This is a genomic window from Marinimicrobium hydrolyticum, assembly GCF_030848505.1.
Taxonomy (GTDB): domain Bacteria; phylum Pseudomonadota; class Gammaproteobacteria; order Pseudomonadales; family Cellvibrionaceae; genus JAVDDU01.
Genome location: NZ_JAVDDU010000004.1, coordinates 287067 through 344737 on the forward strand (window position 1 = coordinate 287067; position 57671 = coordinate 344737).

General features: G+C 53.1%; 52 protein-coding genes (2 of these 52 cut by a window edge). 18 read left to right on the plus strand and 34 right to left on the minus strand.

The window, feature by feature from the left end:
- Positions 1-14, plus strand: partial view of a putative porin gene (locus RBH33_RS09860; protein WP_306732010.1) — the 3' end only. 808 nt of this gene lie to the left of the window's left edge; the window shows 14 of its 822 coding nt (coding positions 809-822); the start codon falls outside the window, past its left edge; the stop codon is at positions 12-14.
- A 172-nt stretch (positions 15-186) separates the two neighbouring features.
- On the opposite strand, the gene RBH33_RS09865 is transcribed toward RBH33_RS09860, so the two are convergent.
- The 3 genes from RBH33_RS09865 to RBH33_RS09875 all read right to left on the minus strand — a co-directional run bounded on the left by RBH33_RS09865 (position 187) and on the right by RBH33_RS09875 (position 4862).
- Positions 187-2046 carry a serine hydrolase domain-containing protein gene (locus RBH33_RS09865; RefSeq protein ID WP_306732011.1) on the minus strand — a complete coding sequence of 620 codons (1860 nt, stop codon included), beginning with the start codon at positions 2044-2046 and terminating at the stop codon, positions 187-189.
- 154 nt (positions 2047-2200) lie between these two features.
- Positions 2201-4030 carry a glutamine--fructose-6-phosphate transaminase (isomerizing) gene (gene glmS, locus RBH33_RS09870; RefSeq protein WP_306732012.1) on the minus strand — a complete coding sequence of 610 codons (1830 nt, stop codon included), beginning with the start codon at positions 4028-4030 and terminating at the stop codon, positions 2201-2203.
- A gap of 70 nt (positions 4031-4100) precedes the next feature.
- Positions 4101-4862 (minus strand): DeoR/GlpR family DNA-binding transcription regulator, encoded by a 762-nt coding sequence (locus tag RBH33_RS09875; protein ID WP_306732013.1) that lies wholly within the window; start codon positions 4860-4862, stop codon positions 4101-4103.
- Between the two features lie 149 nt (positions 4863-5011).
- Here RBH33_RS09875 and RBH33_RS09880 point away from each other — a divergent pair, with 149 nt between their 5' ends.
- The gene (locus tag RBH33_RS09880; protein ID WP_306732014.1) at positions 5012-5476 is read left to right on the plus strand and encodes a hypothetical protein; all 465 of its coding nucleotides are present in this window, start codon (positions 5012-5014) and stop codon (positions 5474-5476) included.
- A 30-nt stretch (positions 5477-5506) separates the two neighbouring features.
- Here RBH33_RS09880 and RBH33_RS09885 read toward each other — a convergent pair whose 3' ends face one another.
- The gene (locus RBH33_RS09885) at positions 5507-6571 is read right to left on the minus strand and encodes a serine hydrolase (protein ID WP_306732015.1); all 1065 of its coding nucleotides are present in this window, start codon (positions 6569-6571) and stop codon (positions 5507-5509) included.
- A gap of 182 nt (positions 6572-6753) precedes the next feature.
- On the opposite strand from RBH33_RS09885, the gene RBH33_RS09890 reads away from it, so the two are divergent.
- Positions 6754-7908, plus strand: coding sequence for a DUF418 domain-containing protein (locus RBH33_RS09890; protein ID WP_306732016.1), 1155 nt, complete (start codon positions 6754-6756; stop codon positions 7906-7908).
- A 13-nt stretch (positions 7909-7921) separates the two neighbouring features.
- Here RBH33_RS09890 and RBH33_RS09895 read toward each other — a convergent pair whose 3' ends face one another.
- The 5 genes from RBH33_RS09895 to RBH33_RS09915 all read right to left on the minus strand — a co-directional run bounded on the left by RBH33_RS09895 (position 7922) and on the right by RBH33_RS09915 (position 11408).
- Complete coding sequence (locus RBH33_RS09895; protein WP_306732017.1) at positions 7922-8758, minus strand: ATP-dependent Clp protease proteolytic subunit; 837 nt, start codon at positions 8756-8758, stop codon at positions 7922-7924.
- A gap of 229 nt (positions 8759-8987) precedes the next feature.
- On the minus strand, positions 8988-9851 hold the full coding sequence (locus RBH33_RS09900) for a CPBP family intramembrane glutamic endopeptidase (protein ID WP_306732018.1): 864 nt from the start codon (positions 9849-9851) through the stop codon (positions 8988-8990).
- A 28-nt stretch (positions 9852-9879) separates the two neighbouring features.
- Entirely contained in the window at positions 9880-10218 is a 339-nt protein-coding gene (locus tag RBH33_RS09905) for a hypothetical protein (RefSeq protein WP_306732019.1), read from the minus strand.
- Positions 10215-10757, minus strand: a complete 543-nt coding sequence (locus RBH33_RS09910) for an RNA polymerase sigma factor (protein ID WP_306732020.1) — start codon at positions 10755-10757, stop codon at positions 10215-10217. The genes RBH33_RS09905 and RBH33_RS09910 overlap by 4 nt, the downstream gene beginning before the upstream one ends.
- Positions 10758-10769: 12 nt before the next feature.
- The gene (locus tag RBH33_RS09915; protein WP_306732021.1) at positions 10770-11408 is read right to left on the minus strand and encodes a DUF6249 domain-containing protein; all 639 of its coding nucleotides are present in this window, start codon (positions 11406-11408) and stop codon (positions 10770-10772) included.
- Positions 11409-11658: 250 nt separating this feature from the next.
- Here RBH33_RS09915 and RBH33_RS09920 point away from each other — a divergent pair, with 250 nt between their 5' ends.
- Positions 11659-12435 carry a GIN domain-containing protein gene (locus tag RBH33_RS09920; protein ID WP_306732022.1) on the plus strand — a complete coding sequence of 259 codons (777 nt, stop codon included), beginning with the start codon at positions 11659-11661 and terminating at the stop codon, positions 12433-12435.
- Between the two features lie 56 nt (positions 12436-12491).
- Here the strand turns inward: RBH33_RS09920 and glmU are convergent, their stop codons facing one another.
- From glmU to mnmG, 14 genes are all read right to left on the minus strand, one after another.
- The gene (gene glmU, locus RBH33_RS09925) at positions 12492-13859 is read right to left on the minus strand and encodes a bifunctional UDP-N-acetylglucosamine diphosphorylase/glucosamine-1-phosphate N-acetyltransferase GlmU (RefSeq protein WP_306732023.1); all 1368 of its coding nucleotides are present in this window, start codon (positions 13857-13859) and stop codon (positions 12492-12494) included.
- A 224-nt stretch (positions 13860-14083) separates the two neighbouring features.
- Positions 14084-14515 carry a F0F1 ATP synthase subunit epsilon gene (locus RBH33_RS09930; protein ID WP_306732024.1) on the minus strand — a complete coding sequence of 144 codons (432 nt, stop codon included), beginning with the start codon at positions 14513-14515 and terminating at the stop codon, positions 14084-14086.
- A gap of 51 nt (positions 14516-14566) precedes the next feature.
- Positions 14567-15946 (minus strand): F0F1 ATP synthase subunit beta, encoded by a 1380-nt coding sequence (gene atpD, locus RBH33_RS09935; RefSeq protein ID WP_306732025.1) that lies wholly within the window; start codon positions 15944-15946, stop codon positions 14567-14569.
- A gap of 86 nt (positions 15947-16032) precedes the next feature.
- The gene (atpG, locus tag RBH33_RS09940; RefSeq protein ID WP_306732026.1) at positions 16033-16899 is read right to left on the minus strand and encodes a F0F1 ATP synthase subunit gamma; all 867 of its coding nucleotides are present in this window, start codon (positions 16897-16899) and stop codon (positions 16033-16035) included.
- A gap of 52 nt (positions 16900-16951) precedes the next feature.
- On the minus strand, positions 16952-18493 hold the full coding sequence (gene atpA, locus RBH33_RS09945) for a F0F1 ATP synthase subunit alpha (RefSeq protein ID WP_306732027.1): 1542 nt from the start codon (positions 18491-18493) through the stop codon (positions 16952-16954).
- A gap of 16 nt (positions 18494-18509) precedes the next feature.
- Entirely contained in the window at positions 18510-19046 is a 537-nt protein-coding gene (locus RBH33_RS09950; protein ID WP_306732028.1) for a F0F1 ATP synthase subunit delta, read from the minus strand.
- A gap of 12 nt (positions 19047-19058) precedes the next feature.
- Entirely contained in the window at positions 19059-19529 is a 471-nt protein-coding gene (locus RBH33_RS09955; protein WP_306732029.1) for a F0F1 ATP synthase subunit B, read from the minus strand.
- A 60-nt stretch (positions 19530-19589) separates the two neighbouring features.
- Entirely contained in the window at positions 19590-19808 is a 219-nt protein-coding gene (gene atpE / locus RBH33_RS09960) for a F0F1 ATP synthase subunit C (RefSeq protein WP_306732030.1), read from the minus strand.
- A 91-nt stretch (positions 19809-19899) separates the two neighbouring features.
- Entirely contained in the window at positions 19900-20784 is an 885-nt protein-coding gene (atpB, locus tag RBH33_RS09965) for a F0F1 ATP synthase subunit A (protein ID WP_306732031.1), read from the minus strand.
- Between the two features lie 27 nt (positions 20785-20811).
- Positions 20812-21120, minus strand: a complete 309-nt coding sequence (locus tag RBH33_RS09970) for a hypothetical protein (protein WP_306732032.1) — start codon at positions 21118-21120, stop codon at positions 20812-20814.
- A 384-nt stretch (positions 21121-21504) separates the two neighbouring features.
- Positions 21505-22404, minus strand: coding sequence for a ParB/RepB/Spo0J family partition protein (locus RBH33_RS09975; RefSeq protein ID WP_306732033.1), 900 nt, complete (start codon positions 22402-22404; stop codon positions 21505-21507).
- Between the two features lie 26 nt (positions 22405-22430).
- Positions 22431-23225, minus strand: coding sequence for a ParA family protein (locus RBH33_RS09980; RefSeq protein WP_306732034.1), 795 nt, complete (start codon positions 23223-23225; stop codon positions 22431-22433).
- Positions 23226-23312: 87 nt separating this feature from the next.
- Positions 23313-23969, minus strand: coding sequence for a 16S rRNA (guanine(527)-N(7))-methyltransferase RsmG (rsmG, locus tag RBH33_RS09985; RefSeq protein ID WP_306732035.1), 657 nt, complete (start codon positions 23967-23969; stop codon positions 23313-23315).
- Positions 23966-25861, minus strand: a complete 1896-nt coding sequence (mnmG, locus tag RBH33_RS09990) for a tRNA uridine-5-carboxymethylaminomethyl(34) synthesis enzyme MnmG (RefSeq protein ID WP_306732036.1) — start codon at positions 25859-25861, stop codon at positions 23966-23968. The genes rsmG and mnmG overlap by 4 nt, the downstream gene beginning before the upstream one ends.
- 603 nt (positions 25862-26464) lie before the next feature.
- Between mnmG and RBH33_RS09995 the strand changes: the two genes are divergently transcribed.
- A complete protein-coding gene (locus RBH33_RS09995; RefSeq protein ID WP_306732037.1) occupies positions 26465-27001 on the plus strand; it encodes a DUF924 family protein in 537 nt (178 codons plus the stop codon).
- 6 nt (positions 27002-27007) lie between these two features.
- Here RBH33_RS09995 and mnmE read toward each other — a convergent pair whose 3' ends face one another.
- From mnmE to rpmH, 5 genes are read right to left on the minus strand one after another with little or no spacing between them, the layout of a single operon-like run.
- On the minus strand, positions 27008-28363 hold the full coding sequence (gene mnmE, locus RBH33_RS10000; protein ID WP_306732131.1) for a tRNA uridine-5-carboxymethylaminomethyl(34) synthesis GTPase MnmE: 1356 nt from the start codon (positions 28361-28363) through the stop codon (positions 27008-27010).
- 20 nt (positions 28364-28383) lie between these two features.
- Positions 28384-30084, minus strand: coding sequence for a membrane protein insertase YidC (gene yidC / locus RBH33_RS10005; protein ID WP_306732038.1), 1701 nt, complete (start codon positions 30082-30084; stop codon positions 28384-28386).
- Between the two features lies 1 nt (position 30085).
- Positions 30086-30334 (minus strand): membrane protein insertion efficiency factor YidD, encoded by a 249-nt coding sequence (yidD, locus tag RBH33_RS10010; protein WP_306732039.1) that lies wholly within the window; start codon positions 30332-30334, stop codon positions 30086-30088.
- Between the two features lie 2 nt (positions 30335-30336).
- Positions 30337-30726 carry a ribonuclease P protein component gene (gene rnpA / locus RBH33_RS10015; RefSeq protein ID WP_306732040.1) on the minus strand — a complete coding sequence of 130 codons (390 nt, stop codon included), beginning with the start codon at positions 30724-30726 and terminating at the stop codon, positions 30337-30339.
- Positions 30727-30763: 37 nt separating this feature from the next.
- The gene (gene rpmH / locus RBH33_RS10020) at positions 30764-30898 is read right to left on the minus strand and encodes a 50S ribosomal protein L34 (RefSeq protein ID WP_306732041.1); all 135 of its coding nucleotides are present in this window, start codon (positions 30896-30898) and stop codon (positions 30764-30766) included.
- A 359-nt stretch (positions 30899-31257) separates the two neighbouring features.
- Here rpmH and dnaA point away from each other — a divergent pair, with 359 nt between their 5' ends.
- The 6 genes from dnaA to RBH33_RS10050 all read left to right on the plus strand — a co-directional run bounded on the left by dnaA (position 31258) and on the right by RBH33_RS10050 (position 40035).
- Entirely contained in the window at positions 31258-32724 is a 1467-nt protein-coding gene (gene dnaA / locus RBH33_RS10025) for a chromosomal replication initiator protein DnaA (RefSeq protein WP_306732042.1), read from the plus strand.
- Positions 32725-32795: 71 nt separating this feature from the next.
- Positions 32796-33899 carry a DNA polymerase III subunit beta gene (gene dnaN, locus RBH33_RS10030; RefSeq protein ID WP_306732043.1) on the plus strand — a complete coding sequence of 368 codons (1104 nt, stop codon included), beginning with the start codon at positions 32796-32798 and terminating at the stop codon, positions 33897-33899.
- 34 nt (positions 33900-33933) lie between these two features.
- On the plus strand, positions 33934-35052 hold the full coding sequence (gene recF, locus RBH33_RS10035) for a DNA replication/repair protein RecF (protein ID WP_306732044.1): 1119 nt from the start codon (positions 33934-33936) through the stop codon (positions 35050-35052).
- A gap of 17 nt (positions 35053-35069) precedes the next feature.
- Positions 35070-37490 (plus strand): DNA topoisomerase (ATP-hydrolyzing) subunit B, encoded by a 2421-nt coding sequence (gene gyrB / locus RBH33_RS10040; RefSeq protein ID WP_306732045.1) that lies wholly within the window; start codon positions 35070-35072, stop codon positions 37488-37490.
- A 252-nt stretch (positions 37491-37742) separates the two neighbouring features.
- Positions 37743-39449 carry a GMC oxidoreductase gene (locus RBH33_RS10045; protein WP_306732046.1) on the plus strand — a complete coding sequence of 569 codons (1707 nt, stop codon included), beginning with the start codon at positions 37743-37745 and terminating at the stop codon, positions 39447-39449.
- A gap of 1 nt (position 39450) precedes the next feature.
- Positions 39451-40035, plus strand: coding sequence for a gluconate 2-dehydrogenase subunit 3 family protein (locus RBH33_RS10050; RefSeq protein WP_306732047.1), 585 nt, complete (start codon positions 39451-39453; stop codon positions 40033-40035).
- 164 nt (positions 40036-40199) lie between these two features.
- Here the strand turns inward: RBH33_RS10050 and RBH33_RS10055 are convergent, their stop codons facing one another.
- Positions 40200-41609 carry a cellulase family glycosylhydrolase gene (locus tag RBH33_RS10055; RefSeq protein WP_306732048.1) on the minus strand — a complete coding sequence of 470 codons (1410 nt, stop codon included), beginning with the start codon at positions 41607-41609 and terminating at the stop codon, positions 40200-40202.
- Positions 41610-42087: 478 nt separating this feature from the next.
- Between RBH33_RS10055 and RBH33_RS10060 the strand changes: the two genes are divergently transcribed.
- Positions 42088-43350 carry a cellulase family glycosylhydrolase gene (locus RBH33_RS10060; RefSeq protein ID WP_306732049.1) on the plus strand — a complete coding sequence of 421 codons (1263 nt, stop codon included), beginning with the start codon at positions 42088-42090 and terminating at the stop codon, positions 43348-43350.
- An 82-nt stretch (positions 43351-43432) separates the two neighbouring features.
- Here the strand turns inward: RBH33_RS10060 and RBH33_RS10065 are convergent, their stop codons facing one another.
- Positions 43433-44557: a family 16 glycosylhydrolase gene (locus tag RBH33_RS10065; protein ID WP_306732050.1), complete on the minus strand. Its 1125-nt coding sequence runs from the start codon at positions 44555-44557 to the stop codon at positions 43433-43435.
- Between the two features lie 271 nt (positions 44558-44828).
- On the opposite strand from RBH33_RS10065, the gene RBH33_RS10070 reads away from it, so the two are divergent.
- On the plus strand, positions 44829-46004 hold the full coding sequence (locus RBH33_RS10070) for a helix-turn-helix domain-containing protein (RefSeq protein ID WP_306732051.1): 1176 nt from the start codon (positions 44829-44831) through the stop codon (positions 46002-46004).
- A gap of 1 nt (position 46005) precedes the next feature.
- On the opposite strand, the gene RBH33_RS10075 is transcribed toward RBH33_RS10070, so the two are convergent.
- Complete coding sequence (locus tag RBH33_RS10075; protein WP_306732052.1) at positions 46006-47784, minus strand: hypothetical protein; 1779 nt, start codon at positions 47782-47784, stop codon at positions 46006-46008.
- A 151-nt stretch (positions 47785-47935) separates the two neighbouring features.
- Between RBH33_RS10075 and RBH33_RS10080 the strand changes: the two genes are divergently transcribed.
- The 3 genes from RBH33_RS10080 (at position 47936) to RBH33_RS10090 (ending at position 51141) form a co-directional block, all read left to right on the plus strand.
- The gene (locus RBH33_RS10080) at positions 47936-48511 is read left to right on the plus strand and encodes a hypothetical protein (protein WP_306732053.1); all 576 of its coding nucleotides are present in this window, start codon (positions 47936-47938) and stop codon (positions 48509-48511) included.
- A gap of 2 nt (positions 48512-48513) precedes the next feature.
- Positions 48514-50631, plus strand: coding sequence for an alpha/beta hydrolase family protein (locus RBH33_RS10085; protein ID WP_306732054.1), 2118 nt, complete (start codon positions 48514-48516; stop codon positions 50629-50631).
- Positions 50632-50811: 180 nt separating this feature from the next.
- Complete coding sequence (locus RBH33_RS10090; RefSeq protein ID WP_306732055.1) at positions 50812-51141, plus strand: hypothetical protein; 330 nt, start codon at positions 50812-50814, stop codon at positions 51139-51141.
- A gap of 62 nt (positions 51142-51203) precedes the next feature.
- On the opposite strand, the gene RBH33_RS10095 is transcribed toward RBH33_RS10090, so the two are convergent.
- Positions 51204-51554 carry a cupin domain-containing protein gene (locus RBH33_RS10095; RefSeq protein WP_306732056.1) on the minus strand — a complete coding sequence of 117 codons (351 nt, stop codon included), beginning with the start codon at positions 51552-51554 and terminating at the stop codon, positions 51204-51206.
- A 262-nt stretch (positions 51555-51816) separates the two neighbouring features.
- On the opposite strand from RBH33_RS10095, the gene RBH33_RS10100 reads away from it, so the two are divergent.
- Entirely contained in the window at positions 51817-53760 is a 1944-nt protein-coding gene (locus RBH33_RS10100) for a sialate O-acetylesterase (RefSeq protein WP_306732057.1), read from the plus strand.
- Positions 53761-53837: 77 nt separating this feature from the next.
- On the opposite strand, the gene RBH33_RS10105 is transcribed toward RBH33_RS10100, so the two are convergent.
- Both RBH33_RS10105 and RBH33_RS10110 read right to left on the minus strand, forming a co-directional pair.
- Positions 53838-55520 carry a carbohydrate-binding protein gene (locus tag RBH33_RS10105; RefSeq protein ID WP_306732058.1) on the minus strand — a complete coding sequence of 561 codons (1683 nt, stop codon included), beginning with the start codon at positions 55518-55520 and terminating at the stop codon, positions 53838-53840.
- A 399-nt stretch (positions 55521-55919) separates the two neighbouring features.
- The gene (locus tag RBH33_RS10110; protein WP_373568254.1) at positions 55920-56384 is read right to left on the minus strand and encodes an Lrp/AsnC family transcriptional regulator; all 465 of its coding nucleotides are present in this window, start codon (positions 56382-56384) and stop codon (positions 55920-55922) included.
- Between the two features lie 311 nt (positions 56385-56695).
- Between RBH33_RS10110 and leuA the strand changes: the two genes are divergently transcribed.
- On the plus strand, positions 56696-57671 hold the 5' portion of the coding sequence (leuA, locus tag RBH33_RS10115) for a 2-isopropylmalate synthase (protein ID WP_306732059.1). Its footprint extends 692 nt past the window's final position; 976 of the gene's 1668 nt are visible here — the first part of the coding sequence; its start codon is at positions 56696-56698; its stop codon lies beyond the right edge, outside the window.

Below are 57671 nucleotides of genomic sequence, written 5' to 3' on the forward strand. Positions count from 1 at the left end.
CGCTTAGATTTTAAAGTGCCTTGCCTAGCTTAGTAACTTAAAAGCTTTGAGTTCGCCCCCCTTTTTACGCTAGGCGGGCGAACTCATATTTTCAAACGGCTGGCTGTATTTCGAGTTCCACTTCTGTTTCAGTCAACTGCTGATTTGCAGCCAACCTCGCCTCAGTGCCCTCCGCAACCCAACTACCTACGCCCATACTCGGAAAGCCAGAAATCCGTAGGACCCCAAGTACGTAGCCAGAAAAGCATGTGCGAAAACGACTGTGGCTGAGTACCAATATACGCCTTTGGCGACGTCCAGTGATTTGACTCTGTAGAGCGCGTAGAGGGCTGCTATAACCGCTAAGGGGTATATCAGGCTCACGACGAAGACAAAAATACTGATGGACGTTGATTGCATGGTCATCAATGGATCTGTTCCCGATACCATGAAGAACAGTGGTATTGCCAGCAACAGAAGGCTTAGTGCGGCGGGAACCAAACGAATTTTGTTACCCGGCTTTTCTTGCTTTCTCGAGACCAAGCGCTTCAGAAGCCATGCAGCCAGGTAAACGAAGCTGCTAATCACCAAGATCAAACTCAGGGCAAGCAAAATGAGTCGGCCGTACACAACGACTGGCGATACTTTTTTGTATAGCTTGCCTTCCACTTGTACCGTTTCACCCAGCAGCGGGTCGTGGACAATGGCAACAGACGGCAAACCGGTCCAGTCTGAGAATAGAACATCTTCGCTTGCACCTTCGCGCTGGTAATCGCTGCTTTTCCAGCCGCCAAAGAACGGGCTGCGGTGCAGATAGGTTTCGTTGGTTTCAAAGCGCATCACGTCGCCAATATCGGACATGAACTTCATATCGCTGGACAAGGGATTAACCGGTACATAGAAACCATTCAAGCTCTGAAATTTTTCGGGCAGGGGCTGCGGTGCAAACTCACGGCGATCCTGATCTTTTAGTAAGTAGGCGCGCAGCGTATCGGAAACCCGCATAAACGCTTCACGATTAGCCTGGTTCATCATAAAGGCGTAGCCGGCTTCCAGCTCTGGCTGGTAGATCACTTCGGAAACACCGCCGGGAATTCCTCCGGTATGTCCATAGAAAGGGATATTCCAATCTTCGTAGCCGAACGCGTCTACCGTCAGGCCGTAACCGGGATGTATACCTACGTTAGAGCCTAGGGTGGTTTCACCATTTTCCATGCGAGTTACGGCATCAGTGCTTAGAAATTGCTGCCCCTGATAGGCGCCGCGGTTTATCAACATTTCCAGGTAGTTTGCCATGTCTTTGGGCGAGGCATTCAGCGATGACGATGGGCGGGTGTGAAAAAGGTGGTAGTGCGTGGGCCCTTCCCGCGTGTAGCCGGTCACACCCCGTTCTTCAAACGCTTGGGTTTTTACAAACGCGCTGGAATCCATGCCCAGAGGCGCAAAGATGTGACGCTCGGAGTATTCATCGAAGCTCATGCCGGTTAGCTTCTCAACAATCACGGCGGCGACTACCGGTCCAGTGTTGCTGTACGTTTGGCGCGTACCCGGAACCCAGCGCGACACGCGCCCGCCGGTATGCCGATTTAAGCCTTCTTCCAGGCTCATGCTATCCGGGGATTCACCGACGTATTCGCCCAGATGCACGTCCCAGCCGGTGGTGTGCTCGAGAAGGTGGACAACCCGTATCGGGTCGGTCTCCTCCCAGCGATTCTGAAACTCAAATTCCGGGAGCAAATCCGCGAGCCGGTCTTCCAGAGACAGACGACCTTGATCTACCAATTGCATGACCGCCACACCCGCGAACATCTTGGAGACTGAGCCCATCCGGTAGATGCTGTCCGCCGTGGCCGGCTTTTGGTGTTCAATATCCGCCTGACCAATAGCCGAGACCCAGACCGGGCCATCGCTGTCGACCAGTGCGACGCCGATACTGGGTACGCCAGTCTCCTGTTGAATGGTGTTGAGGGCCTGCTGCAGTTCAGACAGGTTTTGCGGCGCAGCCGCCATGGTCACGGTGCTAAATAGTGCAAGTATGAAGGTTAGTGTGGTCCGGTAGAATTTCATGGTGCTATCTCCTTAGTTGATAGCGCCAGCTTCTATGTTGAACCGCTTGGAGGGGCCAGAAAGGTGCCGAATGGCGAAATAACGGTATGAATGGCTAAAAACTGCGATTTTCCTACAGTGGGGACCGCTTCCTTGCGGTCCCGACGTCAATTTTCTATTCCACAGTCACACTTTTGGCCAGATTGCGCGGCTGATCCACATCCGTGCCTTTAATGATGGCCACGTAGTAGCTCAGCAGCTGAAGGGGGATGGTGTACAAAATTGGCGCCAGCCAGCGGGTGTGGGGCAGATTGATAACGCGCATGGTGGCGTCAGACTCGAAGTGTGCTTCGCTGTCCGCAAACACGTACAGAATACCCCCACGAGCGCGCACTTCTTCCACGTTGGATTTGAGTTTTTCCAGCAAGTCGTTGTTGGGCGCCACGACGATAATGGGCATGTCCGCATCAATCAGGGCCAGGGGGCCATGTTTGAGTTCGCCAGCGGCATAGGCTTCTGCATGGATGTAAGAAATCTCCTTGAGCTTCAGCGCTCCTTCCATCGCGATGGGGTATTGTTCGCCGCGGCCCAAAAACAGGGAGTGGTGTTTGTCGGCGAACTCTTCGGCAAGCTCCTCAATCTGACTGGCCAGCTCCAAGGTTTCATCCAGCTTGCCGGGCAGGTTTTTCAGCGCCAGCACCATGCCGTGTTGTTCGTCTTCGCTCAAGCCGTTGTATTTGCCGATGGCCAAAACCAACATGGCCAGGCCCACCAATTGAGTGGTAAAGGCTTTGGTGGAGGCCACGCCAATTTCAGCGCCCGCGCGGGTCATAAAGGCTAGATCGGACTCCCGTACCAGGGATGATCCGGCCACATTGCATATCGCCAAGCTGCCTAGGTAACCGAGGTCTTTCGCCAGACGCAACGCCGCCAGGGTGTCCGCGGTTTCCCCGGATTGGCTGATGGTCACTACCAGGCTATTCGGTTGCACATAGGATTTCCGGTAGCGGAATTCGCTGGCGATCTCCACATTGCAGGACACACCGCCGAAGCATTCCAGCCAATAGCGCGCCACCATGGCGGAGTGGTAGCTGGTGCCGCAGGCGACGATCTGTACATGTTTGACCTGCTTGAAAAGTTCGGTCGCGCCGTTACCAAACGTCTCGTCCAAAACGCCGGTTTCGCTCAAGCGACCTTCTAGGGTGTTGGCCACAGCCTGGGGCTGCTCGTAGATTTCCTTGAGCATGTAATGCCGATAGGGGCCTTTGTCACCGGCGTCATAACTGGCGGTGGATTCGTGGATTTCACGCTCCACCGGCGCGCCGCTTTTGTCGAAAATTCGAACGTCGCTACGAGTAATCTCCGCCACGTCGCCTTCTTCCAAAAAGATGAACCGGCGCGTAACGGGCAGCAAAGCCAGTTGGTCCGAAGCGATAAAGTTTTCGCCGATACCCAAGCCAATTACCAGCGGGCTGCCGGAGCGGGCGACGACCAGACGCTCCGGATCGGCACGATCCAAAAGTACAGTGCCATAAGCGCCTTCCAGCTCTTGAGCGGTGGCTTGCATGGCCTCTAACAGGCTGGCGGTGTTCTGACGGTTGTAGTGCACCAAGTGGGCGATGACTTCGGTGTCGGTGTCGGAATCGAAACGATAGCCCGCTTCTTCCAAGCGACGACGCAAAGCCGCGTGGTTTTCAATAATACCGTTATGCACCACCGCCAGATCGTTGTTGGACAGGTGAGGGTGGGCATTGCGCTCGCTGGGCTCCCCATGGGTGGCCCAGCGGGTATGGGCTATGCCTGTGCCGCCCGGAGTTGGGGTTTCAGACAAGGCGTCTGTTAGGGCCTGGACTTTACCCAGGCGCCGCACCCGCTGCAGCTCGCCAGCGTTATTCACCACCGCGACCCCGGCGGAGTCGTAACCCCGATATTCCAGGCGGCGAAGACCTTCGACTAGAATTTCAACCACATCCCTTTGCGCTACTGCGCCTACAATGCCACACATAATGTCACTCCTTTAAATGTCAAATAACGTTTTGAATAGTCAGTTAAATTCGTTTTTTGCGCGTTAGTTCTCATGCCCGAATTACCCGCACACCGTGTTTTTCCAACCGCTCCGTCGCGAGGTCGGGAAAATCCCGGTCGGTTACCAGGACCGCGATGGCGGACCAGGGAAGCTCCAAATTGTGAATTTTGCGGCCCAGTTTTTCCGACTCCGCCATAACCACCACTTCCCGCGCCACTTCTGCCATGACCTGGCTCAGACTATAGAGTTCGTTGAACGTCGTGGTGCCCCGATCCAGGTCAAGGCCGTCCGCGCCGATAAAGAGTTGGTCAAAGTTGTAGGAGCGCAGTACCTGCTCGGCCAGCTGGCCCTGAAACCCTTCTGACCGGGGGTCCCAGGTACCTCCGGTCATCAGCAGCGTGGGTTCATTCTCCAGCTCCCGCAGTGCGTTGGCGATGTGCAGGGAGTTGGTCATAACCACCAGGCCCTGTTTAGAGGACAATTCCGGCAGCAGGGCAGCGGTGGTACTGCCGCTGTCGATGATGATTCGGTTGTGGTCTGCAATCAGCTCCGCCGCCGCCTGCGCCAAGGCTTGCTTTCGTTCCGAAATTTTTTCCGCCCCGGCGTCCGCCATCATTTCCTGGGGTACCGGCACGGCTCCACCATAACGACGCAACAACAGGCCGTTGGCCTCCAAAGCCGCCAAATCCTTACGGATGGTGACTTCAGAGGTGGCGAACTGGTGCGCCAGCGCTTCAACACTGACCTCCCCGCTGGAGTTCAGGGTGTCGATGATGGCCCGACGACGCTGCTGTGTGTTGCGTTTGCTCATTAGATCGGCACATTAAGTTTCGTTTCGAAACATATTGTACCGAAACGAAAGATAAGAGCAAGGGACTCGGGTGCCGCCTGACGGGGAGCTAGAAAATATTTATACTGGTGCTAACCGTTCGGTCACTGACTAAGCTAAGGAGTACTAGCATGGTGATGAAGCCCGAAACCATGAACGACATACTGGAGATCACCCAGAAACTGCACCGACAGTTGGCAGACAATCTGGTCTCCAGCGCCGACCAGTCGCCCCCAGAGCGAGAAAAACTGCTGCTCGAGTACCTCTCCGAACACGAGGATACACTTGCCAGAACCCTGGATACTTTCCAAAAGGAGAGCGATCTGGGCCCGCTGGACACCTGGTTTTACACCTATACGGACCGACACAATATCGTTGAGCGGGATCTCAGCAAAATACCCTTTGGCGAGATGGATACCGGTGAAATAGCGGCTGAAATTGCCAATCTTCACGATCAGCTGATCGACTTGTACTCACACTTGTATGAGCGCGCTGAAAGCGATTCCGCCAGAAAGGTGTTGTCACAGTTGCTGGATGTGGAAAAAAGTAAGGGCAAATTGATCAGTTACGAGTCCGGGCAAAGCGGAGATTTTTAAGCCCGGACCCGAGCCGATGGGACAGGCGGTTCAGTCAACCACTAAACCGGCCTCGGTAAGGGCTGCGCCTATGCTGGCGAAAGCTTTTTCAGCATTCGCTATCTGGCCGTACTGCTCCGCACAGGTCGCCACGATCACCGCATCTTCCGGCTTGTGCGCATTCAATATGCCCACGTTACAGGCACGCGCTACCTGTGTGCCGGTTTTGTGGGCGAGTACCGCATCCCCCGGCAGGCCAGCCTGAAGACGCGCCCGCCCGGTGCTGACGTTTTTCATATAGCCCAACAGCCGTTCGGTGTTTTCCTCATTCAGGTATTCACCCTGAATCAAACGCTCCAGCACTTCCCCCATGGCCACCAAACTGCCGGAGTTTTTGCCGTGTTTGTAGTACTGCTCGAACGCTTCCCCATAACTGGACAGTTCCGTATCGTCGGCAGACAACCCGAGCTTTTCCAACAAGGTTTCGAAGCGCGCGGAGTGCGGGGATGCTCTACGAATGTCCATAATGTCGGCATTGCTTAACGACTTGGCGCTGCCATGAACTTCACTGTAGGTGTCGTGACGTACAGCGACAATCGTAGTGATCGGGCCAAAGCCCTCGGACGAAATTCGCGCTTGCACGTGCTTATTAAAGTCGTCTTCTCCGATAAAACGGATCAGCATGTCAGTGGCGGTGCTGTCACTGTCCTGGATGGAGTTTTTATTCAACTCGTCGATCGTGTAACGACTTCCCGGTTGTGCGAGAAGTAATTGGCCGGAGCCGTCGATGAAATCCGAGCTCTGCAACTCCAGCTTGTGTTCCCTATCAAAAACACCGTCTTCCTCTAGCTGCAATACGGCGATGCCCAAAGGGATTTTCGTTGTAGACGCCAAGTACCAGTCCCGGTCCGTTCGATGATTGACTTCAGCACCGTCCGAGAGCCGCTTGATGTAGACACCAAGATTTCCCGGCATCTCATCGTCAATGCGTTGCATTTCTTCCGCCATACCGGACAGATCAGCCAGTGCCGATAAGGGTGCCAATAGAACCAATGGCAACAACGCCGGTCGCAAAACATGTGAGGTGAAGGATCGAACAGCTCGGGGTAAGCGCATTGGAAAACAGCTCCGGTAAGCAAATTGAAAAAGTCTTGCTTTTGGCTGCCGCTCGCGGTGAAGGACGCCATGCAAATTCTAGGGGTCCGACTACGGCCTGTTGCGTTTGGTTCCCTTGTCTTGAGGGGGTCTTGTCTCGGCCAACGTAACTAATGTGGAATTCGACGGCAGGGAGTTGCTCAATGACCAACAGCGGTCGCATTGAAAGCCTGGATGCTTTAAGGGGCTTTGCCCTTCTGGGAATCCTGGTGGTGAACATTCAAATGTTCTCCGGCTGGGGATTTCTTGGCACCGAAGGCCGCGCAAGTTTATCCTGGTCCGATTTCGATTCGGAGATTCATCGATTTCTAACCATCGTCGCCCACGACAAATTCTACAGTTTGTTTTCCCTGCTGTTTGGCTACAGCTTTGTTATGTTAGCGGGGAAAAAGGGCGGCCGCTATCATCTTCGCCGCATGGTCGGGCTAATGGTGATTGGGCTTGCTCACGCGGTATTTTTGTGGCCCTGGGACATCTTGTTTCTCTACGCGTTTTTAGGGCTGTTTCTTACGCCGTTCTTGAACGCTAAGGTAGGAACTCTTTGGGTCGCCGTAGCCCTACTTTTATTGATTACTGCCGTGGGACGCTGGTTGATTCTTACCTTTGAACCAGCCGGGGGTTGGAGTACCGTCTATGTAGAGCAGCTGCAAGCCGGCGTACCGGATATGGCACGTGGCACTTACGGTGAAGTCGTGGGAACCAACGCACTCTTGTCCTTGGGGATTGCCCTGGACCGCATCGAAGACCTTCAACCTCTGCGAGTGTTAACCATGTTTCTCATCGGCGCTGTGGGCGCTCGATTGCACTTGGCTGAAGCAGACAATGCCTACCGGAAACCGTTGCTACTGGTTGCCTTAGCCGGGCTCCCTGTAGCCCTGGTGATAGCATCACTCGAACGAATGCTGATCTTTGGCGATGGTATATACAGTTGGTTATTCGTGACGCTGGAAACCATAGCCGCGCCACTAACAGCTGTAGGCTATGCGGCGTTATTGACACTGTGGTGGAACAACAACGGTCCAGTGGCGGCCGGGGTTCGATCTACCTTTGCGCCCGCAGGGCGCATGGCACTGACCAATTATCTGGCCCAGTCTGCGTTTTGCGTCCCAGTGTTTTATGGCTTTGGGCTTGGCCTGTTCGCCGAGTTTTCTCTGGCTAAGTTACTGTTATGGTGCTTGGGCATTTTTGTTATGCAGTTGATCGCCAGTCGCCTATGGCTAAGTTGTTTTCGCCAGGGGCCGATGGAGTGGCTGTGGCGCTGGCAGATCCAGGGTTCGCGGCCTCCTTTCGTAAAGTGAAGCCGCGAATGACTCAATCCCAGTAGCAGATGACTGGTTCTAGATCCCGTAACAATGGAATCGAATCGATTTCCTCCTGTGAGGTAGGGCCTTGATAGACGGTGTATTCATAGCCAAACGTGCTGAGCTTTTCGGGAGAGTAAACCCGCATGTGCGTTCTTGGTGGACAGTGTTTAAGACGCTCTTCCTCTGGCATATAGGCGTACAAATCCATCCAACGAAAAAAGTGTCGACTTACGCCGGCCCGCTCCATGAGGGTTTCCTGACGGTCTACTTGGCGTTGTAAATCTTTGCGGATGGCTTCGATGTTTTCCTCGGCTCCTTCTTGGCCTTTCAGTTCATAGATGTGATACACCTCATCCGCAACATCACTAAGAATATCCATCTGCGCGCCGCCGTGAAACATAACAAGGCCGTGATCCAACACAATCTTCCGATCGCCAACGGGAAGAATGTAATTTGCGCAGGCGGATGCACAGTACTCATGAACCACCACGGTACTGTTTTTGGAGAGCAGCCATTCGGCGATGGTCATAGCGGAATCGATTTCGCCGCCAGGGGAGCGAATTACCATGATCACATCGTCATTCATTTCCACCGCTTCAATGACAGACATAACCTTTCGGTCGTCACCTAACGTGAAATTTCCATCTAAGCATAAGACATCACCGCGCACACTAAACAGAAGCGGCGTCTGTACTGTGCCCGCCAACTGCAGGTCGCCATTGTCCTCCATCCAATCGATGCAGTAGTCAATAGCCGACTGTTCGCGGTCGTAGAATTTGTCGACGGTAACGCCGTGCACGTGAAGAGAAAGCACTGTGAGACTGAGCAGACAGATTTTTGCCATTAGACACCGCATAAACAGCTCCCTCGTTAATGCCGTGGTGATTTGGAATTCAAAACGTTAGAACAACGGATTGCCTGTGTCGAGGAAAAATTTCCGTTTGATGAACACTTGACGCCGGAGGTTATTTTTTGGCGTGTCCATCAAACCAGAGGGGGGAATTGAACGCTGCCCATTCCTTCGGTGGCATTGCAGTTACCCATAGTTTCGTTGGTCCAAAGGTATCTGAACGCTAATCCAGAGCTGCTCTCAGAGAGCGTTTTTCAGCCACTCGTTTCTGACAGAAACGAACAGCTCCTGCGATGAAGATCAGCATCCAGATTACCGCCACATAAACTAAGTACATGGTCTGTTTACTTTCAGTACCTATGTCCGGAAAGAGCATGGCGGTTGTGGTGCCACTGGCGTTCATACTCAGGTGAAGTATCACCGCGATCAAGACACTTCCCGAAGTGTGACGAAACATCCAGGTATAGATGAAGCTGGAGCCGATTACCGCCAACAGAAAAAGACCAACAGAAAAGATGGTGATTGGCAAACCACTTACGGCGGTGCCGGTTTCGGCCCAAAACAAAGGTGCGTGCCAAATAGCCCAAATGATCCCTATCAAGATACTGGATGCGACAAAATGATTTTTAGTGTCCAGGCAGGGGAGGGCGAAGCCACGCCAACCCAACTCTTCTGCCAGCGGTCCAAGCACGATCGACACTACGACTACTACGGGAATCCAAGGCAAAAGACCAAGATTGATCTGACCTAATTCTCCTCCCAACAGTGAATAGATGGCGGTGGAGAGGGCATAAATGCCGGGACCTACCAGCAATGCTAGAGCAATCCAACGTAACCCTACTCGCCATAGAATCAATTTTTTCATTAAGGCCGCTAGGCCCGCTCGACCATCAAAGTACCAGGTCAATACCACTGCCGCGATCGTTGGACCGTAGGCGCCCAGAAAAAACAGGACTAGAGTGCTCGCTGAAGACTGAAACAAATTTCCATCTATGTCCATGATGATGGGAAGCCAGCAGGCCCAGGAAATACCATAGGCCAGAAGGGTAAACACCCACAATCTAGAGTTGTCCATAAAGTTTTTCATTCCAATAATTTCCCTTTTGATTAAGGAGTTATACCAAGTCCATTTCTCGGGCGAGCCACGTGAAGCTGGCTAAAAGAATACCAGCGGATATAGCCGCACCCGTCTTTAGCAGCGTTGTCGGATCGGCGGTAAGCACGAAATGCAAAAGTTGCATGGCGTTTTCCACAAGCGACAGCTGGCTGAGAACCAGTAACCCGATCAAAAGTACTGGCAGTAAGGTCAGAGGCCGTTGCCACCAAGAGTGGGTTGGCTTGGGCGCAGGCAGCTTTGCCAGCACTTGCTCGGTAAATCCGTCGTCAGCCGGGTAGGTTTGCTTCGCGCTTAGCTCCCGAGACAGGAACTCTTCGAAGTTATCTTTTCGGTTCATTCGTCGTTACTCCAAGAAGCGAGTAGTTGCTCCAGTTTCTGCTTGCCGCGCAGCACATGGGTTTTTACGGTTCCAAGAGGCACGCCCATGATTTCCGCCACCTCGCTGTGGGAAAACCCATCCTCGAAACTCAGTTTTATGGCCAGTTGTTGGGGTGCGCTTAGCTGACGGATGGCCGCCTCGACATCTCTCTTTACGGCAAAATCGTGTACTTCATTGCTTGCTTCATCTTGCTGGTCGCGCTCGTCCAACTGGCACCACTGAAGTTTTTTGGCGCGCCAGCGATTGGCAGCGATGTTGAACGTAATGCGGTACAGCCAAGTCGAAAATTTGGCCTCGGCTCTGTAGGCAGGAAGTGCAGCGTAGGCTTTGATAAACGCCTCTTGAGCCAAATCGTCCGCCAAGTGATGATCGCCATCACAGAGCCGTCGCGCCCAGGTGCGCAGCTGTGATTGGTAGCGCAAGACCAACTGCGCAAACGCGTGCTGATCCTGTTTGGCCACCACTCGGGCAATCAGCGCCTGATCGGAAATTGACATGGAGCCCTGTTCCTAGGCCGGGTCGTTTTTTCGTGGGCTTTCCAGCTTCCAAAGCACGAGCTGGGCCCCACCTATAGCCACCAGTACAAAGCCCAGTGCACCTATGTCGAAACCCACCAAAAACGAGAGTCCCGCCACCACGCCAATACCCAGACCGACATTTTTCACCCCTTTGCGCAGATTGTCCTCTGGGGTCGCCCGGTTATTCTGCTCGGCCAGCTCTGTCGGTAATTCGCGGCCCGTTTCCAAAGCCCTAAGGGTCAACTCTGCCTTTATTTGAGCCCGCCGGTTTTTCGACCGGTAGTGGAGAACCGCTATTACGATTATCAAGACAATTGGCCCGCCAAAAATAAAAGCAATGGCTACAATGGGAATTAAGAGCCCCCAATCGAAGCCCTCAGCGCCTTTTTCCTTTAAAGCCAATTGAAGCTGTTCAGTTACGCCTTGATCAACGCTGCCTTGGTTTCGCTCCGTGCTGGACGTTTCGATTGTCGAGCTCGCCTGAGTCTCGGCTTGGGTTTGACTTTCAACCGGTACGGGAGCTCCCGTCGGCTCCAAGCGGGTGGCGGAGTCCGCGATACTGTATCCCGCGCCCAAAAGAAGGCATAAAAGCGCTGTTTGGATGGTGCGCTTGGATAAAATGGTGGTCATGGAGCCTCTCCTGTTGATGTTCTAAGGCCTTGGACGTGCAGTCACTGCACTTTGGATTCAGGGTTCACAATTATTTTTCTAATGGACAGAGAGTTTAGTGTCTGTCGTCGATGTGAAGTACGAAATATTTACCTGAAGGTGAATCCAAAGCGGTGTTTCGTCCCGTCTAACGCTGTATCTAGGATAAGTCACTAGAGAAGCGCGGCGCCGGATTCCGGCACCAATCAGACAACCTTCAAGGTAGAAAGCCATGAAAATTCGATCGCTGTTAATAATCTGTCTATGTCTGCTGGCGCCAACCAGCGCTGTGGCAGAGGAGCTGAGCCAGTCATACGCCATAGAGAATATTCGCTATATTGAAGTCGGTCACGCCGCCAGAATCGAAATCCAACAGGGGGCAACGGAATCACTCCAAGCTCTGGGCACGGCCGACGTATTGGAGCGCGTGACCGTTGATGTCAAAGGCGATCGCTTGATTCTTGGGGTTAGGAGAAAGACGGGTAGGCTATTCAACTGGTTCGGCTCCGATGACGACATCAAATTTGTGGTTCAGGTACAGGAACTGTCAGGGTTGCAACTGAGAGGCGCAGCACACGCCGCTGTCGGCGCTCTGCAAGGCCAAAGCCTGAGCTTGGATGCCAGCGGTGCCAGCCAGATCCAGTTTGAGCGTTTGGAGTATGAACAGCTGGCTTTGGAGCTATCTGGCGCGACCCAAGCGGTAGTCAATGACGCTCATCTCAAGCGACTAACGCTGTCCGCTTCAGGGGCCTCTAAGGTGGAGCTCAAAGGCGCATCCACGTTGGACGAACTGAGTATCGACCTTAGCGGCGCGAGCAAATACTTTGGCCGCGGTTTGGATGCGATACAGGCAAGAATCAAAGCCAGTGGCGCATCAAACGCCGACATTGGCGTGATCGAATCGTTGGAGGTAAGAGCCAGCGGCGCCTCCTCTGTTCACTACGCGGGTAGGCCCCAAATTAAGCAACACACTTCCGGGGCCAGCAATATAAATTCCCGGGAAGACTAGCGAGTTTTCACGCAACAAGCCGAATCAGAGCCCTTGCGCAAAAGGGCTCGAACGGGCTATTTTTTCTTGGGTCTTTGCCATCCCTGAATATTGCGCTGTTTTCCGCGAGCAATGGACAGTTCACCGTCAGCCACTGCGCGGGTAACCACTGACCCGGCGCCTACGGTGCTACCTTTGCCCAGTTTCACAGGGGCGACCAAAGCGGTATTGGAGCCGACAAAGACATCATCCTCGATTTCGGTCTGGTATTTGTTCACCCCGTCGTAATTGCAGGTGATGGTGCCAGCGCCGATGTTGACCCCGGAACCCATGGTGGTGTCGCCGATGTAGCTGAGGTGATTAACTTTACTGCCGGCGCCGATACGAGCCTTTTTGGTTTCCACGAAGTTGCCGATCTTGGCGCCTTCGGCCAAGTGTGTGCCCGGACGCAGGCGGGCGAAAGGACCGATGGTGCAACTGGCTTCTACCTGGGCCTCTTCGATAATACTGTTGGCTTCTATTCGAGTGCCGGCGCCGATGGTGCAATTCTTCAACAGACAGTTCGGACCTATCTGAACACCATCAGCAAGCGTTACTTCGCCTTCAAACACGCAGTTGATGTCGATCACCACATCTCGACCGGCGTGCAAGGTCCCACGGCAATCAAAGCGGGTAGGGTCCATCAAGGTGACACCCTCGACCATTAAGGCGTCAGCTTGTTGCCGTTGAAAGAAACGCTCTAGCGCGGCCTGTTGCTGGCGGTTGTTAATGCCTTCGACTTCCTCAACCCGCTCGGGCTGCTCAACATGAATGCCAACACCGCTGTTGCGGGCCATGGCAATCAAATCGGTAAGATAGTATTCGCCCTGGGCGTTGTCGTTACTGAGCTGTGGCAGCCAATCGCGTAGCTGCTGAGCGGTGGCGGCGAGAATTCCGGTATTGATTTCCGTGATGCGCAACTGGTCTTCAGTGGCATCTTTTTGTTCGACAATGGCTTCCACGTGTCCCTGTTGGTCACGGATGATTCGTCCGTAACCGGTTGGATTCGGCAAGGTCATGGTGAGCAGGGCCATCTGCTGGTCGTTCACGGCCGCCACCAGGCGCTCCAATGTGGTTGCCCGAGTGAGTGGAACATCGCCATAAAGAATCAGCACTCGCGCGTTGTCGCGCAAGAAGGGTAGGGCTTGTTGAACAGCGTGGCCGGTGCCCAGTTGTTCAGTCTGAAGGACGTATTTGATGTCTTCACCGGTCAGGCGTTGTTCTACCTGTTCCGCCCCATGACCAATAACGGTCAGGAGTTGGCCGGCACCCAATTCCCGCGCCGTGTCGATGACGTGCTGTAGCAGTGGGCGACCGCCGATGGGGTGTAGGACCTTGGGCAGGTCCGAGCGCATACGCGTGCCTTTACCGGCGGCGAGAATGACAATATCCAGGGGAAAACTCATAGTGGTGTCGGCTCCTTCAACTTAGCTGCCATAACGGGTCGGTGAAAGTGGCTGAAGAAAGGCACCTGCAAGGTGTTCTGGGTGCACAAATCTATGCCGCTAGAGGGCAAAAGATATTTTCAACAATCCCTTTCTTTAAACACAAAAGCCGATAGTCTGAACCAAAAAAGGGTAGCTAGGCTACCCTTTGATGGAACATTCGTGAACGCGGTGTCCGAGCGGAGCTACTTATTGCTGCCCAGCTTCTTGCGAATGGATTGCAATGTACGCAACTGCGCTGAAGCCTCGGCCAGCTGAATAGCGGCGCGAGAATAATCAAACTCACTGGACTGGTTCGCCAGGGCTTTTTTGGCATCTTCCTGTGCCTGGAGTGCAGCGGCTTCGTCCATATCACCGGCTCGCAAAGCGGTGTCGGCCAATACCGTGACGTGGTAAGGCTGAACCTCAAGGTAGCCACCGGAGACGTAGTAAATCTCCTCTTCACCACCGTGCTTTTTGACCCGGATGGGGCCAGGCTCAAGCTCGGTAAGCAGAGGCGAATGTCCGTATATAACACCCAGTGGGCCTTCGATACCGGGCGCGACCACCATCTCCACCAGGCCGGAGAATATTTCCTGCTCTGCACTGACGATATCGCAGTGGACCGTCATAGCCATAATCTTAACCTCGGTGTTATCGCCGGGTGACTAAGTCACCCGGCGAAAGACTTACTTAGCCTTGTTGGCCTTTTCAATCGCTTCGTCGATGGTGCCGACCATATAGAAGGCCTGTTCTGGCAGAGAGTCGTACTCACCGTCCAGAATACCCTGGAAGCCCTTGATGGTGTCCTTCAAAGATACGTACTTACCGGGTGAACCGGTAAACACTTCGGCCACGTGGAACGGCTGGGACAAGAAGCGCTCAATTTTACGAGCGCGAGCCACGGTGAGCTTGTCTTCTTCAGACAGCTCGTCCATACCCAAAATGGCGATAATGTCTTTCAGCTCTTTATAGCGCTGCAGTACGGTCTGTACGCCACGGGCGACGCTGTAGTGTTCTTCACCGATGATCAGCGGATCCAGCTGACGGGAAGTAGAGTCCAGCGGGTCAATCGCGGGGTAAATACCTTTGGAGGCAATATCCCGGCTCAGTACCACGGTGGAGTCCAAGTGAGCAAAGGTGGTCGCGGGCGACGGGTCAGTCAAGTCATCCGCCGGTACGTATACCGCCTGAACGGAGGTGATAGAACCAGTTTTGGTGGAGGTAATGCGTTCTTGCAGTACGCCCATCTCTTCCGCCAGAGTCGGCTGATAACCCACCGCTGAAGGCATACGGCCTAGCAGTGCAGATACTTCGGTACCGGCCAGGGTGTAACGGTAGATGTTGTCGATAAACAACAGTACGTCTTTACCTTCGTCGCGGAATTTCTCAGCCATGGTGAGGCCGGTCAGGGCTACACGCAGACGGTTACCCGGCGGCTCGTTCATCTGGCCGTAAACCATGGCCACTTTATCCACAACCTTGGAGTCGGTCATTTCGTGGTAGAAGTCGTTACCTTCACGAGTCCGCTCGCCCACACCGGCGAACACGGACAAACCGCTGTGCTCTTTGGCGATGTTGTTGATCAACTCCATCATGTTTACGGTTTTGCCCACACCGGCACCACCGAACAGACCGACCTTACCGCCCTTAGCGAACGGACAAACCAAGTCGATAACCTTGATGCCGGTTTCGAGCAGCTCGTTGGAAGCGGCCAGTTCTTCGTAAGCTGGAGCTTGGCGGTGAATCTGCATGCGCTCTTCTTCGCCGATCTCGCCCGCTTCGTCGATGGGCTCGCCCAGAACGTTCATGATCCGGCCCAGGGTTTTGGTACCCACGGGGACTTTAATCGGCTCCTGGGTATTGCTGACTTCCAGGCCACGGCTTAAACCTTCTGAGGCGCCGAGCGCAATGGTACGTACCACGCCATCGCCCAATTGCTGCTGCACTTCCAGAGTAAGGTTACTCTCGGTCACGATCAGTGCATGATAGATTTTCGGTACAGCATCGCGCGGGAACTCCACGTCGATAACGGCGCCGATAATTTGTACGATACGTCCGCTACTCATTTCCGCTTCCTCTTGGTTTCAGATCAGGCCGATCAATCGGCTTCTACCTGAAGGATTTAACTCAAAATCAATGTTTCGGCGCCGGCTTAGGACGAAACTGCAGCCGCACCACCGACAATTTCTGACAACTCTTGGGTGATCGCGGCCTGGCGTGCCTTGTTGTATACCAACTGCAAACCATCAATCAGGTCACCAGCGTTGTCGGTAGCACTCTTCATGGCCACCATGCGCGCTGCCTGTTCACAAGCGGCGTTTTCAACCACCGCTTGGTACACCTGAGATTCGATATAACGAATCAAAAGCCCTTCCAACAGATCTTGTGCGCTGGGCTCATAGATATAGTCCCAGTTATGCTTCAATTTTTCGTTGGGTTCGGCTTCAAGGGGCAGGAGCTGCTTGATGCTGGGCACCTGCGTCATGGTGTTCACAAACTCGTTGCTCACCAGATACAGTCGGTCAATTTTGCCTTCGGAATAACCGTCGAGCATAACCTTTACGCTGCCGATCAGGTCTTCCAGCGAGGGCGCCTCACCCACATCGCGCGTAGTCGCCACTACGTTGCCGCCGAAACTGTTAAAAAACGCGGCTGCTTTGGCTCCGATCAGACAGAGATCAACCTCAACCTTGGCGTCAGACCAGCCTTTCATCGCCTTGATGGCTTGCTTGAACAGATTGATGTTCAAACCACCACACAAACCGCGGTCTGTGGACACAAGGATGTAGCCGACACGCTCAACTTCACGCGATTCGAGGTACTTGTGCTGATACTCGGGATTGGCGTTGGCAATGTGGCCAACCACCTTCCGAATACGAGTGGCGTAGGGCTTACCCACTTCCATCCGCTCTTGAGCACGACGCATCTTACTGGCCGCCACCATTTCCATGGCGCTGGTAATTTTCTGCGTACTTTTGATGCTCGAAATCTGCGTTCGAATTTCTTTTGCGCCTGCCATACTAAAAGGCCCTCAAGCGTTTTGTTGGGGTGCGCGAGAGCGCACCACCGTCTTACCCGTTCTGGCTTTTGAAGTTTTCCACCAGCTCTTTAAAGCGGGCTTCCAAGTCCTTATTCCAGTCACCTGTCTCGTTGATGCTGTCCATCATGTCTTTGGCTTCATGCTCAGCAAAGGCCAACAGGTCTTTCTCGAACTTCAGGACGTCGTTTACTTCTACATCCTTCAAGTAGCCTTCGTTGGCGCAATAGAGCATCAAAGCCATCTGCGCGACAGTCATGGGTGAGTACTGTTGTTGCTTCATCAACTCAGTCACACGCTCACCGTGATCCAACTGAGCCTTGGTGGCTTCGTCCAGATCAGAGGCGAACTGAGAGAAGGCGGCCAGTTCACGGTACTGAGCCAGTGCGGTACGGATACCACCGGAGAGCTTCTTGATGATTTTGGTCTGTGCCGAACCACCCACACGCGATACGGAAACACCGGCGTTCATGGCCGGGCGAACGCCCGAGTTGAACATCGAGGTTTCCAAAAAGATCTGACCATCGGTAATGGAGATCACGTTGGTGGGTACGAAGGCCGATACGTCACCCGCCTGGGTTTCGATCAAGGGCAGGGCGGTCAGAGAACCGGTTTTGCCTTTCACTTTACCTTCGGTAAATTTCTCGACGTAGTCCACGCTCACTCGAGAGGCGCGCTCCAACAGGCGAGAGTGCAAGTAGAAGACGTCACCAGGATAGGCTTCACGGCCGGGGGGACGACGCAGCAACAGAGAGATTTGCCGGTATGCCCAAGCTTGCTTGGTCAAGTCATCATAAATAATCAGCGCGTCTTCACCGCGGTCACGGTAGTACTCACCAATGGTACAGCCGGCAAAAGGTGCCAGGTACTGCATGGCGGCTGGATCAGCAGCGGTCGCCGCAACCACAACGGTGTGGTCCATGGCACCATGCTCTTCCAGCTTGCGAACAACGGCGGCAACGGAAGAGGCTTTTTGACCTACAGCCACGTAGATACATTTAATACCAGAGTTTTTCTGGTTAATGATCGCATCTACGGCAATGGCGGTCTTACCAATCTGACGGTCACCAATAATCAGCTCACGCTGACCGCGACCGATGGGTACCATGGAGTCAACCGCTTTCAGACCAATCTGTACCGGCTGGTCTACCGATTGACGCCAAATAACACCGGGCGCCACTTTTTCAATGGCATCGGTTTGCGTGGTCTTAATAGCGCCTTTACCGTCAATGGGGTTACCCAGAGCGTCGATCACTCGGCCTTCCAGTTCGGGACCTACTGGCACTTCAAGAATCCGGGCGGTGCGCTTACAGCTTTGACCTTCTGCCACACCCAACTGATCGCCCAACAGTACCGCGCCAACAGAGTCGCGTTCCAGGTTTAGGGCGATGCCGAAGCGACTACCTTCAAACTCGATCATTTCGCCGTACATCACGTCCATAAGACCGTGGATGCGCACGATACCGTCGGAAACGGAAACCACTGTACCCACTTGGCGGGCTTCGGCAGACACATCGAGTTGATCAATGCGCTTCTTAATAACTTCGCTAATCTCGGATGGATTCAGCTGCTGCATGCTTTGTTCCTCAATCCTACGAATTGATTGCTTTGGCGAGTTTTTCTAACCGACCGCGCATTGAGCCATCGATGACTAAATCACCCGCTTTGATAATCGCCCCAGCCATCAGGCTTTGGTCGACTACCGTATGAATGTTCACCTTACGAGCCAGTTTTTCTGTCAGAGCTTTTGCCAGTTTTTTCTCGGTGCTTTCGTCCAGCGCCATGGCAGTGGTGAGCTCAACATCCACTGCTTTCTCGTGACCAAGCTTAAGCTGATCAAAAAGGCGACTGATTTCCGGCAACAACGGCAAGCGCTTGTTTTCCGCCAGCAGTTCTACAAAATTGCCTACCGGCTTGCTGACCTCTTTGCCGCAAACATCCGTAACCACTTTAGCCTGAGCACTGGCTGTCAGCGATGGAGAAGCGATAAGACTGCGCACTTTTTCATGCTGATAGACACTTGCCAGCACGGCCAATTGCCGGCCCCAGTCGTCTAGCTTTTTGGCATCGCGCGCGTAAGAAAACGCGGCCCTGGCGTAAGGTCTAGCGAGCGTACTCAATTCAGCCACAGATCACCTCGCTTATAGATTGACTGCCAGTTTGTCGAGCATGGCTTTGTGAGCGGACTCGTCAACAGACGCTTCCAACACCTTCGCCGCTCCGGCAAGTGCCAGGGTGGAGACTTGCGAGCGAAGCTGCTCTTTGGCGCGATCCAATTCCTGATTGATTTCCGCTTGCGCGGCAATCTTGATGCGCTCAGCTTCAACCCGGCCTTTTTCTTTTGCTTCGTCGACGATCTTCGCCGCGCGCTTATTGGCCGCATCCACGATGCCGGAAGCTTCTTGCTTTGCTTCACGAATGATTTTGGTGGCGCGTTCCTGAGCGAGCTCTAGATCTTTGCTCGCCCGATCAGCCGACATCAAACCATCGGCAATGATCTTGCGCCGATCTTCGATGGCCGCCAAAAGTGGCGGCCAAACGAATTTGGTACAAAACCAAACGAAGATGGCAAAGGCGATGATTTGTCCGACAAAGGTCAAATTAAAATTCACGGCTTTACCTCATCTCTTGTTGGGTTGCCCTAACTTTGTGCCCAATGGGCGCAGGCGTGATTAAGCAACAACGAAGATAAGGATCAGGGAAATACCAACACCCATGATCGGAATCGCTTCTACCAGACCCGCAATAATGAAGAACTTGGTTTGTAGTGCAGGAGCCAGCTCGGGCTGACGGGCGGAAGTTTCAAGCAACTTACTACCCAGCAAAGACATGCCAAAAGCGGCACCCAGGGCAGCAGCAGCCAGAATAATTGCGACGGCGATAAAGATCATACGTTTCTCCTAGACTTACGTCAGTTTCAAGTTACAGTGGTTAAAGGTTGTACAAAATGTTTCCGGGGTGCTGATTGACACCCCGTTTTTATCAGTGATCCTCGTGGGCCATGGCCAAGTAAACAATGGTCAGTACCATGAAGATGAAGGCCTGCAGCACGATCACCAGAATATGGAAGATGGCCCAAGCAACTTGCAGCCCCGCCGCTAACGGCAGGAAGAACAGCCCAGCACCGAACAGAGCAGCAATCAGCAAGAAGATGACTTCCCCGGCGAACATGTTGCCGAACAAACGCAAGCCAAGGCTGATGGGTTTAGCGATCAGACCGACGATTTCCAACAACAGGTTTACCGGAATCAGTAACCAGGTATTAAACGGCGTGAAAGAAAGTTCTTTAAGAAATCCCCAGCCCTTTACCTTGATGGAGAAGAAAATCATCATCATCAACACGTAGGTAGCCATACCGAGGGTGACATTGGGATCGGTAGTGGCGGCGATTTTTTGGAATTCGACCCCAAACCACAATTCCAGCGGAAAGGGAATCAGATCGACCGGCACCAGTTTCATGAGGTTCATCATGAATACCCAGGTAAATATCGTCAGGGCAATGGGTGCGATCGCGCCGGTACGGCCATGGAAAACTTCTTTGGTGGTGTTGCCGACAAACTCGACAATCATTTCGATAAAACCCTGGAAGCGACCCGGTGTGCCGGGGGAGGCTTTTTTAGCAGCGCGGTAAAGCAAAAACATGGTCAGCGCGCCAAGACCGAATGCCCACATCAGGCTATCCACATGGAACGCCATAAAACCCATGGCTTCGGCCTCTGCGGCGCAACCGGCAAAAGCCCAGTGAGTGGTTTCGACAGTGCCGCCACCGTAACAATGCTCAGCGCCCTCCGGCAGCCTCCCATAGGTAAGGTTCACCAAGTGGTGATTAATATAATCCCCTGCGGTATCGTATTCACCTGCTGCCATGAGTTCGAAATACCTTGTTGTCACGCCTCAGCGTAGTCGTGAAATTAAAATCGGTGCTGCCAGAGCAGCCAGGGTGTTTAACGCAAATACCGTCACCATAGAGGCTGCAACGGAGACGTCCGGGTGGCTTCGCCACAACAACACCAGGCCAACCGCCAAAATGACCCACTTGCCAATCATTCCGCTAGTGGCGCCCGCCAAATAACTTTTGCTTTCTGAGTCACCAAAGCCGCGCAACGTACGCCAGATCCAGTAGCCTTGCGCCAAGATAGTAATGAGACCTGCCCACACTATACTTAAGGTGTAATCGGGCCAGAGCAGGGCAAAAACGGCCACTGCCAAAAGCCAGAGTGCACATTGAAACAGGCTCAGGTGCCATAATGCTGGTCGAGGTAAAGGCCTAGCTTGGGAGGATTTGCGCAACCCCTTCACAATTCAGCATGCCTCTAAGAGCTCGTCTGTAACCCGGCACCCAAATCCTTGGGGAGTTTCAGCCAAGATACTTGCTCACTCTGGCGCAATGTAGCGCACCAACGATTCTCGAGGAGCATGGCACCTTGGTGCTTTGCCAATGTTTGGGAGTTTGGCCACTTGGCGACGACTTCCCAGCGAAAGGCCGCAGCATTATAGGGATATTGACGCTTGGCTTCAACCGCAAGGCGTTGGGAATCGCTCGATCAAACGTGAGTAATCACTTCAAAGTCGCTTTTGAGCGACTCCTTAGCGGATGTGGGCGAGGATGCCGTCTAATTCATCCAGGTTATTGTAGTTAATCACAAGCTTTCCCTTGCCCTTGGCGGTGTGCTGAATGGACACACCCGCACCCAATTTTTGGGAGAGATCTTCTTCCAAATGACGGATGTCCGCAGAGGGTGCTTCCGGGGTATTGATCTCCGGCTTGTTCTTGCGCTCCTGATAGTTGCGTACCAGTGTTTCCGTCTGGCGCACCGACAAACCTTTGGCGACAATTTGCCGGGCTATGTCCCGTTGCTCCAGTGGTTCCAGTGTGAGCAATGCTCGGGCGTGACCCATTTCCAAATCACCGTGCTCGAGCAGAGTTTTCACTTCGTCGCTCAATGCAATCAAACGCAGGAGGTTGGTGACAGTCGTGCGGGATTTTCCCACCGCCTGTGCCACTTCCTGATGGGTGAGCTCAAATTCATCCTGCAATCGCTTGAGCGCCATAGCCTCTTCGATGGGATTTAAATCTTCGCGCTGAATATTCTCGATCAGCGCCATGGCGATGGCGGCTTCATCCGGCACGTCGCGAATGACCGCGGGGATCTTGTCCAAGCCCGCCAACTGGGAGGCGCGCCAACGGCGCTCACCGGCAATGATTTCGTATCGGTCGTCGCCGATGGGACGCACCACAATGGGCTGCATCACGCCTTGGGCGCGAATAGACGAGGCCAGCTCTTCCAAAGCTTCCTGATGCATATCCCGCCGGGGCTGGTAGCGCCCGCGCTGTACCAGCTCTACGGGCAATTGCGCCAGACGGCCATCCTCCACAGCGGATTCAATCTCTTCCGGACTCGCCATAGGGTCTGGCGTTCGGGGTACGGCACCCGCCCCCAGCAATGCATCCAAGCCTTTCCCTAAACCTTTGCGCTTTCCCGCCATCTTCTGGACCTAGTCAGTAAAAATCGTTATTCAGCAGCCGCGGCTGCCTTGGTTTGTAATTCGTTGCGACGAAGAATTTCTCCGGCCAGCGCTAAGTAAGCGATGGCGCCCTTGGACTGGCGATCATAGCTGAGCACTGGCTCGCCAAAACTGGGCGCTTCCGCCAAACGCACATTGCGCGGCACGCAGGTACGGTACACCTTGTCACCAAAGTGTTGGGTCAGCTGCGCTGAGACGTCGTTGGTCAAGCTGTTGCGCGGGTCGTACATGGTGCGCAAGAGCCCTTCGATTTTCAGCTCTGGATTCACCCGTTCACGGATGCCTTCCAAAGTATTCATCAGCGCCGTCAAACCCTCCAGAGCGTAGTATTCACACTGCATGGGGATTATCACGCCATTGCACGCGGCGAGGGCGTTGACCGTGAGCATATTCAAGGACGGCGGGCAGTCGATAATAATGTAGTCGTAGTCGCCATTGACCTCGGTAAGCGCCTTGTGCAGCAACTTTTCTTTGCCGTCCAAATGCAGCATTTCCACTTCCGCGGCGGTCAGGTCGCCGTTGGCGGGCAACAGGTGGTATTTCCCGGCCTCGGAAATGGCCAGGCAATCTTTAACGCCAGCCCTCTGAGTTAAAACGTCGTAGACGGTTTTGTCCAACTCGCTTTTATCCACACCACTGCCCATGGTGGCGTTGCCCTGGGGATCCAGATCCACCAACAGCACACGTTTTTTGGTGGCCACCAGGGAGGCAGCCAGATTGACACAGGTGGTGGTTTTGCCAACCCCGCCTTTCTGGTTGGCAACCGCGTAAATTCGGGTCAAAGTTATTATCCTTCTGCCGTCGCCGGTGCATTGAGGAGCCCGCTATTGTGTGTCACTTAAGAAGCTGCGACAAGTGCGGGACGGGATTTAAGCTCGTTCGAGCGGCTGCAAAACAACCAGGTGACGCTCGCCCTCGGTTTCCGGAACGTTTAGTTTGTGGGTACTTACTATTCTATAGGTGGCCTCGATTTCCGCAAGCTCCTGGGCCGGATATTGGCCTTTCATGGCAAGAAACACGCCTTTAGGCGCCAGCAGATGGAAGCAATTGGACGTCATGTCCGCGAGACTGGCAAAGGCCCGACTCAGCACTACAGGGTACAAGGTCTTGGGTTGAAACGACTCGACCCGACGGTTCTCTACGCGCACATTCTCCAAACCCAGTTTGGTGACAACATGAAACAGAAACCGGGTTTTTTTGCCCGCACTGTCGAGCAGGGTAAATTGGCATTCGGGGAGCATAATCGCCAAGGGAATGCCCGGAAGGCCGCCGCCGGTACCCACGTCGATTGCAGACGCGGGGTTGAGCTCTCGTAACGTTTGAAGGACGCTTAAACTGTCCAACAGGTGTCGGCTGACCATGGCGCGTACATCCCGAACAGCCGACAAATTGTAAGCGTGATTCCACTTATCCAGCTCAGCCAAGTAGATCAACAGTTGATCTAGCTGCAACTCGGTGAGTGCCAAGCCCATTTCGGCAGCGCCCGCTTCCAAGGCGGGCCGGAGTGCTTCTACCGGATCACTCATGACGCGCGGCTGGTCTTCTGGCGCAAAAGACCCCGTTTTTTCAAGAAAATGAGCAGTAGTGACACCGCCGCCGGAGTGACACCGGGGACTCTTGACGCCCTGGCCAAGGTCGCCGGTCGCGCTTCCGTTAGTTTCTGTTTGACCTCGTTGGACAAACCCTCGACTCGGGAAAAGTCAAAGTCGTCGGGAATGGCCGTTTCCTCATAAGCTCTCAGCCGATCGATTTCACCCTGCTGGCGGTCGATATAGCCGGAGTATTTGGCGTCAATTTCAATCTGCTGGGCTACGCGAAGATCCTGCACGGCTACCCCTTTCAAGGGCGCTACATCACTGTACGTCAGTTCTGGACGCTTAAGCAGCTCGAACAGGTTGTATTCCCGGCTGAGCTTGGCCTCCATCTTGTTTTCCAACTGTAGCGCTTCCGGCGACCCGGCTTGTACCCAGGTGCTTTTCAAACGCTGCTGTTCCTGGGCTATAGCCTCGCGCTGTTCACAAAAAGTTCGCCAGTGATCGTCGGCAATCAAGCCTAGGTTTCGACCCTGTTCGGTAAGGCGCAAGTCCGCATTGTCTTCGCGCAGCAACAGCCGGTATTCCGCGCGGCTGGTAAACATACGGTAGGGTTCACTGGTACCGTGGGTAATCAGATCATCGACCAATACACCCAGGTAAGCCTGATCACGGCGAGGACACCAGGGCTCTTTTTCCTGCACGCGCAGTGCCGCGTTTACGCCCGCCAATAGACCTTGGGCGCCAGCCTCTTCGTAACCGGTGGTGCCATTAATTTGCCCAGCAAAGAAAAGCCCTTCAATGGCCTTGGTTTCCAGGTTGTACTGCAAATCCTGCGGGTTAAAAAAGTCGTATTCGATGGCGTAGCCCGGGCGGGTGATATGGGCATTTTCAAAGCCCTTGATGGACCGCACCAGGGCAATTTGCACGTCGAACGGCAAGCTAGTGGATATACCGTTAGGGTACAGCTCCGCGGTGTTTAATCCCTCGGGCTCGATAAACACCTGATGAGAGCTTTTGTCGGCAAACCGGTGAATTTTGTCTTCAATGGATGGGCAATAACGGGGCCCAACCCCTTCGATGACGCCGGAATACATGGGTGATCGATCCAGGCCGCCGCGAATGACATCATGAGTCTGTTCGTTGGTGTGGGTCACCCAGCAGCACACTTGGCGTGGATGCAGATCCTGGCTGCCGTGCACCGACATCACCGGCCGGGGCTCATCGCCCCATTGTTCCTGCAACTCACTAAAATCGACACTTTTGGCGTCAATGCGTGGGGGCGTGCCAGTTTTCAACCGATCCACGCGCAGCGGCAACTCTCGTAGTCGTTGCGCCAGCGCTTGTGCTGGTGGGTCGCCCGCGCGGCCACCTGCGTGGTTTTCCAGGCCGATGTGAATCCGGCCACCCAAAAAAGTGCCCGTGGTCAGCACCACCGAAGGCGCATGAAACTTCAGCCCCATTTGAGTCACAACACCGGTCACGCGGTTGCCTTCAACGATCAGATCGTCAGCAGCCTGTTGGAAAATCCACAGGTTGGGTTGTGATTCCAATACGCTCCGGATGGCCGCTTTGTACAGAGCCCGATCCGCTTGTGCTCGAGTAGCCCGGACAGCCGGACCTTTGCGGGAATTGAGTACTCGAAACTGGATGCCGGCGTGGTCTGTCGCCAACGCCATGGCGCCACCCAGAGCATCAATTTCCTTCACCAAATGGCTTTTGCCGATGCCGCCAATAGCGGGATTGCAGGACATCTGGCCCAAGGTGTCGATGTTATGGGTCAGCAACAGCGTTCGACAGCCCATTCGCGCTGACGCCAGGCACGCCTCGGTGCCGGCGTGGCCGCCGCCAATCACGATTACATCGAAGCGTTCCGGATAGTTCATGGTGTTGTCTCAAAACCGTCAGTGTTCAGGTGGTTGCCCAGCGACTGCAAAAAGCGAGCTGAGGCCCTAATCCCGAAAGGGCGAGCATTATAGGGTCAGAAGATCCATTTGTACAAAAGTTGCGCAAGCGAGTTTTTAGAGTTTTTTGTGTATACAAACGAATTAATAAATTAGTTTATTTAATGTATGTAAAGAATGATGTTGTTATTAAGTATATAGGCGCAAAAATCGTTGGATAAGTCTAATTTGTTTATATTTTTCAATGCCTTACAGACATAGTAAGTGGGTACTTCAAGGGTGTTCAAGCTGAACGCAAGCTGCCGGTAAGCTGCGGACAGAATGCCGAGTTATACAAAAAGGTCTCAAACGACAACTTATCCACATTTCTGTCCCGAAGTTATACGGTATCAAAACACACACTTAGGCACAGAAAAATAAATTTTTTAAGTAAAACAGGAATTTAGAGTATAAACCTGTGAATAAATGTGGATAAGTGTCCTAAGTGACGTCGCATGCCCGCTGCAATGTGTGGATAAGTTTGTACACATGAGCGGAAAATGGTACCCCTAAACCAGGCCGAGGGAATAAAGGAGAAGGGTAAAAATGATAGAAACAGTGCTGCATTTCTGGTTTTCAGAGCTAAAACCAGCTCAATGGTTTAAAAAAGACGCGTACATTGACCGGGTAATCGCTCGACGGTTTGGGTCTTTGTTGGAGGAAGTGGCGGCTTGCGAGCACTACAGTTGGCGGAAAAAGCCACGCGGGCGCTTGGCGGAAGTGCTTGTTTTAGACCAATTTTCCCGAAACATTCATCGGGGCACGGCGCGGGCTTTCGAGAACGATGCTCTAGGGCTCGCTTTAGCGCAGGAAGCCATAGCGGCGGGCGCTGATCAGTCGCTTAGGCCCGATCAGTTGAGTTTTCTCTATATGCCTTTCATGCACAGTGAGTCTCTGCGTATTCACGACCTGGCGGTGGAATTATTCAGTGCGCCGGGTCTGGAAGATAACCTGGAGTTTGAACTAAAACACCGGGCGATTATTGAGAGGTTTAGGCGTTATCCACACCGCAACGCCCTGTTGGGGAGGCCGTCAACGCCTGAGGAGGTGGAGTTTTTAAAGCAGCCGGGTTCGGGCTTTTAAGGGTTTTTACTTCCCGATGCAGAAGCTGCCAAAGATTCGGCCCAGCAGATCATCGGAGGTAAATTGCCCGGTAATTTCGCTCAGGGCCTCCTGAGCTTGGCGCAGGTCTTCGGCTAGGAGCTCTCCCGCCGCGTGTGACTGCAGTTGCGCTTGGCCAGCATCCAGGCTGATGCTGGCGCGCTCCAGAGCATCCAGATGACGGCGACGGGCGGTGAAGCCCCCTTGGCTCTGATTGTCGTAACCCATGAGTTGTTTCAGATGGGTTTTTAGCGCTTCTAAGCCTTCGCTGGTAACGGTTGATAAACCGATACAGACCGGGTGGGTTTCTGATCGGATACCCGCGGGTTCACCGGTTAGGTCGATTTTGTTGCGCACCAGAGTGATCTTGTCGGAGGGAAACCGGTTAACGAACTCTGGCCAAACTTCGGCTGGATCAAGGGACTCGGTTTCCCGGCCATCGACTAACAACAACAGCCGGTCGGCCCGTTGGATCTCTTCCCAGGCGCGAGCAATACCAATTTTCTCCACTTCATCGGGGCTGTCCCGTAAGCCCGCGGTGTCGATTATGTGCAGTGGCATGCCGTCGATATGAATGTGTTCACGCACCAAGTCGCGGGTGGTGCCCTCGATGCTGGTCACAATGGCACTGTCGCGGCCACTGAGGGCGTTCAGCAAGCTGGATTTGCCGGCGTTGGGGCGACCGGCGATCACCACATGCATACCGTCACGCATAAGCACGCCCTGACGGGCTTCAGCGAACACTTCATTCAAACGTTGTTTTATTTCCGCCAGATCGGTTGCGACTTTACCGTCGGTCAGAAAATCGATTTCCTCTTCGGGGAAGTCGATGGCCGCTTCTACATAGATGCGCAGTTGTATGAGCGCTTCCACCAGCTCCTGAATACGAACCGAGAAAGCGCCTTGCAGTGAGCGCAATGCGTTGCGGGCCGCTTGTTCAGTACCGGCGTCAATCAGATCAGCGATGGCTTCCGCTTGGGCTAAATCGAGCTTGTCATTCAGGAATGCTCGTTCTGAGAATTCACCTGGCCGTGCCAGGCGGACGCCCAACTGCGTGAGGTGTTGCAGTAGTAGGTCGAGAATAACAGGACCGCCGTGACCCTGGAGCTCCAGTACGTCTTCGCCGGTAAATGAGTTGGGGGAGGGAAAGTAGAGCGCAATGCCCTGGTCTAGAACTTGTCCGCTTTTATCCAGAAAGTCGCAGTAATGCGCGTGACGCGGCTTAAGGGTTTGTCCTACCAGGGGCAGACACAATTCTGGTACTCCGGGTCCGGACACTCGGACAATGCCAACGCCGCCGCGCCCCGGAGCGGTGGCGACGGCGGCAATGGTGTCTAGGGACATTGGCTTCAAACGGTGTTCACCTAAGTGGTTTTTGGCTTCCCTTCGTTTTCAATATTCCGGGTAATCACATACTGCTGAGCGATGGACAGCGCGTTGTTGGTTACCCAGTACAGTACCAGCCCCGCGGGGAAGAACAGGAACAGGAAGGTAAACACAATTGGCATCATCTGCATGATCTTCGCTTGTGTCGGATCCGGAGGCGTCGGGTTCAATTTGAACTGAATAAACATGGTCAGACCCATCAACAGGGGCAGGACGAAGTAGGGGTCACGCACCGAGAGATCCTGAATCCACAGGAAGAAAGGCGCATGGCGCAGTTCAACACTTTCCATCAGTACCCAGTACAGGGCGAGGAACACCGGCATCTGTACCAGAATGGGTAAACAGCCGCCCAATGGGTTCACTTTTTCCTTTTTATAAAGCTTCATCAGCTCCTGGGACATCTTCTGGCGGTCGTCACCATAGCGCTCTTTCAGCTCGGCCATCATGGGACTTAACTTGCGCATCTTGGCCATGGACCGGTAGCTGGTGGCGGATAGCTTAAAGAATGCTGCCTTAATAACTATTGTTAAAGCAATAATTGCAAGTCCCCAGTTGCCCAGGAAGCCGTGAATCCAGTTGAGGATAGTGAACAAGGGTTTGGCCAACCACCACAACCAACCGTAATCCACGGTCAGATCCAAATAAGGGGAAATCTCCGCCAAACGGTGGGTGTATTTAGGACCTGAATAGAAGCTGGCGCTGATCGTGCCTTGCTCGCCGGGGCCGATTCGGGTGCTGGGACTGGTGAACCCCATCAGGTACATATCCTGATTACCCAACTGGCGCAAATGATAGTTGTGGGTAGCGTCAGGGCTGGGCACCCAGGCACTGACAAAGTAGTGTTGAATCATGGCGACCCAGCCACCTTCGTGGGTGGTTTGGAAGCCGCCGTCGCGCATGTCACTGAAGCTGATGCGCTTGTAACGAGTATCCGCTGTGGTGAGGGCGGCACCGAGATAGGGGTTGAGGGCAAAGAGGCCACCAGGGCCGTCGCCGGCTTCGGAACTGTCTCTTTTGATTTGGCCGTACAAGCTCGCTTGCCAAGGTTGATCGGTTTGGTTATCAATCAGATAAACCACGTCAACCAAGTAATCGCCACGAGTGAAGATAAAACGCTTGGTAATATCCACGCCGTTTTGATTCAGGGTGAGATCCACTTGCAGTTGGTCTTCACCCTCTTCTAAACGGTATTCGGTAGCTTCGGCATTAAACACCGGCCGACCTTCCCGGGTATCGGTTCCATTGCGACCGACCAAGCCACTTTGGGATACATAGGTTTGAAAGTCGCTGTCATTGAGCATGACAAAGGGCACGTCGGGTCGATTTAGCTTGGCGTGGTGTTGCGGTAACGCCAAGTAGACAATGTCGCCACCGCGCAGATCGATATCCACCTCGAGAGTATCGGTAGTTACGCTAACAGTGCGGGCGTAAGCGGCACCTAGATCAATGTCTTGCTCCGGTACATCAAGTTGTTCATCGGGAGCGGTGGGCAACTCGCTCACGCCGCTGTCAGTAACATCGGGCAGTTCCCGCTCCGGTGACGGGGAAGTAGCGCGGCGTTCTGCGGCTGGCAGACGTTCCGCCGGTGCCACTGTTTCCTGGAAGTCAGTCCAGCGGATAATCAGTGTGAAGACTACGGCGCACATAGCCGCGATTAACATGGTTTTTTGCCAATCCATTTTATTTGCTGCCATCAGAGTGAGTTGAGTGCGAGGTCGTGTCGGGTACTAAGTCGATACCACCGCTGTGCCAGGGGTGGCATTTTAATAGCCGGCGCACGGTTAGATAAGCCCCTTTCCAAAACCCGTGGGTTTCGAGCGCTTCTTCCGCATAGTGGGAACAGGTGGGGTAAAAGCGGCATTGATTTCCCACCCAGGGACTGAGTAGGTAGCGATAAATGTGAATCAATTTGATTGCGAGCCAGCGCATAGCTATTCACCTTGAGCCGGAATGCCAGGGCGTTCTTTGTCGGCCCGGCGTTCGATTCGTTGCCACTGCTGGTTGAGCTGATGGTTCAGTTGCGGGTTGCTCAGCTCATCCATCCCTTTTCGGGCTATTACAATAACATCTAAGCCACACAGAGATTGTTGCCGCAAACGAAAAGTTTCCCGGATATGCCGCTTCAGTCGATTTCGTTCATGGGCGAGGCGTACATGCTTCTTTCCGATAATTAAACCCAACCGGGGTCGGTCTAACTGGTTGAAGCGGGCGAGAATCAAAAAATGATTGTGAGAAGCGCGGAAGGGGGCATTGTCGAACACCACCTTAAAGTCGCTAGAGGTAAGCAGTCGGAGCGATTTACCAAAGGCTAGGCTGGCCACTTAACTCTAGCAACTTGAAAGGGGCATGGCGAGGCTATCAAACAGCGAGCTGCTTGCGACCTTTAGCGCGACGACGAGCCAAAACGGCGCGGCCATTTTTGGTGGCCATCCGGGCGCGGAAACCATGAGCACGTTTGCGCTTCAAAATGCTGGGCTGAAATGTTCTTTTCATGGGGCTAACCTGCCGTTCAAATACACGAATTGGGCTTCACACTGAGTGTGAAAAGAGGCGGGATTCTAAAGAAAGTGGCCGGGTAAATCAATCGTTTTCTACCGGTTAAGGCGTGATTTCGGCAATTCGTGCCAGATACCGGCTTGTCACCAAGTTACAAATATGTTGTCCACAGGTTTATGCACAATTACTGATTAAAAAACACTCAGTTTTCCGGTCGAGTTTTGTGGGTAAAAGTCAAGTATCTTCATTTATAAGCTATTGAATTTAATGCGTTTTGTATCTAAATTATTTTTCCGTTCAACTGTGGATAACTGTGAAAGGTAAGGGTACACTAGGCGGCGTTTTTAAGAATAACGATGGAGGACCTGGTGTTGCCGCAGTCAGTATGGAAATTGTGCGCGTCGAGCCTACAGGATGAGCTGCCGTCCCAGCAGTTCAATACGTGGATTCGACCCCTACAAATTGACGATTCAGCGCAACCGGGAGAGCTGCGTTTGCTCGCACCCAATCGATTTGTATGTGATTGGGTGAATGAGAAGTTCTTACATCGTATTCGGGAGTTGGTCGAAAGCTTTCAAGCTGATAACGCCTTAAATGTGGTGGTAGGGACGGGCAAGTCTGCTCGACCCGCATTCACGCCTCAAGCTATAGAGAGGGAGGAGGCCAACGCTCACCAAGGGAGAGATCAGCGCATCGAGTCTGAGCCGTACCGAGAGTCAATGCACTCCGGTGCTCCTGCTGTTCAATCACCCCCTGCCCAGCCTCCCCAACAAATAGTGGAAGTGGAAGGGGCGCTAAAACACCGCAATAACCTCAACCGCTCGTTCAGTTTCGCCAGTTTTGTAGAAGGCAAATCCAACCAGCTCGGCTTGGCCGCCTCCCGGCAGGTAGCCGAGAATCCTGGTGGCTCGTACAACCCCCTCTTTATATATGGTGGTGTCGGTCTGGGCAAAACCCACCTGATGCAGGCCGTGGGTAATGAGATGGTCAATAAGAACCCCAACGCCAAAGTTATTTACCTGCATTCGGAGCGCTTTGTCGCCGATATGGTAAAGGCGTTGCAGTTGAACGCCATCAATGACTTCAAGCGCTATTACCGTTCTGTTGATGCGTTGTTAATTGATGACATTCAGTTCTTTGCCGGTAAAGAGCGTTCTCAGGAAGAGTTTTTCCACACCTTTAACTCGCTCCTTGAGGGTGGCCAACAAATTATCCTGACCTGCGATCGCTACCCCAAGGAAATCAACGGCTTGGAAGAGCGGTTGAAATCCCGCTTCGGGTGGGGTTTAACGGTTGCGGTGGAGCCCCCTGAGCTGGAAACCCGGGTGGCCATATTAATGAAGAAGGCGGAGCAGGTGGGCGCTGATTTACCCCCGGAAGCCGCGTTCTTCATCGCCCAACGGATTCGCTCTAATGTGCGCGAGCTCGAGGGTGCACTTAAGCGCGTTATCGCCAATGCTCAGTTTACTGGGCGGCCCATGGATGTGGATCTGGTGCGTGAGGCGCTGAAAGATCTGCTTGCCTTGCAGGACAAGCAGGTAGGCATTGATAATATCCAGCGCGTGGTGGGGGAGTACTACAAGATTAAGATGAACGACATGTTGTCCAAGCGGCGCAGTCGTTCCGTAGCCCGGCCGAGGCAAGTCGCCATGGCTTTGGCGAAGGAGCTAACCAACCACAGTCTGCCGGAAATTGGTGAAGCCTTCGGTGGCCGCGACCACACCACGGTCTTGCACGCGTGTCGGAAAATTAAGCAAATGCAGGAAGAAGACGCCGATATTCGCGAAGATATGAAGAATTTGCTGCGATCTCTCACCACTTAAGCACCAAAACGGATTACCATTAGAGCACAGTCCGGTGCTCAAACAGGAACCTTTACCAAAGAGACTCTCTCATGAAATTTGTCGTTTCCCGCGAAGCTTTGCTTAAGCCCCTTCAGTTGGTGTCCGGTGTGGTGGAGCGCCGCCAAACGCTGCCGGTGCTGTCCAATGTTCTCATGGTGTTGAACGATGATCAGTTGGCGCTTACCGGCACAGATTTGGAAGTTGAAATCGTCGGACGCTTGCAGCTGCCATTGCCCGGGGAATCCGGCGAATTGACCTTACCGGCGCGCAAGTTGCTGGATATTTGTAAGTCTCTGCCGGAAGGCTCCAATATCGAGTTCATTCAAGACGAACAGAGAATGTTGGTCAAAAGCGGCCGTAGTCGCTTTACGCTTTCCACGCTTCCCGCAGCGGACTTCCCTAACGTGGAAGACGGCCCAAGCGATCTGCAATTTAGCTGCGCTCAACAAGAGATTAAACGCCTGATTGAGCGTACCGCGTTCGCTATGGCCCAACAGGACGTGCGCTATTACCTGAATGGTATGTTGTGGGAGGTGCGGCCAGATCACTTACGTGTTGTGGCTACTGATGGGCACCGCATGGCGATGTGCACCCGGCCCATGATTGTGGATACTCAGGACACAGTGCAGGCAATCCTGCCCCGCAAAGGTGTGCTGGAATTGTCTCGCTTACTGGAGGATTCGGAGAAGGGCGTTGATGTTAGCCTGAGCGCTAATCATATTCGGTTGGGGACAGGTGACTACACCTTTACCTCTAAACTGGTGGACGGAAAATTCCCCGACTACGAGCGAGTATTACCACGAGGCGGTAACAAAGTGATATTTGGCGACCGCAGTGAGTTGAAACAGGCGTTCGCCCGTACATCCATCTTGTCCAACGAGAAGTACCGCGGCGTTCGGTTACTCCTGGGGGAGGGCACCTTGACGATGGTCGCCAATAACCCCGAGCAGGAAGAGGCGGAAGAGACGGTTTCCGTGGATTACAGCGGAGATGCTCTTGAGGTAGGCTTCAACGTCAGTTACCTGATGGATGTGGCTAATGTGATTACAAACGACAAGATCAAGATAACGCTCTCTGACGCCAACAGCAGTGCTCTTCTTGAAGAGCCGGAAAACGGCGACTCCCTTTACGTGGTTATGCCCATGCGCCTTTAAGGCGCGGGCATAAGTCACGATACCTTCCGGTCGTATGACCTTAAAACGCCTTTCTATTCAAAACCTTCGCAATCTGCAGGCGGTGGACTTAGAGCCATCGCCACGCATAAACCTGTTGTATGGAGAAAACGGGTCCGGTAAGACCAGTGTGCTTGAAGCCATACATAGTCTGGCGTTGGGCCGATCCTTTCGCAGCCACAAACACAAACCATTGATCCGTCATGGGCAAGAGGCATTTACCGTATTCGGTCGGGTGTCCAGCCGGGGCGCGGACATTCCACTGGGAGTACACCGCCAAAAAGACGGTCAATCCAGCTTTAAGGCCAATGGGATACAGGTTTCCTCCATTGCGGAGCTGGCCAGTTACTTGCCGGTGCAGGTCATTAACTCCGACAGTTTCCAGTTGTTGGAGGGCAGCCCAAAGGTTCGTCGGCAGTTTATTGATTGGTTGGTGTTTCACGTGGAACCACAATTTTTTGGGGTGTGGAAGGGCGCTCAGCGCTGTCTAAAACACCGCAATGCACTGCTCCGACGTGATAGAATAGATCGCTCTGAATTGGCCGTATGGGACCGGGAGCTGCTTACCCTAAGTGAGGCCCTCCATCAGTACCGAAGTCAGTCAGTAGCGCAGTTTAGGGCCGTTTTCCTTGAACTCCTTGAGAGCTTCGTTCGGATACCGGGGGTAGAGCTTAATTACTTTCGGGGCTGGGATAGGGAGCGAAGCTACGAAGAAGTACTGAAAGCCAATTTTGAGAAGGACTTTCAGCAGGGGTACACCCACAGCGGATGCCATCGGGCTGACTTAAGAATAACGGTAAACGGCCAACCCGCAGGTGAAGTGTTGTCCCGAGGCCAACAGAAGCTGGTGGTTTGCGCGCTAAAAGTGTCCCAAGCTTACGTATTTGCGAACACGACTGGGAACCGCTGCGTTTACCTGGTCGATGATTTACCCGCCGAGTTGGATCAACATCACCGAGCACGGCTGGTGGACTGGTTGGAAAAATTGGGCGGACAAGTGTTTATCACTGGGGTAGAGCGCGAAGCGCTGCTGGCGGACTGGCTAGACCGACCCCATTTAGCCCGAAAAGTGTTTCACGTGGAACAGGGTGAGCTTAAAGCCGTCGACGAAACGTCGTCCGCGGCCAACGAATAACATCGATGGAGCAATCTATGTCTGAAGAACAGAACTACGACTCGTCCAGCATTAAGGTCCTTAAAGGGCTGGATGCGGTGCGCAAACGGCCGGGCATGTACATCGGGGACACCGATGACGGTTCCGGTTTGCACCATATGGTGTTCGAGATTGTTGATAACTCCATCGATGAATCCCTGGCCGGACACTGTACCGAAATCCGTGTAGTCATCCACCCTGACGAAACCATCACCGTTTCCGACAACGGCCGGGGTATCCCTACGGAAATGCACGAAGAGGGCGTCTCTGCCGCTGAAGTAATTATGACCGTACTTCACGCGGGTGGTAAGTTTGACGATAACAGTTACAAGGTATCCGGCGGCCTGCACGGTGTAGGTATCTCGGTAGTGAACGCCTTGTCCGAACACCTAAAATTGACCATCCGCCGGGCTGGGCAGGTGTACGAACAAGATTATGTCCACGGCGTACCCCAGGCTCCTCTGGCGGTTGTGGGAGAAACCAGTAAGACGGGCACCGACATTCAATTCAAGCCGTCAAAAGAAACTTTCACCAATATCGAATTTGAATACGACATCCTGGCCAAGCGCTTGCGGGAGTTGTCATTCCTTAACTCTGGCGTGCGCATTGTCCTGAAGGATGAGCGTAGCGCCAAAGAGGAGGTTTACCAATACGAAGGTGGCCTTAAAGCGTTTGTTGAACACCTAAACAAGAACAAAACCCCCATCAACAAGACCGTCCATATATTGGCGTCAGACCGCCCAGACGGTATTGGGGTAGAAGTGGCTCTACAGTGGAATGATTCCTTCCAGGAAAACCTCTACTGCTACACCAACAATATTCCCCAGCGCGATGGCGGAACCCACTTGGCGGGCTTCCGCGCCGCTTTGACCCGTACGCTGAACGGATACATTGAAAAGGAAGGCTTGGCCGCCAAAGCCAAGGTAAACACCACCGGCGACGACGCTCGGGAAGGCCTTACGGCCATCATTTCCGTGAAAGTGCCTGATCCAAAATTCTCCTCACAGACCAAAGATAAACTGGTGTCTTCCGAGGTGAAAACCGCGGTAGAGCAGGAGATGTACCAGATCTTTGGCGAGTATTTGCTGGAAAACCCCTCGGAAGCGAAAACCATCGTCAACAAAATGATTGATGCCGCTCGCGCCCGGGAAGCCGCTCGCAAGGCTCGGGATATGACCCGCCGCAAAGGTGCCCTGGATATCGCTGGCCTGCCGGGCAAACTGGCCGATTGTCAGGAGAAGGATCCGGCGCTGTCTGAAGTTTACCTGGTGGAGGGTGACTCCGCCGGTGGTTCCGCCAAACAGGGTCGGGCCCGGAAAACTCAGGCCATTCTGCCGTTGAAAGGTAAAATCCTGAACGTGGAAAAAGCCCGATTCGACAAAATGCTATCCAGCGCTGAAGTGGGCACCCTCATTACCGCGTTGGGGTGCGGTATCGGCAAAGAAGAATTTAACCCGGAAAAACTTCGCTACCACAGTATCATTATCATGACGGATGCGGACGTGGATGGGTCTCACATCCGTACGCTTCTGCTGACCTTCTTCTTCCGTCAAATGCGCGAGCTCATTGAGCGTGGTCATGTGTTTATTGCCCAGCCGCCGCTGTACAAGATCAGCAAGGGCAAGCAGGAGCAATACCTGAAAGACGAAGAAGCCTTGACCTCATTCCTGACTCAAGCCGCTTTGGAAGGTGCCAGCTTGCATGTCAACGCTGACGCGCCTGGTCTCAGCGGTACGGCCCTGGAGCAATTGGTCAACGAATACCGCGCGGTAATGAACACCATCCAGCGCCTGTCGCGCCTGTATCCGGAAGAAATTCTGGATCAAATGATCTACTTGCCTTCCCTTCGTCCAGAACACCTGAGCGACCAGGGCCATATGCAGCAGTGGTGTGACCAGCTTCTTGCGCGCTTGAGCCTGGACGCACGCGCGGGTAGCCAGCGCTATATCATTACAGTGCGCGAGGACACCGAACGGCACCTGTTCCTGCCGCAGATTGAAATCATCGCCAACGGGCTCTCTACTCAATACCCGTTCACCCATGAGTTCTTCCAATCCGGTGAGTATCAGGCCATCGTGAATTTGGGGGAGAAAATTGTAAATCTGCTGGAAGAGGGCGCCTACGTCCAGCGCGGAGAGCGCAAAAACCCGGTATCCAGCTTCGATCAAGCGTTGAGTTGGTTGATGAAGGAGTCTCGCAAGGGCTATAACATTCAGCGCTACAAAGGTTTGGGTGAAATGAATCCGGAGCAGTTGTGGGATACCACCATGAATCCAGAAACCCGGCGCATGCTACGTGTGAATATCCACGATGCCATCGCGGCCGATCAGATCTTCACCACCCTTATGGGTGACCATGTGGAGCCGCGTCGGGAGTTCATCGAAACCAACGCGTTGGCGGTAGCAAACCTGGATATATAACCAGTATCCTTATCGGTGACTAGATAAGTGGTCACTGAGCTCGACAATGGTGGGGTATCGGTCGGTTTGCCGAGTTACCCCGCCATACTTTCACTACTCAGTTTGCCGAATAGGCCAAGGGCATCAAAACGGCTCTTAGAGCCTGTATCCTATCGCGACGGGCACAAAAGTTGCGTCGGTCCCTTCACGTCAATCCTATGATAATAGTATGGTGGTCATCTCGATTAACAAATCTCAATAAGCATAAATAATATGTCCTATTTAAACATCAAGGCCGACAAAACCATTACCTACGATGCCATCGTCATCGGCTCCGGCATCAGCGGTGGCTGGGCGGCGAAGGAATTGTGCGAAGGTGGTTTACAAACTCTGGTGCTGGAGCGGGGCCGAATCGTCGAGCACCAAAAGGACTACCCTACGACGTTTGACGACCCCTGGGACATGGAGCTGCGCGGCGGACTTACGCCCGAAGAGCGGGAAAAGCACAAATACGCGGCTCGCGCGGGATTTGTAGGAGCAACCAACAAGCATTTTTTCGCCGACGATCAAGCCAACCCTTATACCGAAACCAAGCCCTTTACCTGGGTCAGGGGGCACCAAATGGGCGGGCGATCACTGGTGTGGGGGCGCCAGACCTATCGCTGGAGCGACTTGGACTTTGAAGCCAACGCCAAAGACGGCTTCGGTGTGGACTGGCCGATTCGCTACAAAGATCTGGAGCCCTGGTACGACTACGTTGAAACATTCGCGGGTATCAGCGGGGAGCCTTTAGGCCTACCGCATTTGCCCGATAGCCAGTTCCTGCCCCCCATGGAATTGAACTGTCTTGAGAAGCACGTGAAAAAGCGTTTGGAAAAGCAGTACCCGGGCCGATACCTCACCATTGGCAGAGTTGCCCACGCAACAAAAGCGATTAACGGAAGAGGACCCTGTCAATTTTTTAATCGTTGCGATCGTGGCTGCCCCTTCGGTGCCTATTTCAGCAGCAATGCCGTCACTCTGCCCGCTGCCGGTGCCACAGGTAAACTCACTCTGCGCCCCCACTCCGTCGTTCACTCGATTATCTACGACGACAGCCAGGGCAAAGCCACGGGTGTGCGAGTCATTGATGCAGAGACACACGAGGTAATTGAGTACAAGGCCCGTATCATTTTCTGCAATGCCTCGGCCCTGGGCAGCACACAAATTTTATTGCATTCAACTTCGGACCGTTTCCCCAACGGACTGGGTAATGACAGCGGCGAGCTGGGCCACAACCTGATGGACCACACCTATCGCGTGGGCGCCATGGGCCGCTTTGATGGTTTTGAGGATCAATACTACTCGGGTCGGCGGCCCAACGGGATCTATATTCCCCGCTACGTCAACTTGGATGAAGCAACCGCCACTGACAAGTTTTTGCGTGGCTTCGGTTACCAGGGCGGCGCCTACCGAGAAAACTGGTCGGCAGGCACTAACGAGCCAGAATTCGGCGCCGACTTTAAGGACAGCCTGTTCAAACCTGGTGATTGGCGCTTCTTTATTACCGGCTTTGGGGAATGCTTGCCCTACCACGACAACAAGGTAAGCCTGGACCAGGATACCCTCGATGCCTGGGGCTTACCGGTTTTGAATATTGATTGTGAATTTAAGGACAACGAAAAGGCCATCAATCGACAAATACGCGCGGATGCAGCGGACATGTTGGAGACCCTGGGCTTTAAAGATATTGTCGACTTTGATAACGAGCATGTTCCCGGCCATGGGGTCCACGAAATGGGCACCGCACGCATGGGCCGCGACCCCGACACTTCGGTGCTTAATGGCACCAATCAGGTTCACGCAGTCCCGAATGTGTTTGTTTCCGACGGCGCCTGCATGACGTCGTCGTCCTGCGTCAATCCTTCCCTAACCTATATGGCCATCACTGCCCGGGCGGCCAACTATGCGGTTGCTGAACTCAAGAAGGGAAATCTTTGATATGAACCGAAGAGACGCTTTAAAACAAACGATCTTCTTTGGCGGCCTCGCCCTTTCCGCGCCGACGTTGATGTCCGTGCTGACTGCCTGCGGCCGAAGCGACGGAACACCCGCTACCTTAAACCAGAAGCAGGCCAACACCATTGCCGAATTGGTAGACACGATACTCCCAGCCACCGACACACCTGGCGCAAAGGAACTCAAGGTAGATGTGTTTATCGGTCGGGTCATTGACCGGATGATGCCGCCTGCTGAGCAAGAGGCGATGCGCCACGCTGTCGACCGGTTTAACGGACGTGCCCGGGAGCGATTTGGCAAAGATTACCCCGAGCTGAGTCAAACGCAGCGCCAACAGATGCTGGAACAAGAAGAGCGAGACTCGGGCACTTACAACCCGCAGATCTGGGGCGGCACGATTGGCGAACAGAAGCCCGTTGGGTTTTACCGCCAGTTAAAATCCCTGGCGCTCTGGGGTTATTTTTCCTCTGAATATATCGGCAAAAATGTCCTTATTTATGACTTAGTGCCGGGTGAACAAAAAGGCTGTATTCCGCTTTCGCAGGTGGGGAATAGCTGGAGCCTGTGACCAGCTGCGGTTGTTGTCGTAGCTGGCGTCGGACGAGTATTTCTCGGTTTCCCCAAGGCCAGCCATTTGTGGCGCAAACACTTTGCCGAAGCAATCAAACAAGGTTCCGGTTTGTTTATTCTGCGCCCAAAATGGCTGCCTTCCCGAAGTTTTAAACCTAGCGATCAGGGGTTGGGTGCCACCAGCACATCTTTCTCATCTCCCCAAGTGCGTGCCTCGCGGTCGTAACTGCTAAAGGAGCCGCCGTCGTCCCAGAAACTGGCCGCTATGCCGTGGCCGATGGCGAGAGTCACGTGATGGTGCAAGTAATCCAGCCGATCCTGATGATTGCAGACATTGTCCGGGGCCGTAAAGTCGTACTTAGCGGCTCCGAATTCGTTGACCATTAGCGGTATGCCCTTATCCTCCGACCAGTTGGCCGCACGTTGGTAGATTGCTGTCAGCTCGTCAATGTCTTGTTGGCTCCCCCAGCGGCGTGTGCACTGCCCGGCAAACTCCCAGGGGTCATAGGAGTGGAAATTGCCAATCAAAAAATCATCGTCGGGTACGGCCAACGTATCCAGAGTGGCGATGCCGCTGTAGTCTTCGCCGGCTATCACCACCAGGCGCTCGGGGTTGGAGGCGCGGATTATTTCCAAGACTCGTGCGTTCAAGCTATTAACTTGAGATGCCGTCATACCCACGGGCTCATTAAGAATTTCAAATATTAAGCGCGCGGATTTGTCTTGGAATCGGGTCGCGACTTGAGTCCATAAAGCATCAAAACGATCTCTGTTGGCACTGGTGTAATTGTCCTTCAGCCAACTCTCATGGTGCGCGTTCAGGATAACGAAGTAGCCTTGTTCGAGCGCCCAGTCCACCACTTCCTCGGTTCGATCCATCCGCTCGTCGGTGACCTTGTAAGGTTCACTGTTTGAAATGTGATTACCCCATGTCACCGGAATGCGCACGTGCAGGAAACCGGCCTCTCGAAAATCTTCCAGATGATGCTTTTGGGCCGGTGATGCCCAGGCGCCTTCACTGGGTGCATCCAAGGTATTGCCGAGGTTGATGCCGATGCCCATGGCTTGGACAGTGCTGTGCGGCTCGAGAACGAGCGCTTCGTCGTAAGCAAAGTCCACATAGTCCAGTGCTGAAACGCCGCCGGTAATTTCTAATCGCAGGATTTGCGGTCCGTCACTCAGATAGATGCCTGACGTGTGAACGTAACGCCAATCGCTTGAGTCCCCAGCGGCTACGCTTACTTGGGAATTACTCAGTACGCGGCCATCAACAGACAGCCGATAACCCGCTCCTGATTCACTAGGCAGTACCCGATAGGCCAAACCATAGTGGCCTGAACGGGCCACATTTACGCTGTATTCCAAATAGTCACCGGCTTCCAGCTGATTGACGAAATAGCCGTTAGAGTTGGCTTCATCGGCACTGATATTCACGCCGGCGTCTCGGTAGCCACCACCGCCGTTGTCTGCATTGGTGGAGTAAGACCCTGAACAACCATCAAAATCCTCCGCCTCGATGCGGCTGTTTTGAATGCCGATGGTTACGCCGTCTTCTTGGAGAAAGCCGCACAAATCCGGTCCCGCTGCACTAGAGCTACTGCTGGATGAGCTTGATGAATCCGACGATGATGAAGAGGGCGGAGGTGGGGTTCCATTGGTGCTACCGCAGCCTGCCAGGAAGACCATACTCGCTACTAGGCCCGCCTTAAGAGCCGCATTCAGTGGTTGGAGAAGTGGCATATCATTTACCTATTATGTGAATTTTACTGTCATATATTCCCACATAAACAAAGAGTCAGCGACCGACGGGCCGACAAAGCTGAACTTCGGTCGGTCCGAGGTTACGTAAAGCGAGTTCGGACCCTAGCTGACAAGGCGCGTAGACAGAGGGTTGCTCATACACACCTCTGATTCCGGTTCCGAAGTCGCAATCGTCACTGTTGTCGCTATACTGGCACAGGCTACACGGTTTACCCGTTTCGCCATCTTCACGATTGGATGCGGGACGCATCTAATAAAACAAAAGAGGCTGACTACTATGGTGATATCCATGCATAAACTAACAGCACTTCTGGTGTTATTCGTGATGACGGCGTGCACGACGACTCCCTCCGAAACGACGCTACATGTGCGGGATGGACACCTGTACACCGCCGCCGGTGAAAAATTTGTTATGCGTGGGTTCAACGAAATGTTTGTCTGGTCAGAGGATCCGAGCGGTGAGCGACTGATCCCACAAATAGATCAGTCCGGCGCAAACGCCGTGCGCCTCGTCTGGGATCACAACTTCAACACCGCGGATCTGGAAACACTGATCGATCTGACGGTCGAGCACAAGATGGTGGCCATACCGGAATGTCACAATGCCACGGGGAAATGGGATGACGCCTTACAAGCCTGCATCGATTTTTGGAACAACCCGCACCTGATAGAGAAGGTCGAGTCTCATAAACAGTGGACCATCGTTAACATCGCCAATGAGGCGGGTGGCCACTCTATTACGGACGAACAATTTATCGAAGCGTACAGTGACGCCATTGCGTCCCTTAGGCGCTGGGGCTACACCGTACCCATTATGATTGACGCTGCGGTTTGGGGTCAGGATGTTGATCAGCTACTACGCGTTGGCCCCGAGTTGTCTAAACAGGATCCGCTGGAGAATGTAATTTTCTCGACACACTCTTATTGGTCTGCGGAAGTTGCCGTGGAAAACTACAAGAAGGTCGCTATCACCGCTAAGGAAAAAGGTCTGGCGATGATCGTGGGCGAAGGGCCTTCGGTCACCCGCGTCGGCCAGTGTGATGACCCTGAACCGTTACCTTATTTAGAAGGCATGGAGCTTCTGCACATTCATGAAGCCGGATGGTTGAACTGGTCCTGGGGTGGATTGAAAAACGGCGACTGTGACGACTTCCGCTATTTCGATATCACCGACGGTGGCCAATTCGGTCAATGGTTGCATCGCCCTGGCGCCAATATAGTGGCACTCAGTCCGTACAGTGTGATGCGTACGTCTGAACGGCCAGTGTCTTTTTACGACGACGGGAGAGTGGCTGTATCAGGCGCTTACCTGCATATTCATGAACGGGAAATCCCGCTTGGCGAGCATACCAACTTTGAAGTGATCATCGCCCCCGCCAACGCGCACAATACAAACTACACGTTAAGTATTACCGAAGGCACGGACATTGTTCGCGCCGATAGAGAAACCGGTACTCTGTATGGCCTCAGTCCCGGTTCGGCCGAAATTACCGTGATAACTGAGGATGGTCAGATGAGATGGTCTGTGCCGGTTACTGTCCTTGAAGAATAGCTGGATCGACTAAGCGCCCTAAGCTGTGCCTCCCGGGTTCGAACCCTCGCAAGTTTCGAACCCGGGTTAGCGGTGTGGGGTGCTACTCGTTTTTGAACCAGAACTCGGAAATGTTGGTAGCGCCTTGAGTCATTACAATATAGATGTCATGAACACCTTGTGCGCCGGTGTTTAGTGACGGTGTACCGTTCCACTGATAATCACCCCAGCCGCCTGTGGATGAATAATTTACCGTGCCAATAGTGGTACCGTTGGGGCTCCCCAAGCGTATTTCAAAACTACCGCTGACGGTGGTTGCATGGCTGACTGCAAAGGCGTTGTAACCGCTGGACAGATCCACATTGTCGAAACGAATCCACTGGCCGGCGTCGAAGCTGCCCACGCCACACTCCCAGGTGGCCACGCCGCTGGACGCTGCGTTGCGATCGCAAGCTCGAAGCTGAAAATCTGCACCGGGAGAACCCCCATTGGCTTCATAAGGGGTAAACCTCACCCATTCGTACACCGCCTGTGCTTCCTGCCCATAGTAAGGGCCAGTCCACTCATCCAGGCCGTAGGTATTCCAAATATTCATCATGATCTTACTGGGGCTGGACGGGATGTTCTCAGTTGCGGTAGCGACCAACTGGCCGTTGACGTACCAATTAATATAATTTTCATGCCACTCGAAAGCGTAGGTGTTAAAGCTATCGGCAGCATTAAATCCCAGCTGGTGAACGATTTCATTGCCACCGACGCCATTGGTGTAATAGTTAAATTGAACTTGGGAGGTGTCGTTACCCAAAAATTCAATGTCGATTTCATCCCAGGGAGCACCTCCGTAGTAGGGCCCGGTATAGGTAAAGAACGAAGAAACCACACCGGAGACCGGAGCCGGTCGCATCGACACTTCATACAGGCCGTAGCCGAAAAATTCATGCGTGGCGTACTCGGCGCAATCGTATTGATAGGGCGCCTGGTGCGACGTGTTGGAGGCCAGAGACAGTGTCATCTGCCCGCCGGAAAATCCGACTCGGTCATTGCTCCAATAGCAACCAAAAAAAGCATCGTTGTTTTTATAACCGTCGGCGATCAACCAATTGTTACTGTCATGGTTGTTAAACGGTGCCCAGAGTGGGTCTTCGCGCGCGGGATTGTGGGCGAAGGCGCTACTGGCAGCGAGGGAGGCATACACAAACAAGGTCAGGAGTGCAGTTGTTATTTTCATCGGCTCAATTCCATGGTTGGTTGGTCAGGGGCGGCCACCTGGATGGGGCCGTTGGCTTGGCGCCACCGGGAAGCTTCCGCTAAGATGCACTAGGGCACCTCTGACAGTGGCACTGCCGACCCTAACCGCTGGGCCCGCTGGTACTCGACCGAGGATCCTACCAATCCGAAGTTGGCACGTCCGAGCAGCGGAAGCCTAACTTCGGACTCTGGATTGAAGCGCGCAGGGCACGCGGGAATAATCACAATAATGAACGGGGTCTTGAACACCTGTGAATACGCTGACTCACGACACATTGTTATTCAATGTCCACGATCTGATTCTACTGATGGCGGTTGGCCAGTACCTGTTACTGGCGGTATTGCTGCAGTTCACGCGCCGCAGTGCTGACTACTCCACTTATTTGTTAATCAGCATTCTCCTGGTTACGGCGATTCAGGCTTTGGACACGCTGGTTACCTGGAGCGACCCCCTGCGTCACTTACTGCTCGACTGGCACCCGAGTCTGCTTTTCTTGGGGAGCTTCAGCTATTGGCTGCTGGGCCCTTTGTTGTACTGGTATGTGGCTAGCGTGTTGTATCGAGGGTTTCACTTTCGACCGTTGGATCTTTTGCATCTGGTTCCCACGCTGCTGGTCGGAATACTGTTAATTTGGAACTACTACCGCCTCCCCACGACAGAACAGATAAACCTGATGTGGGATATGAGTTTCATGTGGTCGCCTCTGATGTCCCGACTAGTGTCCGGCTGGCATATCAGCGTCATCGCTTACGGTTGCTGGTGTTTGGTTCTGTTGTGGCGCTACCACCGGGAACTGCATCAGGTTTACGCTAATGTGGAGCAACGGGAGCGCATGTGGTTGGTGTGGATCGTCGCTGGCTTTGTGCTTATCGCTGCTTGGCGGCTACTGGTGCATGTAATCGGCGACGCCCTGAGCGCAGGTATTTCCAACGCGATGGGAATTGTCAGCAACTACATTATGTTTTTATTCGTGAACTCGCTGGTGTTCATCAGCATTCGCTACACCCACTTGTTCGGAGGCTTGAATTCCCTAAAAGGCGAAAGTGATGCTACTGCGGAGTTTACCCCTGAGCAGATTCAGCGAGTGGAGCGGCTTATGCAAACGGAGCGCGCCTACCTGGAGCCGGACGTTACCATTGAGTCATTGGCAAAGCGTCTTTCGCTACCGGAGCGGACACTGTCGCGCATCCTCAATCAGCATTTTGGCAAAAACTTTTTCGAGTTCATTAACAGCTACCGGGTGGAGGATGCCAAGCGCTTACTGACTGATCCTGACTATCAGACTTGGACCATGTTGGAGGTTCTGGCCGAAGCCGGTTTTACCAGTAAGTCCACCTTTAACGCTATTTTTAAAAAACAAGTAGGGCAAACACCCTCCCAATACCGACAGAATGCAATGAAGAACCCGACGCCAGCGGATTTCTAGTCTAGAATTGCTGACGTTGTCTCACATGACGCCATGACTTTCCGTTGTCGTTTGATTCAAAAAAGTCAGCACCCATACAGTTGACCAGCAATGTATCGCTGGCCTCAGGAACAGTCGAAAAGCAATGCTTACGCGGAGGGCTTACATCCATTTCAGCCTCCTGCCACGAACCTCCACCATCACTGGTAACGGCCGTCAATACTGGTCTGTTGTCCGTGCTTGTTCCACTCAGGCGAACGAACGCCAGGCCATCATTAGGACTTGAGAATACCGGAGTGGAAACAAACTCAAATGATCGGTAGCGCCTAATTCTAGCTCCATCTTTTACGCATTCACGTGCTCCTGGCCGAAGATCCAGGTCGGCGCAATTATCGAATGCCGATGCAAGCTCGACCCATCGCCCGGTATCTGATTCCAAACGGAAATAACGATTACTGGTTCTCATTGAAAGCGCCCCAGGTCGATTAGCTCCCAAATTTACTTGCCCGGCGTTCATCGCATAATTAATTCGAGTACCATGTTGCCTTCCATCTGAAAGTGCCCATGTTGACCTATCCACCGTAAAAACATTTCCATAGTGCCTTGAGTATACAGACTGATTGCCGTCACGTTGGGTGCTCATCATGAGGTAAGTCGTTCCATCCATATCAGCGACACGCAAGTAACCGATTCGCTCGGTCAAGTTGTTGTATCGGTTGGCCCGATTTGAAATACCTAGTCCTATGGCTGTTCCTTGTGAATCTATCCACCCAGAGCCGGAATTATAGTAAGCGAGCCTCTTTGGCTCTCCGTTCTCTAAGAGAGTTTGCCGAAAGACCAGGATCTCCCGATGAGTCCTAGCCACTACATCAATGGTATGATCATTATGAAAGTACAGGTGACGAATGCTGTATCGCGGGTCAAACTCAATTGTTCGCCAAGCTCCATTATTAGGTCGATAATGGACTTCTCCCATATCTCCGCCGATAGCCATATGCCCTTCCGGGCTCACGGCCATCGTATGCATATCTGAAGCAGAATCAATGGCCTTCATACCCCAATTGCCATCTGGCGTACGAATTAAAATGACACCCAGCTTTCCGAAAAAGTACACGTTATCATCGTGGTCTCTATAGTGGCCATTAAAAGCAACTGGGTTCTGAGCCGCTGAGGAATACTGAGTAAACCGTTCTGTGTCTCGGCCATCCGTATCCCAAGTTCTGATCCGACTAGCAGAAAGCACATCAGCATCCACTAATTGCTTAACGGCAGATAAAGTGGAGGAATTCGGAATTCGAATTAAGGTGTCTGTGTATCGATCTTCTTGAATTCTTGGAAAGTAAACAATCTCGCCTAAATCGGTGACCCCTTCTGAAACGACTTCAAACGTTCCTAAATCTACGGTGCTAGTCACCCGACGAGCGTAATGAATGTCTCCATCAGAGTACCGGGCAAGCAAACTGGCCACTGAGTAGTGGCCAGCGGGAAGTGAAACCGCAAATAAAGTGCTTCCCCCAGTACTGCCACTTACCGAAGAAAGCCGAAAGGGCTTGATGCTCGATGAACGATTGAGGTCCCGAGGTGCGAGCGTTACATAGTTAAAGGGAAGCCTGCTTGAACTTGCATCAATCACCCTGACGACCAAAACGCCATGGTTTGATTCGAGAGTTGCATCGCTCCCTAGAGGCTCGACGACGTGTACATCTAACGCTGGATGAGTGGCACACCCGACGAACAAAAAAAGTACCAGCAGTGTACCTAGTGCTGTGCGTGCATATCGCAGAATGAGCTGATTTGTCATTATGATCTCCTGATCCGCCCACATTTTCGTTGTTGCCTAGGACGCCTGGGTTGTGCTAAAAAGATCAGTTCACCCCCTATAAAGTCCAAATGGTTAAACGGGGTATTCGCGGGCCAGCATGGAGCTAGGACCCCCGAGGGAACAGGTTACTATGCAGAATAAGATTATAATAGTTTTTTGGATCATTCTTCTAACGCCTTTGCTTGCTTATAGCAATGGCGATACTCCTGCAGAAAAAATTGTCGAAACTGAGCCTAAGACTGTGCAGAAAATAAGGCGTGGCTCGGGGTATTTACTCTTCGAATTACAGCCTGGCCACGCCGGGGCATATCTGCAGATTTCGCGATTGGTTGATCGAAACCCAAGAAACTGGACCATTATTGACCTTGATGGCCGAGACCCGGGCTTGATCCTTATTCCCTTAGTTTCTGGACGATATCAGGTCCATCGCGTTAATGCCCCTTATTACAATTTGCCTTACAAGCTCGACGTTAGTGACAGCCCATACTGGGCATTTCAAATTCAGGCTGGAAGAATTAATTACATAGGGTCATTACGTATTCAGAGCGAGCGCTCCAGATCTGCTGTAAATGTTGAATTGCTCAACCGTTTAGCCGCGACGCTAGACCAGATCGAAGCTCAGTTTGCTAATGAGTTGGAACTGTACCCTCTGGTAATGGGTGTGAATTATAAAGACCCGTTTCTCTCGGAGCTAGTAAGGGAGTAGTCATGGCTCGCAGCCAATTAATAATTGAAGAGGATCCAATGAATTGGTATCAATCATGGTCCTCAGTCAGTGGCCATTTTCCAGCTAGCCATCGCGTCTCAGATCTAAAGCCGGTACTTTATCGTTGGCCGGCTATCTATCGATTATTCGCTGTAATTTCTGGTCTGATTCTCATTGTCTTTTCGATAAGTACCCACGCCAAACCAGCAATTGATAATGGATATTTCTTTGGGTATCCGGGCATGGTAAATGCCAGGTTGAGCCCGGATGGTGAGAAAGTAGCGGCCATTAGGATGGACACAGGTAGTCCAATCGTTGTACTTATCGATGTGGACACAATGACAGAGCGTGCGTTGTTTAGTACGGAAGATTACTCCGGCTCAGGGTCGAGCATAAGCGCTGTGGCCTGGATCGACAATCGTCACCTTGCCCTGCAGTTATACGAGTCCATAGAAGGCATTGAAAACCTCCTTGATACGAGAATTTCCACGCGCTTAGTTATCCTCAATGTACAGGAAGCGTTGCAAACAAACACTTATCGTAGTGTACGAACCAAAGGATACTTGGTCGATCCACTTCCCCACATTGAAGGAGAGTTTTTGTATGGGACGAGTGGTATATATTCGAGAGTTTATAGGCTAAACGCGTCCAAACTTTCCCCTGATAACAAAGTACTTGGGAAGCTTGATAGCGTTGACGGGGGGCAGTTTGTTCTGTCAAATGAAGTTCGATCGGTGGAGGGCTATGCCTTCAGGTGGTTTATCGATAGCAATTCAGTTGTTCAGGCTGCACTTTTGGTGGGATCTGAAAAAAAGGTCGAACTCACCGACTTTAGTGACGATGATAAGGGAGAAGTAATTAAAACATGGGATTTTCCTATAGAAAGAAAATATGATCAGAGTCATTCAAACAGAAATCTGATCCCCATTGCAAAGGCAAATGACAAGCACAGCTACTATTGTTTGGACGCCAATGAAATGGATCAACAATCAGTTTATAAAGTAAACTTTAAAACTGGTGAAGAACAGTTGGTTTATGAAACGGCAGCGTACAAGGTACTTAGTCTTCTGCTGGACAAAGACCACAGGATGACTGGTCTAAGAGTACTCAAAAATGGCGCTGTTGGTTTTGAATACATTGACGATGGAAGCTCCCAATTGGAAGACCGTTCTCCGGAGATTCTGACTTCAATAATCGACACCTCTCGTGAAGCTAATCGAACCCTCATCTATCGAGAAAGCCATAATATTCCAGGTGAGTTCCTGGTGATTGATGATAAAACGGGTACATCTGGACGAGTGGGAGGATTTTTTCCGGATGAAAGTGTTACTCGTTCATCCCGAATGATTGAGGGGCAAACAAAGGTGAACGGCCTTGACATACCTTACCTACTCAACATGCCATCTGCATTGGATGAAGCGTTCCCGCTGATTGTTATGCCCCATGGTGGGCCTATTGGTGTATTTGATAATCGCTATTACGACGCGACTACTCAATATTTGGTCGCGAATGGATTCGCAGTATTGCGAGTCAACTTCCGCGGCTCCGGTGGTATCTCCAGGAGCCATCGCGAGGCGGGTGTAGGGCATTGGTACGGAAAAATTTTGAATGATATTCATCAGACAACGATGGAGGTTTCTGCTCGATCGGACATTGACCCTAAACGAATATGTTTGACGGGGTTCAGCTATGGAGCTTATGCATCGGCTATGCTACTAATTCAGCATCCAGAGGTATACCAATGTGCTGCGGTTGTCGCCGGGGTGTTCGACCTTAACCTGTTGATCAATTCTCAACAGTTAGCAGAATCACGGAGAAGTTGGTTGGAAGGAGTGATTGGAATCAACAGAAATAATACCGATGCTCTGAAAAAGGCATCCCCGGTGTACTTGGCTGGACAACTAAGTAAGCCCATCTTCATAGTCCATGGAAGTGAAGATCGAGTTGCAGACGTTGAGCATTCATACCGATTTCGACGCATGCTGGAAAAAATGAAGAAGCCGCATGAATGGCATATTGCGGAGGGTACAGGTCATCACCTTTCAGATCCGGAGCAAGCCGGAGACATCTTTGGAGCCATTATTAAATTTGTCAAAGAAAACACCGCTGAAAGTCTGTAAATATTTCTAGACAAGTCGAACCGACCTGCTAGTCTGAGAGGCTCCTTTCTTGGAATCGCTACAGTGGAAAAAATAAAAGGTAAGGCCACAAACGTTAGAAATACAGTTGAAATAAGCGGGGAGGGGCGTAACCGATCCTCGTCTCACGTCTCAGTGTTTAAGATCAATGGTCGGCCGATAATGATAAAATCCGTCGATCCGGTGATGATAGAAGAGGATGATTTTGTAGCCGTTGCCGGGCGGCCAAGCAACGGTGTGCTCAAAGCTTATGCGTATAAAAACTTAACCACCGGCGTATCGGGAAACGACAGCGCCACTGTTATGTTTCTAGCGAGTCTTGTGGCTATCGGCGCGGGAACTGCTGTGCTTCTGGTCTTCTCGGAATCAATTATGGACATCCTGCCAAATCTCGGCGGTACTTTGTTTATCGGCGTAGGACTGACTGGCATTTATGAAACCTACAAGTTATCCACGGCTTATAGATTGCTGAAAGCCGAAAGAATGTTCTAATGAATCCATCGCGGCGATGGATAAGTCGGCTTCGGTAGCGCTCCAACACAGTCGGTCTGTTTCTAGTTTTCTACGTCCAGCCCCGAGATGCTCTCGGCAAAATCGATCAGGACGCAAGGCTCTTCGCCCACAGTCCAAGCGTCGTGGCCGGGTGCTATGACGACCACAGTGCCGGGGCCCGCGACCGCCTCAGTGCCGTCGCTCCCTCGTATACCGAGTCGGCCCGCCGCGATGTACCCAGCGTGGTTCGCTTGGCAAACGTGAGGTTCGACGTGTTCAGTGTAATGCCAGCCCGGTTCGAAGATGTTTCGCCACACTGAGATACCACCCACCTTTACTCGCTCACCGCGGCACTTGTCGAGGGCATAGGTTTCCTCTGGATTCTCGAACTGCGAGGTACTGAGACCTGCCATCACTTACCTCCTGGCTTTGTCGGGTGGGGAGGGCGTTCATTGGAGCCAAACACTGTTATCGTATAGGCGGTTAGTGCGAGAGAATGCTTGTACGACTTTAGAATTTCGACAATTGTCGTAGTTGCAGTTCCCACCATCTGCAGCGCAGCACCTAATCAGGTGAGTTCCGGGCGTAACGCTTTGAACCTTGTTATCATAAAGACTATAACTATGCCTTGCTGACCAACGGGGCAGCACATTCCTCTTTTTACAAAGGTTGCTTATGAAAGACTTCTGGTGTCGTGTAGCTCTGTCTGCGTGCTTGTTTGCGGTGTCCCTGAGTGCTTGGGCGGAGGTTTCTGTACCCCGGTTGGTGAGCGACGGCATGGTGCTGCAGCGGGATAGCGAACTGGACCTATGGGGTTGGGCTGACGCTGGCGAACAGATACAAATTGCCTTCCGAGGTGCTGTTTACGAGACTGAGGCCAATGCCGAGGGTAAGTGGCAAGTCCAGCTTCCACCCATGCCGGCGGGCGGACCTCACAAGTTGGAGGTGAGTGGCCCTAACCGCATTGTGGTTCGTGATGTGCTGGTGGGGGATGTCTGGTTGGCGTCGGGTCAGTCAAATATGCAACTAACCATGCGGCGTACTGAGCCCCTTTATGGCCGCTTAATGGCAGAGGCGCAGAACGATCACATCCGTGAATTTACCGTCCCTGAGCGTTACGACTTTAACGAGCCTCAGCAGGACCTGGAAGGTGGACACTGGCGCGCGGTAGCGCCGGACACCATTAAAGACTTCTCGGCGGTGGCTTATTTCTTTGCCCGCCGTTTGCAAGAGAATCAAGGTGTCCCAATCGGCATTATCAACGCCAGTCTGGGCGGTTCGCCGGTCGAAGCCTGGCTGAGTGAGGAGGCGTTAAAGGCGTTTCCAGAGCATCTTGAGGAAGCCAAACGGTATCGCGACGCCGACTTTGAACGGCAGGTAATCGAGGCAGATCAAGCGCGATCGCAGGCTTGGCATCAGGAGATGGACGAACGGGATCGGGGCTTGGACAAAGGCGAACCTCGCTGGTTGGGAGCGGATGTCGATCTAGCCCAATGGCAAACCATGAGCGTGCCAGGTTACTGGGCCACTGAAGACGGCGAAGCGGTCAACGGCGCTTTGTGGTTTCGTAAAAGTTTTCATGTGCCTCTCAACATGGCTGGCCAACCCGCAGAACTCAACCTGGGAAAAATTATTGATTCCGATACCGCTTATGTGAACGGTGTTCAGGTGGGTTCCACCGGTTATCGCTACCCACCGCGCTGGTATCACGTGCCCGCCGGTGTGTTGCAAGCGGGTGAGAACACCCTGGTGTTGCGCGTTGTCAGCCAAGGCGGCCGAGGCGGCTTTGTGCCGGACAGGCTTTATGAACTGGACTTCGGGCGCACGCGAGTGGATTTGACCGGCGACTGGCACTACCGCGTAGGTGCCGCCATGCCGCCTTTGGCACCCCAAACCTTTGTGCGCTGGAAACCCTTGGGGCTGTTCAACGGCATGATTGCGCCATTGGTGAATTATCGGATTAACGGTGTCATTTGGTACCAAGGGGAATCCAATGTCGGGCGCGCGGACGAATACCGCGACTCCTTCGCCAGTCTGATTGGCGACTGGCGTCACCAGTGGCTCCAGGGCGATTTCCCCTTTGTGTATGCCCAGCTGAGCAACTACCTAGAGCGGGCGGAGGAGCCTAGCCCAAGCGGCTGGGCTCAATTGCGCGAAGCTCAGTTGCACACCCTGCGCGTACCTGGAACCGCCATGGCCGTGACGGTCGACGTAGGTGAGTGGAACGATATCCATCCACTCAACAAAATGGCCGTGGGCGAACGGCTGGCTGCAGGGGCGCAAGCCCTGGCTTACGGCTCTCAAGAAGTGCATTCGGGACCACTCTACAAAGACCTGACCGTCAAGCGCAGGAAGGTCGTATTAAGCTTCGATCACACCGGCAGTGGGTTGGCGCTGAGCATTGGGGACGAGCCGCGCGGTTTTGCCATCGCTGGCGAAGATCGCGAATTCGTTTGGGCCGAAGCGCGCATTAAAGGCGACACCATCGAGGTGTGGAGCGACCAGGTGCGGAAACCCGTGGCGGTGCGCTACGGCTGGGCGGACAACCCAGAGGTCAACTTGACCAATAAAGAAGGCTTCCCGGCGTCACCTTTCCGCACAGATGATTGGCCAGAATAATTGGCTGTCAGAACGACGTGAAAAAAAGGCCCCGGTGTTTGTCACCGGGGCTTTTTTTCATTTACTTCTTCAATGGGTTACTGATAAACCCGGACATAGTCCACATACATACGCTGTGGAAAGCTACTGCTGCCATCCGGGTCGCCGGGCCATGTACCCCCGACTGCGACATTAAAGATAAAGAAGAAGGGGTGGTCGTATACCCAAGTACCATACTGCTCGACCTCAGCTTTGGTGACGCTATAAAAGTTATGATCATCGACAAACCAACTGATGCCGTTTTCATCCCACTCAACCGCATAGACTCGGTAACGGGCATCCGCCGGCTCACCGAAGTTATGCGACCCGTTGATGGGTGTGTCGCCGGAATAGCCGGGTCCGTGCAGGGCGCCGTGACTCATATGAGGCTCGAAACCGACGTGCTCCATGATGTCCAGCTCGCCATTGTAGGGCCAGCCCACTTGCTCGAAGTCGTTGCCCATCATCCAGAACGCTGGCCAAATGCCCTGAGTCGTTGGCAGCTTAATGCGCGCTTCCATGCGGCCATAGGTGAATTCCTGTTTGCCCAAAGACTTCATCCGGGTGGACGTGTACTGACACAGACCATAGTGACATTGGTAGTTGTGCGGGTTTTCTTGTCGCGCCTCTAGCACCAAAACGTTGCTGTTAACTTCGGGGTCGTATTGAATAAAAGCGTTGTCCCCATCGGTGTAATACTGAAGCTCGCCATTACCCCAACCCCAATCACCGTTGCCTGTTTCAAAGGTCCAGTTGTTGTGATCGATGGTATCGAATTCATCGCTCCACACGAGTTGCAGGCCTGGCGTGGGATCGCCGCCGTTGCCACTCCCGTCGCTGTCGAATTGCAGCCAGTTTAGGTTGAAACCGCCACTGATGACATTGACCCGTACGGTGTGGGTGCCTGCGGGTAGTTCAATAGGGTCGGACTCTAGCGTGATCCAGTTTTGCCAACCACCAGTATTGGCCACGTTCTGGGTACCGACGATCTCGCTGCCATTCAGATCCACGGTAAATGCGCCACCACCGACGGCGGATGCCACGCGGGACTGGATAGTGTAGGTGCCACCTTGCAAATCAATGGGGTATTCCAGCCATTCCCCCGCTTCCGTCCAGCCGACGTTGTAGTCGCCGCTGACGTCGGTGCAGATCTCAATGTCCACGCCGTCATCGCGATATTGGCCGCCCTGATTGAAGGGGGTGGTATCGTGATAGTTCACGTAGTCCTGGGCCTGCAGGGTGATGGTCTCTGGACTGCCGCCGCCGTTGCTCGCTGTACCGTATACCTCAAACTCCCAGATTGAATAACCCCATTCGTTACCGGCGCTGCGACTAACGCCGTACATGCGAACGTATCGATGACTCCCTGCGACACTGATATTGTCAGTACGGTCGCCAAAGGTGCCGCCCGATTCAGTGGCCAGGGTCACCCAGTCGGACCCATTGTTGGAACCGTGAATATGGTAGGTTTCAGCGTTGGCTGCTTCCCAGTGAATAACGACGCTGCTGAGCTCGTAAGCTTGGCCTAAATCCACGACTAGATAGGAAGGGTCTGTTTGCGCGGCCGACGCCCAGCGGGTGTTTCCGTTTCCGTCCACTGCGTTACTGGCGGGTAAATCCTCCGTGCTTGCCCAGGCCGATGCTCCTAGAGCTAAGTTTTCGCTTTGGGCGTTAGCTGCGGTGCTACCAAAGAATAAAAGGACGCACAGGGCTGTTTTGCTTAATCGTTTGATTATTCGCATTTCTTCCTCCTGACTTATTAAAATTGTGCAGGCAGTGCATTCCCTATCAAAGCGCTAAGGCCTCAAGCATCTGCTGCGTTAGGATCTCGAAACGCCGGCTAAACCGCAGCCGGATCCACGCAAAGCTCCTCCAGCAAAATTCGAGCTGCTGATTTATCGCGCTCACTGCATTGATCCGCTGATTGCGCAGGCTCCCGACGTTACTTGGGTATGAAGTCGTCGTCGTCCCACTGTCACCGAATGGAAAAGGTGGGACTATCTGAGGGAAGTAGGAGAAAATGCCCAGAGAGCGGATTAAAGGCCGAAAGAGTGCTCTAAAGGCATGGAAAGCCAAGGTTTAAGCGCACTTGACGTTGCAGCAGGGTTTGTTGACTCAAGTGTGAACACATTTCATGCCCGTTATTCCACAGGCAAGGCAGTGCTGTTAATGGGTGATTTAAGTACAAAGGATGAATGCACGCCGCTCACCCCTTCGATTCGGGTAAGTTTGTGCAGCAGAAACTGCTGGTAGCCATCCATATCCTTAACGATCACCTTCAACAGATAATCCGCCGATTGCCCGGTAATCAGGTGACACTCCAGCACTTCTGGATAGCCGGCAATGGTCTCCTCAAAGGCGCCAAAACGATCCGGCGTGTGCTTATCCATGCTTATCTGAATAAACGCCATCAAATTCAGCCCCAACTTGCGGGCGTTCAAGAGCGCCACATAGCCATCAATCAGGCCGTCTTCCTCCAGTTGGCGAACCCGCCGCAAACAGGGCGAAGGGGAGAGGTTAATGGCCTCGGCCAGCTCCTGATTGGAGATTCGCCCCCTTTCCTGAAGGATTTGCAGTATCTGCCGGTCATACCGGTTTAGGTCAATTGTCACGGGAGGTTCCAATATATGTCAATTAAAGAGCGTTTTCGGCAATTATATTGCTAACAAAAACTCGTGGGAACAATACTAGCAATAATCTATCGTTAATATCGACATATAATAACCCCATGCCTGAGTTTGGAAGCGGGTCCGTGCGAGTCGCACGGGCACTTCAGCCACAAGCTGCCCGTCGGACCGGTTAGACGCGTGAATGCCACAAGCGGATCACGCCGACCGGATGTTTTAGGGTCACCCCCTGAAGCAAGCCCAATGGAGCACTTCCGCAGGCCCATTATTTGCCAGCATTGGAGCCCAGCATGATTCCTGATCCCGCCCTTAAGTACCGCCGCTTTGAGCCCGTTCAATTGCCTGATCGGCAGTGGCCCAACCGTGTGCTCGATAAGCCCCCCATCTGGATGAGCACCGACCTGCGCGACGGCAATCAGGCGCTGATCGACCCCATGTCCGTGGACACAAAGATGCGCTTCTTCCAAGCTCTGGTGGGCATGGGTTTCAAAGAAATTGAAGTGGGCTTTCCGTCCGCCTCGGAAACCGACTTTACTTTCGTTCGGCGGTTGATCGAGGAAGACCTGATTCCCGACGACGTCACCATCGAAGTGCTCACTCAGGCGCGCCGGGATTTGATTGAAAGAACCGTTGAGTCCCTCAAAGGTGCCCGCCGGGCCATCTTGCACATGTACAACCCCATCGCCCCGGCGTTCCGGAAAATCGTGTACAAAACCGATAAGGAAGGGGTGAAAAACATCGCCATTCAGGGTACGCAATGGGTGCGCGAGTTGACCGCTACCCAGCCGGAAACCGAATGGGTCTATCAATATTCCCCGGAAGTGTTCTCCAGTACCGAAGTGGAATTCGCGAAAGAGGTGTGTGATGCGGTGGCCGAAGTTTGGCAGCCCACGCCGGAGAACAAAATTATTTTCAATTTGCCGGCCACCGTGGAAATGTCCACGCCCAACACCTACGCCGATCAAATTGAATGGATGCACCGCAATTTAAACAATCGCGATTGCATCATTCTGAGCGTACATCCGCACAACGATCGCGGTACCGCCGTAGCGGCTGCCGAGTTGGCCGTAATGGCTGGCGCCGATCGGGTGGAAGGCTGTTTGTTTGGCAACGGCGAGCGCACCGGCAATGTGGACCTGATTACTCTGGCTTTGAATCTTTATTCCCAGGGTGTGAATCCCGGCCTCGACTTTACCGACATCGATCAGGTGCGCCAGTTGGTGGAAGAGTGTAATCAGTTGCCAGTGCACCCGCGCCATCCTTATG

Bases quoted from the DNA above. Each gene is read 5' to 3' on its own strand.
- RBH33_RS09865 (WP_306732011.1), bottom strand. From the start codon at position 2,046: ATGAAATTCTACCGGACCACACTAACCTTCATACTTGCACTATTTAGC.
- glmS (WP_306732012.1), bottom strand. From the start codon at position 4,030: ATGTGTGGCATTGTAGGCGCAGTAGCGCAAAGGGATGTGGTTGAAATT.
- RBH33_RS09875 (WP_306732013.1), bottom strand. From the start codon at position 4,862: ATGAGCAAACGCAACACACAGCAGCGTCGTCGGGCCATCATCGACACC.
- RBH33_RS09880 (WP_306732014.1), top strand. From the start codon at position 5,012: ATGGTGATGAAGCCCGAAACCATGAACGACATACTGGAGATCACCCAG.
- RBH33_RS09885 (WP_306732015.1), bottom strand. From the start codon at position 6,571: ATGCGCTTACCCCGAGCTGTTCGATCCTTCACCTCACATGTTTTGCGA.
- RBH33_RS09890 (WP_306732016.1), top strand. From the start codon at position 6,754: ATGACCAACAGCGGTCGCATTGAAAGCCTGGATGCTTTAAGGGGCTTT.
- RBH33_RS09895 (WP_306732017.1), bottom strand. From the start codon at position 8,758: ATGGCAAAAATCTGTCTGCTCAGTCTCACAGTGCTTTCTCTTCACGTG.
- RBH33_RS09900 (WP_306732018.1), bottom strand. From the start codon at position 9,851: ATGAAAAACTTTATGGACAACTCTAGATTGTGGGTGTTTACCCTTCTG.
- RBH33_RS09905 (WP_306732019.1), bottom strand. From the start codon at position 10,218: ATGAACCGAAAAGATAACTTCGAAGAGTTCCTGTCTCGGGAGCTAAGC.
- RBH33_RS09910 (WP_306732020.1), bottom strand. From the start codon at position 10,757: ATGTCAATTTCCGATCAGGCGCTGATTGCCCGAGTGGTGGCCAAACAG.
- RBH33_RS09915 (WP_306732021.1), bottom strand. From the start codon at position 11,408: ATGACCACCATTTTATCCAAGCGCACCATCCAAACAGCGCTTTTATGC.
- RBH33_RS09920 (WP_306732022.1), top strand. From the start codon at position 11,659: ATGAAAATTCGATCGCTGTTAATAATCTGTCTATGTCTGCTGGCGCCA.
- glmU (WP_306732023.1), bottom strand. From the start codon at position 13,859: ATGAGTTTTCCCCTGGATATTGTCATTCTCGCCGCCGGTAAAGGCACG.
- RBH33_RS09930 (WP_306732024.1), bottom strand. From the start codon at position 14,515: ATGGCTATGACGGTCCACTGCGATATCGTCAGTGCAGAGCAGGAAATA.
- atpD (WP_306732025.1), bottom strand. From the start codon at position 15,946: ATGAGTAGCGGACGTATCGTACAAATTATCGGCGCCGTTATCGACGTG.
- atpG (WP_306732026.1), bottom strand. From the start codon at position 16,899: ATGGCAGGCGCAAAAGAAATTCGAACGCAGATTTCGAGCATCAAAAGT.
- atpA (WP_306732027.1), bottom strand. From the start codon at position 18,493: ATGCAGCAGCTGAATCCATCCGAGATTAGCGAAGTTATTAAGAAGCGC.
- atpE (WP_306732030.1), bottom strand. From the start codon at position 19,808: ATGATCTTTATCGCCGTCGCAATTATTCTGGCTGCTGCTGCCCTGGGT.
- atpB (WP_306732031.1), bottom strand. From the start codon at position 20,784: ATGGCAGCAGGTGAATACGATACCGCAGGGGATTATATTAATCACCAC.
- RBH33_RS09975 (WP_306732033.1), bottom strand. From the start codon at position 22,404: ATGGCGGGAAAGCGCAAAGGTTTAGGGAAAGGCTTGGATGCATTGCTG.
- rsmG (WP_306732035.1), bottom strand. From the start codon at position 23,969: ATGAGTGATCCGGTAGAAGCACTCCGGCCCGCCTTGGAAGCGGGCGCT.
- mnmG (WP_306732036.1), bottom strand. From the start codon at position 25,861: ATGAACTATCCGGAACGCTTCGATGTAATCGTGATTGGCGGCGGCCAC.
- RBH33_RS09995 (WP_306732037.1), top strand. From the start codon at position 26,465: ATGATAGAAACAGTGCTGCATTTCTGGTTTTCAGAGCTAAAACCAGCT.
- mnmE (WP_306732131.1), bottom strand. From the start codon at position 28,363: ATGTCCCTAGACACCATTGCCGCCGTCGCCACCGCTCCGGGGCGCGGC.
- yidC (WP_306732038.1), bottom strand. From the start codon at position 30,084: ATGGATTGGCAAAAAACCATGTTAATCGCGGCTATGTGCGCCGTAGTC.
- yidD (WP_306732039.1), bottom strand. From the start codon at position 30,334: ATGCGCTGGCTCGCAATCAAATTGATTCACATTTATCGCTACCTACTC.
- rpmH (WP_306732041.1), bottom strand. From the start codon at position 30,898: ATGAAAAGAACATTTCAGCCCAGCATTTTGAAGCGCAAACGTGCTCAT.
- dnaA (WP_306732042.1), top strand. From the start codon at position 31,258: ATGGAGGACCTGGTGTTGCCGCAGTCAGTATGGAAATTGTGCGCGTCG.
- dnaN (WP_306732043.1), top strand. From the start codon at position 32,796: ATGAAATTTGTCGTTTCCCGCGAAGCTTTGCTTAAGCCCCTTCAGTTG.
- recF (WP_306732044.1), top strand. From the start codon at position 33,934: ATGACCTTAAAACGCCTTTCTATTCAAAACCTTCGCAATCTGCAGGCG.
- gyrB (WP_306732045.1), top strand. From the start codon at position 35,070: ATGTCTGAAGAACAGAACTACGACTCGTCCAGCATTAAGGTCCTTAAA.
- RBH33_RS10045 (WP_306732046.1), top strand. From the start codon at position 37,743: ATGTCCTATTTAAACATCAAGGCCGACAAAACCATTACCTACGATGCC.
- RBH33_RS10050 (WP_306732047.1), top strand. From the start codon at position 39,451: ATGAACCGAAGAGACGCTTTAAAACAAACGATCTTCTTTGGCGGCCTC.
- RBH33_RS10060 (WP_306732049.1), top strand. From the start codon at position 42,088: ATGCATAAACTAACAGCACTTCTGGTGTTATTCGTGATGACGGCGTGC.
- RBH33_RS10065 (WP_306732050.1), bottom strand. From the start codon at position 44,557: ATGAAAATAACAACTGCACTCCTGACCTTGTTTGTGTATGCCTCCCTC.
- RBH33_RS10075 (WP_306732052.1), bottom strand. From the start codon at position 47,784: ATGACAAATCAGCTCATTCTGCGATATGCACGCACAGCACTAGGTACA.
- RBH33_RS10080 (WP_306732053.1), top strand. From the start codon at position 47,936: ATGCAGAATAAGATTATAATAGTTTTTTGGATCATTCTTCTAACGCCT.
- RBH33_RS10085 (WP_306732054.1), top strand. From the start codon at position 48,514: ATGGCTCGCAGCCAATTAATAATTGAAGAGGATCCAATGAATTGGTAT.
- RBH33_RS10090 (WP_306732055.1), top strand. From the start codon at position 50,812: ATGATAAAATCCGTCGATCCGGTGATGATAGAAGAGGATGATTTTGTA.
- RBH33_RS10095 (WP_306732056.1), bottom strand. From the start codon at position 51,554: ATGGCAGGTCTCAGTACCTCGCAGTTCGAGAATCCAGAGGAAACCTAT.
- RBH33_RS10100 (WP_306732057.1), top strand. From the start codon at position 51,817: ATGAAAGACTTCTGGTGTCGTGTAGCTCTGTCTGCGTGCTTGTTTGCG.
- RBH33_RS10105 (WP_306732058.1), bottom strand. From the start codon at position 55,520: ATGCGAATAATCAAACGATTAAGCAAAACAGCCCTGTGCGTCCTTTTA.